The 55,060-nt window shown below is 66.9% G+C and carries 52 protein-coding genes (2 of these 52 cut by a window edge); 23 read left to right on the top strand and 29 right to left on the bottom strand.

The features are described from left to right. The 3 genes from HFGMBDPB_RS09935 to HFGMBDPB_RS09925 form a co-directional block, all read left to right on the top strand. Positions 1-134, top strand: the end of a protein-coding gene (locus HFGMBDPB_RS09935; RefSeq protein ID WP_212645335.1) for a Bug family tripartite tricarboxylate transporter substrate binding protein. It extends 835 nt beyond the left edge of the window; only the last 134 of its 969 coding nucleotides appear in the window; the start codon falls outside the window, past its left edge; its stop codon occupies positions 132-134. A gap of 43 nt (positions 135-177) precedes the next feature. Beyond that, positions 178-1,335 (top strand): L-talarate/galactarate dehydratase, encoded by a 1,158-nt coding sequence (locus HFGMBDPB_RS09930; RefSeq protein WP_133073556.1) that lies wholly within the window; start codon positions 178-180, stop codon positions 1,333-1,335. Between the two features lie 176 nt (positions 1,336-1,511). Next, on the top strand, positions 1,512-1,928 hold the full coding sequence (locus tag HFGMBDPB_RS09925) for a hypothetical protein (protein ID WP_082254733.1): 417 nt from the start codon (positions 1,512-1,514) through the stop codon (positions 1,926-1,928). Between the two features lie 47 nt (positions 1,929-1,975). On the opposite strand, the gene HFGMBDPB_RS09920 is transcribed toward HFGMBDPB_RS09925, so the two are convergent. The 4 genes from HFGMBDPB_RS09920 to HFGMBDPB_RS09905 all read right to left on the bottom strand — a co-directional run bounded on the left by HFGMBDPB_RS09920 (position 1,976) and on the right by HFGMBDPB_RS09905 (position 8,585). Further along, complete coding sequence (locus tag HFGMBDPB_RS09920) at positions 1,976-3,322, bottom strand: sigma-54-dependent transcriptional regulator (RefSeq protein ID WP_017407471.1); 1,347 nt, start codon at positions 3,320-3,322, stop codon at positions 1,976-1,978. Then, positions 3,319-5,199 (bottom strand): sensor histidine kinase, encoded by a 1,881-nt coding sequence (locus tag HFGMBDPB_RS09915; protein WP_017407470.1) that lies wholly within the window; start codon positions 5,197-5,199, stop codon positions 3,319-3,321. Before HFGMBDPB_RS09915 ends, HFGMBDPB_RS09920 begins: the two co-directional genes overlap by 4 nt. A gap of 46 nt (positions 5,200-5,245) precedes the next feature. After that, complete coding sequence (locus HFGMBDPB_RS09910) at positions 5,246-6,553, bottom strand: dicarboxylate/amino acid:cation symporter (protein WP_061287971.1); 1,308 nt, start codon at positions 6,551-6,553, stop codon at positions 5,246-5,248. Between the two features lie 457 nt (positions 6,554-7,010). After that, the gene (locus HFGMBDPB_RS09905; RefSeq protein WP_212645334.1) at positions 7,011-8,585 is read right to left on the bottom strand and encodes a methyl-accepting chemotaxis protein; all 1,575 of its coding nucleotides are present in this window, start codon (positions 8,583-8,585) and stop codon (positions 7,011-7,013) included. A 259-nt stretch (positions 8,586-8,844) separates the two neighbouring features. On the opposite strand from HFGMBDPB_RS09905, the gene HFGMBDPB_RS09900 reads away from it, so the two are divergent. From HFGMBDPB_RS09900 to HFGMBDPB_RS09880, 5 genes are all read left to right on the top strand, one after another. Continuing rightward, a complete protein-coding gene (locus HFGMBDPB_RS09900; protein WP_249343403.1) occupies positions 8,845-9,828 on the top strand; it encodes a MerR family transcriptional regulator in 984 nt (327 codons plus the stop codon). Next, complete coding sequence (locus HFGMBDPB_RS09895) at positions 9,789-10,421, top strand: lipocalin family protein (protein WP_212645332.1); 633 nt, start codon at positions 9,789-9,791, stop codon at positions 10,419-10,421. Before HFGMBDPB_RS09900 ends, HFGMBDPB_RS09895 begins: the two co-directional genes overlap by 40 nt. Beyond that, the gene (locus tag HFGMBDPB_RS09890) at positions 10,418-11,455 is read left to right on the top strand and encodes an NAD(P)/FAD-dependent oxidoreductase (protein WP_212645331.1); all 1,038 of its coding nucleotides are present in this window, start codon (positions 10,418-10,420) and stop codon (positions 11,453-11,455) included. Before HFGMBDPB_RS09895 ends, HFGMBDPB_RS09890 begins: the two co-directional genes overlap by 4 nt. Before the next feature lie 20 nt (positions 11,456-11,475). Next, positions 11,476-11,655 carry a DUF2256 domain-containing protein gene (locus HFGMBDPB_RS09885; protein WP_013801983.1) on the top strand — a complete coding sequence of 60 codons (180 nt, stop codon included), beginning with the start codon at positions 11,476-11,478 and terminating at the stop codon, positions 11,653-11,655. Positions 11,656-11,755: 100 nt separating this feature from the next. Continuing rightward, positions 11,756-12,364, top strand: coding sequence for a DUF4337 domain-containing protein (locus HFGMBDPB_RS09880; RefSeq protein ID WP_034366698.1), 609 nt, complete (start codon positions 11,756-11,758; stop codon positions 12,362-12,364). Between the two features lie 88 nt (positions 12,365-12,452). Here HFGMBDPB_RS09880 and HFGMBDPB_RS09875 read toward each other — a convergent pair whose 3' ends face one another. Beyond that, a complete protein-coding gene (locus HFGMBDPB_RS09875) occupies positions 12,453-12,944 on the bottom strand; it encodes a hypothetical protein (RefSeq protein ID WP_016446290.1) in 492 nt (163 codons plus the stop codon). A gap of 302 nt (positions 12,945-13,246) precedes the next feature. On the opposite strand from HFGMBDPB_RS09875, the gene HFGMBDPB_RS09870 reads away from it, so the two are divergent. Continuing rightward, positions 13,247-13,741, top strand: a complete 495-nt coding sequence (locus tag HFGMBDPB_RS09870; protein ID WP_212645330.1) for a MerR family transcriptional regulator — start codon at positions 13,247-13,249, stop codon at positions 13,739-13,741. Between the two features lie 25 nt (positions 13,742-13,766). Here HFGMBDPB_RS09870 and HFGMBDPB_RS09865 read toward each other — a convergent pair whose 3' ends face one another. Further along, positions 13,767-14,462: a type 1 glutamine amidotransferase domain-containing protein gene (locus HFGMBDPB_RS09865; protein ID WP_212645329.1), complete on the bottom strand. Its 696-nt coding sequence runs from the start codon at positions 14,460-14,462 to the stop codon at positions 13,767-13,769. After that, positions 14,459-15,385: an NAD-dependent epimerase/dehydratase family protein gene (locus HFGMBDPB_RS09860; protein ID WP_047327461.1), complete on the bottom strand. Its 927-nt coding sequence runs from the start codon at positions 15,383-15,385 to the stop codon at positions 14,459-14,461. The genes HFGMBDPB_RS09865 and HFGMBDPB_RS09860 overlap by 4 nt, the downstream gene beginning before the upstream one ends. A gap of 841 nt (positions 15,386-16,226) precedes the next feature. Between HFGMBDPB_RS09860 and HFGMBDPB_RS09855 the strand changes: the two genes are divergently transcribed. After that, positions 16,227-16,643, top strand: coding sequence for a jacalin-like lectin (locus tag HFGMBDPB_RS09855; RefSeq protein ID WP_074922946.1), 417 nt, complete (start codon positions 16,227-16,229; stop codon positions 16,641-16,643). 129 nt (positions 16,644-16,772) lie between these two features. On the opposite strand, the gene HFGMBDPB_RS09850 is transcribed toward HFGMBDPB_RS09855, so the two are convergent. Continuing rightward, on the bottom strand, positions 16,773-17,657 hold the full coding sequence (locus HFGMBDPB_RS09850) for a LysR family transcriptional regulator (protein ID WP_017407463.1): 885 nt from the start codon (positions 17,655-17,657) through the stop codon (positions 16,773-16,775). A gap of 119 nt (positions 17,658-17,776) precedes the next feature. Between HFGMBDPB_RS09850 and argC the strand changes: the two genes are divergently transcribed. Then, on the top strand, positions 17,777-18,745 hold the full coding sequence (gene argC, locus HFGMBDPB_RS09845) for an N-acetyl-gamma-glutamyl-phosphate reductase (RefSeq protein ID WP_046987747.1): 969 nt from the start codon (positions 17,777-17,779) through the stop codon (positions 18,743-18,745). Between the two features lie 89 nt (positions 18,746-18,834). Here argC and HFGMBDPB_RS09840 read toward each other — a convergent pair whose 3' ends face one another. From HFGMBDPB_RS09840 to HFGMBDPB_RS09785, 12 genes are all read right to left on the bottom strand, one after another. Then, positions 18,835-20,016: a dihydrodipicolinate synthase family protein gene (locus HFGMBDPB_RS09840; RefSeq protein WP_212645328.1), complete on the bottom strand. Its 1,182-nt coding sequence runs from the start codon at positions 20,014-20,016 to the stop codon at positions 18,835-18,837. A gap of 14 nt (positions 20,017-20,030) precedes the next feature. Next, on the bottom strand, positions 20,031-21,644 hold the full coding sequence (locus HFGMBDPB_RS09835; protein WP_212645327.1) for a GMC family oxidoreductase: 1,614 nt from the start codon (positions 21,642-21,644) through the stop codon (positions 20,031-20,033). A gap of 11 nt (positions 21,645-21,655) precedes the next feature. Continuing rightward, positions 21,656-22,441: a 3-ketoacyl-ACP reductase gene (locus HFGMBDPB_RS09830; protein WP_016451528.1), complete on the bottom strand. Its 786-nt coding sequence runs from the start codon at positions 22,439-22,441 to the stop codon at positions 21,656-21,658. Beyond that, positions 22,438-23,973 carry a GMC oxidoreductase gene (locus HFGMBDPB_RS09825; RefSeq protein WP_212645326.1) on the bottom strand — a complete coding sequence of 512 codons (1,536 nt, stop codon included), beginning with the start codon at positions 23,971-23,973 and terminating at the stop codon, positions 22,438-22,440. Before HFGMBDPB_RS09825 ends, HFGMBDPB_RS09830 begins: the two co-directional genes overlap by 4 nt. Next, the gene (locus HFGMBDPB_RS09820) at positions 23,970-25,091 is read right to left on the bottom strand and encodes an ABC transporter ATP-binding protein (protein WP_016446301.1); all 1,122 of its coding nucleotides are present in this window, start codon (positions 25,089-25,091) and stop codon (positions 23,970-23,972) included. Before HFGMBDPB_RS09820 ends, HFGMBDPB_RS09825 begins: the two co-directional genes overlap by 4 nt. Before the next feature lie 28 nt (positions 25,092-25,119). After that, positions 25,120-26,004, bottom strand: coding sequence for a carbohydrate ABC transporter permease (locus tag HFGMBDPB_RS09815; protein ID WP_203400804.1), 885 nt, complete (start codon positions 26,002-26,004; stop codon positions 25,120-25,122). After that, positions 25,997-26,869, bottom strand: coding sequence for a carbohydrate ABC transporter permease (locus tag HFGMBDPB_RS09810; RefSeq protein WP_212645325.1), 873 nt, complete (start codon positions 26,867-26,869; stop codon positions 25,997-25,999). The genes HFGMBDPB_RS09815 and HFGMBDPB_RS09810 overlap by 8 nt, the downstream gene beginning before the upstream one ends. 14 nt (positions 26,870-26,883) lie before the next feature. Continuing rightward, entirely contained in the window at positions 26,884-28,131 is a 1,248-nt protein-coding gene (locus tag HFGMBDPB_RS09805) for an ABC transporter substrate-binding protein (protein ID WP_212645324.1), read from the bottom strand. Next, entirely contained in the window at positions 28,128-29,687 is a 1,560-nt protein-coding gene (locus tag HFGMBDPB_RS09800) for an aldehyde dehydrogenase family protein (RefSeq protein ID WP_212645323.1), read from the bottom strand. Before HFGMBDPB_RS09800 ends, HFGMBDPB_RS09805 begins: the two co-directional genes overlap by 4 nt. An 87-nt stretch (positions 29,688-29,774) precedes the next feature. Continuing rightward, complete coding sequence (locus tag HFGMBDPB_RS09795) at positions 29,775-30,554, bottom strand: enoyl-CoA hydratase/isomerase family protein (RefSeq protein ID WP_043791169.1); 780 nt, start codon at positions 30,552-30,554, stop codon at positions 29,775-29,777. After that, positions 30,547-32,142: an acyl CoA:acetate/3-ketoacid CoA transferase gene (locus tag HFGMBDPB_RS09790; protein ID WP_017404857.1), complete on the bottom strand. Its 1,596-nt coding sequence runs from the start codon at positions 32,140-32,142 to the stop codon at positions 30,547-30,549. Before HFGMBDPB_RS09790 ends, HFGMBDPB_RS09795 begins: the two co-directional genes overlap by 8 nt. Beyond that, the gene (locus tag HFGMBDPB_RS09785) at positions 32,139-33,170 is read right to left on the bottom strand and encodes a Gfo/Idh/MocA family protein (protein WP_212645322.1); all 1,032 of its coding nucleotides are present in this window, start codon (positions 33,168-33,170) and stop codon (positions 32,139-32,141) included. Before HFGMBDPB_RS09785 ends, HFGMBDPB_RS09790 begins: the two co-directional genes overlap by 4 nt. Positions 33,171-33,280: 110 nt before the next feature. Between HFGMBDPB_RS09785 and HFGMBDPB_RS09780 the strand changes: the two genes are divergently transcribed. The 3 genes from HFGMBDPB_RS09780 to HFGMBDPB_RS09770 all read left to right on the top strand — a co-directional run bounded on the left by HFGMBDPB_RS09780 (position 33,281) and on the right by HFGMBDPB_RS09770 (position 36,618). Beyond that, positions 33,281-34,297, top strand: coding sequence for a LacI family DNA-binding transcriptional regulator (locus HFGMBDPB_RS09780; RefSeq protein ID WP_016446309.1), 1,017 nt, complete (start codon positions 33,281-33,283; stop codon positions 34,295-34,297). 208 nt (positions 34,298-34,505) lie between these two features. Next, a complete protein-coding gene (locus tag HFGMBDPB_RS09775; RefSeq protein WP_034366714.1) occupies positions 34,506-35,489 on the top strand; it encodes a DUF1852 domain-containing protein in 984 nt (327 codons plus the stop codon). A 103-nt stretch (positions 35,490-35,592) separates the two neighbouring features. Continuing rightward, positions 35,593-36,618 (top strand): methionine synthase, encoded by a 1,026-nt coding sequence (locus HFGMBDPB_RS09770; RefSeq protein WP_017404854.1) that lies wholly within the window; start codon positions 35,593-35,595, stop codon positions 36,616-36,618. Between the two features lie 168 nt (positions 36,619-36,786). On the opposite strand, the gene HFGMBDPB_RS09765 is transcribed toward HFGMBDPB_RS09770, so the two are convergent. Next, a complete protein-coding gene (locus tag HFGMBDPB_RS09765) occupies positions 36,787-37,224 on the bottom strand; it encodes an acyl-CoA thioesterase (protein WP_016446312.1) in 438 nt (145 codons plus the stop codon). A 217-nt stretch (positions 37,225-37,441) separates the two neighbouring features. Between HFGMBDPB_RS09765 and HFGMBDPB_RS09760 the strand changes: the two genes are divergently transcribed. From HFGMBDPB_RS09760 to HFGMBDPB_RS09740, 5 genes are all read left to right on the top strand, one after another. Beyond that, positions 37,442-39,142, top strand: coding sequence for an electron transfer flavoprotein-ubiquinone oxidoreductase (locus HFGMBDPB_RS09760; RefSeq protein WP_016451517.1), 1,701 nt, complete (start codon positions 37,442-37,444; stop codon positions 39,140-39,142). Between the two features lie 404 nt (positions 39,143-39,546). Further along, complete coding sequence (locus HFGMBDPB_RS09755) at positions 39,547-40,518, top strand: ABC transporter substrate-binding protein (protein ID WP_016446314.1); 972 nt, start codon at positions 39,547-39,549, stop codon at positions 40,516-40,518. 124 nt (positions 40,519-40,642) lie between these two features. Further along, on the top strand, positions 40,643-41,527 hold the full coding sequence (locus HFGMBDPB_RS09750) for an ABC transporter permease (protein WP_016446315.1): 885 nt from the start codon (positions 40,643-40,645) through the stop codon (positions 41,525-41,527). Between the two features lie 169 nt (positions 41,528-41,696). Beyond that, positions 41,697-42,491 carry an ABC transporter ATP-binding protein gene (locus HFGMBDPB_RS09745; RefSeq protein ID WP_016446316.1) on the top strand — a complete coding sequence of 265 codons (795 nt, stop codon included), beginning with the start codon at positions 41,697-41,699 and terminating at the stop codon, positions 42,489-42,491. A 102-nt stretch (positions 42,492-42,593) separates the two neighbouring features. Then, a complete protein-coding gene (locus HFGMBDPB_RS09740; RefSeq protein WP_047216916.1) occupies positions 42,594-43,526 on the top strand; it encodes an ankyrin repeat domain-containing protein in 933 nt (310 codons plus the stop codon). Between the two features lie 38 nt (positions 43,527-43,564). Here HFGMBDPB_RS09740 and HFGMBDPB_RS09735 read toward each other — a convergent pair whose 3' ends face one another. From HFGMBDPB_RS09735 to HFGMBDPB_RS09725, 3 genes are all read right to left on the bottom strand, one after another. After that, complete coding sequence (locus HFGMBDPB_RS09735; protein ID WP_160852402.1) at positions 43,565-43,951, bottom strand: cupin domain-containing protein; 387 nt, start codon at positions 43,949-43,951, stop codon at positions 43,565-43,567. Positions 43,952-44,027: 76 nt separating this feature from the next. After that, a complete protein-coding gene (locus HFGMBDPB_RS09730) occupies positions 44,028-44,840 on the bottom strand; it encodes an AraC family transcriptional regulator (protein ID WP_212645321.1) in 813 nt (270 codons plus the stop codon). A 60-nt stretch (positions 44,841-44,900) separates the two neighbouring features. Continuing rightward, positions 44,901-46,364, bottom strand: coding sequence for an MFS transporter (locus tag HFGMBDPB_RS09725; protein WP_212645320.1), 1,464 nt, complete (start codon positions 46,362-46,364; stop codon positions 44,901-44,903). A gap of 91 nt (positions 46,365-46,455) precedes the next feature. Between HFGMBDPB_RS09725 and HFGMBDPB_RS09720 the strand changes: the two genes are divergently transcribed. Then, positions 46,456-47,346 carry a LysR family transcriptional regulator gene (locus HFGMBDPB_RS09720; RefSeq protein ID WP_016446320.1) on the top strand — a complete coding sequence of 297 codons (891 nt, stop codon included), beginning with the start codon at positions 46,456-46,458 and terminating at the stop codon, positions 47,344-47,346. Positions 47,347-47,603: 257 nt separating this feature from the next. Further along, complete coding sequence (locus tag HFGMBDPB_RS09715; RefSeq protein ID WP_047327479.1) at positions 47,604-49,085, top strand: amino acid permease; 1,482 nt, start codon at positions 47,604-47,606, stop codon at positions 49,083-49,085. Positions 49,086-49,135: 50 nt separating this feature from the next. Here the strand turns inward: HFGMBDPB_RS09715 and HFGMBDPB_RS09710 are convergent, their stop codons facing one another. The 3 genes from HFGMBDPB_RS09710 to HFGMBDPB_RS09700 all read right to left on the bottom strand — a co-directional run bounded on the left by HFGMBDPB_RS09710 (position 49,136) and on the right by HFGMBDPB_RS09700 (position 50,806). After that, positions 49,136-49,492 (bottom strand): VOC family protein, encoded by a 357-nt coding sequence (locus HFGMBDPB_RS09710; protein WP_016451512.1) that lies wholly within the window; start codon positions 49,490-49,492, stop codon positions 49,136-49,138. Positions 49,493-49,577: 85 nt separating this feature from the next. Further along, positions 49,578-50,345, bottom strand: coding sequence for a helix-turn-helix domain-containing protein (locus HFGMBDPB_RS09705; RefSeq protein WP_212645319.1), 768 nt, complete (start codon positions 50,343-50,345; stop codon positions 49,578-49,580). 5 nt (positions 50,346-50,350) lie between these two features. Next, positions 50,351-50,806 carry an Lrp/AsnC family transcriptional regulator gene (locus tag HFGMBDPB_RS09700; protein ID WP_212645318.1) on the bottom strand — a complete coding sequence of 152 codons (456 nt, stop codon included), beginning with the start codon at positions 50,804-50,806 and terminating at the stop codon, positions 50,351-50,353. A 458-nt stretch (positions 50,807-51,264) separates the two neighbouring features. On the opposite strand from HFGMBDPB_RS09700, the gene HFGMBDPB_RS09695 reads away from it, so the two are divergent. Then, entirely contained in the window at positions 51,265-52,911 is a 1,647-nt protein-coding gene (locus HFGMBDPB_RS09695) for a sensor histidine kinase (RefSeq protein WP_212645317.1), read from the top strand. Between the two features lie 50 nt (positions 52,912-52,961). Here the strand turns inward: HFGMBDPB_RS09695 and HFGMBDPB_RS09690 are convergent, their stop codons facing one another. Further along, positions 52,962-53,453 carry a DMT family transporter gene (locus HFGMBDPB_RS09690; protein ID WP_212645316.1) on the bottom strand — a complete coding sequence of 164 codons (492 nt, stop codon included), beginning with the start codon at positions 53,451-53,453 and terminating at the stop codon, positions 52,962-52,964. 98 nt (positions 53,454-53,551) lie between these two features. Between HFGMBDPB_RS09690 and HFGMBDPB_RS09685 the strand changes: the two genes are divergently transcribed. Continuing rightward, positions 53,552-54,481: a LysR family transcriptional regulator gene (locus tag HFGMBDPB_RS09685; protein WP_016446327.1), complete on the top strand. Its 930-nt coding sequence runs from the start codon at positions 53,552-53,554 to the stop codon at positions 54,479-54,481. A gap of 15 nt (positions 54,482-54,496) precedes the next feature. On the opposite strand, the gene HFGMBDPB_RS09680 is transcribed toward HFGMBDPB_RS09685, so the two are convergent. Next, positions 54,497-55,060, bottom strand: partial view of a fatty acid--CoA ligase gene (locus HFGMBDPB_RS09680; RefSeq protein WP_047217052.1) — the 3' end only. The gene runs 1,041 nt beyond the window's last position; the window shows 564 of its 1,605 coding nt (coding positions 1,042-1,605); the start codon falls outside the window, past its right edge — the gene reads right to left on this strand; its stop codon occupies positions 54,497-54,499.

Genomic DNA, 55,060 nt, shown 5'->3' with positions numbered 1-55,060 from the left:
GGGTGCGCGAGCAGTTCGTCTCCATCGGCTACGAGATGGTGGCCGGCACGCCCCAGCAGTTCGCCGAGTTCCAGCGCCAGGAATACGCGCGCTGGAAGTCGGTCATCGAGGCCGGAAAGATCAGCATCGACTGATGCCTGCCCCAGTCCTTTTCCCAACCACCGCACTCCCGCAGCCATGACCTCTTCCGCGCTCTCCGAAACCACCAGCCAGGACCGCATCCAGTGGATACGCCTGTCGTCCTGCTACCTCCCCCTGGCCCGGCCCATCAGCGATGCCAAGGTGCTCACGGGCCGCCAAAAGCCCATGACCGAGGTAGCCATGCTGTTCGCCGAGATCCAGACCCGCGACGGCCACCGGGGCCTGGGCCTGAGCTACGCCAAGCGCGCAGGCGGCCCCGGCCAGTTCGCCCATGCCAGCGAGATCGCGCCCTCCCTGCTGGGCGAAGACCCCAGCGACATTGCGCGGCTGTGGACGCGCATGTGCTGGGCCGGCGCCTCCGTGGGCCGCAGCGGGCTGGCCGTGCAGGCCATCGCGGCCTTCGACGTGGCGCTGTACGACATCAAGGCGCGCCGCGCGGGCCTGTCGCTGTCCAAGCTGCTGGGCTCGCAGCGCGAATCCGTGCGCTGCTACAACACCTCGGGAGGCTTTTTGCACACGCCGCTCGATGAACTCAAGCGCAACGCCAGCGCCTCGCTGGAGCGCGGCATTGGCGGCATCAAGCTCAAGGTGGGCCAGCCCGACTGCGCGCTGGACATACGGCGCGTGGAGGCCATGCGCGCCCACCTGGGCGATGCCGCGCCCATCATGGTCGATGCCAACCAGCAATGGGACCGCCCCACGGCCCAGCGCATGTGCCGTGTCTTCGAGGAATTCAACCTGGTCTGGATCGAGGAGCCGCTGGACGCCTACGACCACGAAGGCCACGCCGCGCTGGCCGCGCGCTTCGACACGCCGATTGCCACCGGCGAGATGCTGACCAGCGCCGCCGAGCACGGCGATCTCATACGCCACCGCAGCGCCGACTTCCTCATGCCCGACGCGCCGCGCGTGGGCGGCATCACGCCCTTCCTGCAAATCGCCGCCCAGGCCGAACTGGCCCACCTGAGCCTGGCGCCCCACTTCGCCATGGAACTGCACGTGCACCTGGCCGCCACCTGCGCCAACGAGCCCTGGGTGGAACACTTCGACTGGCTGGAGCCGCTGTTCAACGAACGCCTGGAAATCGCCAATGGCCGCATGCTCGTGCCCACGCGCCCTGGCCTGGGGCTGAGCCTGAGCGAGCAGGCGCGGCGCTGGACGCGCGAAAGCGTGGAGTTCGGGGAGAGGGGCTGAGGGCGGCTGCGAACGGCTGAGGGCCTGGGTACACCCGGTTCCCCAGGCCTTTCACATATATTGATTGGCTAAATGGAGTGGATTGTGGACAGCCAGACCAAGACACCGGCTGCGCATGCCGGGCCGGGCCAGTCGACCATCACAACCTCAACAGACGAAATTTGGGAGCTGACTTGATGCGCGCGGCCTTGCTTCTTTTGGTTCCAGCCATCGCCGGATGCACCCCAGACACGAATCCCGCAGGTGGCGCTCGCACGCAAGTGCAGCGCGACGTTGAAAGCTATGCCATCGCAAGCTGCCTGACCCAACAGACTGAGCCCTATCTCAAGGACCAAGGAGATGCCTGGGCATCCGTTGTCGTGCAGCGCATGCACGGGGATATCGAAGTGCTGGCGGGCATTGCCGAACAGGTGCAGAGGGAGAACACCAAGGGCGCCAACGGCGATATGGCCGTCATGCGCGACGAAACCCGTCCCAGGCAGGGCAAGCCATTGCCCGTGCTGCACTGTGGCGAGGTGATCGACCGGCCCGCCGTGCGCGCTGCGATTCAAAAGGCGATTGCGGCACTGCGCCCGTCCTACGAATCCAGGTAGGCCAAGCCGTTTCCCGAAAATCCGGGTTGGAGGCGGGCAACCAGCCCCTACCCATCCAGCCCGTACTTGCGGATCTTGTCGTGCAGCGTGGTCTTGGGGCTGCCCAGGGCTTCGGCCGTGCGTGCCAGGCTGCCGCCGTGGCGGCGCAGGGCGTCGGCGATGAGGGCGCGCTCGAAGGCCTCGACGGTGGCGGACAGCGGCCGGGGCGCGGTGTCCTGCGCGGTGGTGCCGGCCGGCTGGCCGAAGGGGGGCGAGCCGGCCTCGATGCCCAGCACCGTGCGCTCGGCCACGTTGCGCAGCTCGCGCACGTTGCCGGGCCAGTCATAGCCCAGCAACTGCTGCACGCGCGCGGTGGTCAGCTCGGGCACGGGCCGCTGGTGGCGCGCCGCGCCCTGCAGCGCGAAATGCTCGAACAGCAGCGGCACGTCCTCGCGCCGCTCGCGCAGCGGCGGCAGCGAGACGGTGGCCACGTTCAGGCGGTAGTAGAGGTCGGCGCGGAACAGGCCTTGCCGGCTCAATTCCAGCAGATCCACCTTGGTAGCCGCGATCACGCGGCAGTCGATGGGGATCAGGGTGTTGGAGCCCAGGCGCTCCAGCACGCGTTCCTGCAGCACGCGCAGCAGCTTGATCTGCATGGGCACGGGCATGCTCTCGATCTCGTCCAGGAACAGCGTGCCGCCGCTGGCGTGCTCCAGCTTACCGATGCGCTTCTTGCCCGCGCCGGTATAGGCGCCGGCCTCGCTGCCGAACATTTCGCTGTCGAACAGCGTGTCGGGCAGGCCGCCGCAGTTGACGGCCACGAAGTTGCCATCGCGCCGCGCGCTGGCCTCGTGCAGGCAGCGCGCCACCAGTTCCTTGCCCGTGCCGGTCTCGCCCTGGATCAGCACATCGGCCGCGCTTTGCGCCAGCCCCGTGAGCATCTGGCGCAGCTGGCGCATGTTGGGCGCGCGGCCTATCAGCCGGTGCTCCAGGCTGTCGCGCTGGTCCAGCTGCTGGCGCAGCGCCCGCACTTCCAGCACCAGGCGGCGGCGCTCCAGGGCGCGGCGCACGGCGCCGACCAGGGTTTCGGGGGCGAAGGGTTTCTGGATGAAGTCCTGGGCGCCGTCCTTCATGGCCTGCACGGCCATGGAGATGTCGCCGTGGCCGGTGATCAGCACCACGGGCAGCTCGGCATCCATGGCCACCAGCTCGCGCAGGAAGGCCATGCCGTCCATGCGCGGCAGCCGGATATCGCTGACCACGATGCCCGCGAAGTCGCGCGACAGGCGCCGGCGCGCCTGCTCGGCGCTGCCCACGCTTTCACAGGCGATGCCTTCGAGCTGCAGCGCCTGCTCGCAGCCGAGCACGATGTCGGGGTCATCCTCGATGATCAGGACTTTGAGGGCGTCGGTCATGGTGTGTCGGCAGAGGGTGTGGAGGGAGCCAGGGCCAGGCTCAGCGTGAAGACGGCGCCGCCGCCCGGATGGTTGCTGCCCGTCAGCGTGCCGCCGCATTCACGCACGATGCCGGCCGACAGCGCCAGCCCCAGGCCCAGGCCCACGCCCTCTTCTTTGGTGGTGAAAAACGGCTGGAACAGATGGGCCTGCGCCGCTTCGCTCAGGCCCGGCCCGTGGTCGCGCACGGTGACCTGGGCGCGGCCATCGGCCACGGCGCAGGCCAGCTCCAGGCAGGGCGCGGGCTGGCCGCGCATGGCGTCCAGGGAATTGTTGATCAGGTTGATCAGCACCTGCTCGATGCGGTTGCGGTCGCACCAGGCCACGGCCTCGGGCACGCCGTCATCGCGCAGGATGCGGGCGCCGGTCTCGGCCACGCGCGACTCCAGCACGGCCAGCGCATTGTCCAGGGCACGCGCCAGCGACACGGCCTGGCTGGCGCCGCTGGACTTGCGCGCAAAGTTGCGCAGCTGGCCGGTGATGCGGCCCATGCGGTCGGCCAGCTGCGCCATGCGCTCCAGGTTCACGCGCGTGGTTTCGGTATCGCCGCGCTCCAGAAAGCGCTGGCTGTTGCCGGCCAGGGTGCGCAGCGCCGTCAGCGGCTGGTTGAGTTCATGGGCCACGCCCGTGGACAGCTGGCCTATCACGGCCAGCTTGCCGGCCTGCACCAGTTCGTCCTGGGCGGCGCGCAGCGTGGCCTCGGCGTGGGTGCGCTCGGCCACCTCGGCCTGCAGCGCCTCGTTGGCGGCCGACAGGTCGGCCGTGCGCTGCTCCACCTTGCGCTCGAGCTCGTCGTGCGCGGCCTGCAGCGCCTCGCGCGCGGCCAGCCGGTCGCGCAGGTGGCGGCGGCGCTCGTTGACCATCATGGCCAGCAGCAGCACAAAGGCCGCGCCCACGGCCGCGGCCAGCGCGCGGCTCTGGGCCAGCTGGTCGACCTGCTCCAGGTGCGAGAGCACGGTGATCGTCCAGGGCGTGCCCGGCAGCTGGCGCGACTGGGCCAGGAAGCGGCCGCTGACCGGGTAGACCGAGCCTGGCGATTCCTCGCCATGGCGGGCAATGCGCACCAGACGCGCGCCCTGGCCCAGGTCGCGCAGCACCTGCAGGCCCAGCGGCTCCAGCGCGCGGCGGTTGTACTGGCGCGTGTGGTCGAAGGCGGCGCGCGTGCCCTCGTCCAGCGTGCGCAAGGTGGTGAATTTCCAGTCGGAGACCGTGCCCAGGATGACGACGCCGTTCTCGTCGCCCACCAGCACGGGCGCCTCCACCGTGGACCACGATTGCTCCAGCTGGTCCAGGCTGACCTTGACCACGGCCACGCCCAGCGTGTGGGTGTCGTCGCCCAGGGTGGAGGCCAGGTAGTAGCCGGGCTCGCCGCGCGTGGTGCCAATGCCGAAGAAGCGCGCGCTGCCCGTGGCCATGGCCGTGCGGTAGTAGGGGCGAAAGCTCAGGTCCTCGCCCAGGTAGCTGTCGGAGCGCCGCCAGTTGCTGGAGGCCACGACATGGCCGCGCGCATCGACCAGGTAGGCGGTCAGCGTGCCCGCGCGGTCGTTGAGCTGCTCCAGGTAGGCGTTGACGCGGTTGGTGAGCTGCTCGTCGCCGGGCTCGGCCAGCAGCCTTTGCACATTGCCTTCCAGTGCCAGCACGTCGGGCAGGAAGGCGTACTTGCCGATCTCGCGCTGCAGGCTGGCGCCGTACAGCTCCAGCCGGTGCATGCCCGTGGCACGCAGATCGGCGATGCCCAGCCGCTGCGCCATCAGGTACGCACCCCAGCCGCTCAGCCCGCTCAGGGCAAGCCACAGCAAAAGCAGGATGAGCTGGCGCAGGGGGCGGCGGGCGGGCATGGTGAAGGCACCAATGTTATCAGTGCCCCCCAGCGCCGCCTGGGCCTCAGGCCGAGACAGCGGGCCGCCCTTCCTGGGAGTGCTCCATGGGCAGCAGCGACTCGTCGTCGTCCGTGGTGGCATTCGGATCGACCGCGCCTTCCCACTTGGCCACCACGGCCGTGGCAATGGCATTGCCCAGCACATTGGTCAGCGTGCGGCCCATGTCCAGGAAATGGTCGATGCCCAGGATCAGCAGGATGCCGGCCTCGGGCAGGCCGAACATGGGCAGCACGGCGGCCACCACCACCAGCGAGGCGCGCGGCACGCCGGCAATGCCCTTGCTGGAGACCATCAGCACCAGCAGCATGGTGATCTGGGCCGTCAGTGTCATGTCGATGCCGTAGGCCTGGGCGATGAAGATGGCCAGGAAGGTGGTGTAGACCATGGAGCCATCGAGATTGAACGAGTAGCCCAGCGGCAGCACGAAGCCGATGATGCGCGGCTTGATGCCGAACTTCTCCAGCTGCTCCATCAGCTTGGGATAGGTCGATTCGCTGCTGGCCGTGGAAAAGCCCACCAGCAGCGGGCCGCGGATCAGGTTCAGCAGGCGGAAGATGTCACGGCCCAGCACGACGTAGCCGGCCACGATCAGCAGCACCCACAGCGTGGCCAGGGCCAGGTAGAAGCACAGCATGAACTTGCCGAACACCGACAGCATGCCCAGGCCATGGATGGTGATGGTGCCGGCCACGGCGCCGAACACGCCCACGGGGGCGAAGCGCATCACGTAGTCGGTGACCTTGAGCATGATGTGGACCACTTCGTCCATCAGGCCCACCATGGAACGCGCGGCCTGGTTGTGCAGGTTGCCCAGCGCAATGCCGAAGAACAGCGCGAACACCAGGATCTGCAGCACCTCGTTGGTCGCCATGGCCTCGAAGATGTTCTTGGGGAACACGTGGGCGATGAAGTCCTTGAGGTTCAGCGCCGAGGTCTTGAGGTTCAGCCCTTCGGCCGACGACGGCAGGGCCACGCTCAGGCCATGGCCGGGCTGCAGCACGTTTGCATAGATCAGGCCGATGGCCAGCGAGCAGAAAGAGGCCACGACGAACCAGCCCAGCGCGCGGCCGCCGATGCGGCCCACGGCCTTGGCGTCGCCCATGTTGGCCAGGCCCGACACCAGGGTGGCGAACACCAGGGGCGCGATGATCATCTTGATCATGCGCAGGAAGACATCGGTGAGGATGCCGAAGTAGCTGGCGATTTCCTTGGCGGCCTCGGGCGTGGGCGCGTAGCTGTTGCAGGCATAGCCCACCAGCACGCCGAGGACCATGGCCACGAGCACCATGGTGGTCAAGCGATTGAATTTCATGCGGATTTTTTCGTTGGACGTATTTCGGTCTTGCAAGCGAGCCCGGTCCGCCGCAGCCCCCGGGCCTCTGCCGGATGCCATTGCGAAGACGGGCTTGTCTCCCTGCACACACAACCACGACGCACGTGGCCTGCGCCTGACAGTGCACAGACCGTGCCAGCCGCATCCGGCACCTGCGCCGCGCGCTAACTGCTTGATTCGCCTATATCGACCTTACTTTTATGCATAAGGTGGAACGGAAATCCGAACAATGAAATGCAGGCGCCGTTCGGAAAACCGGATGGCGCGATCTGCGGGCTCCGGCCCTCCCGGGCCATGGCGCAACTGTTTGAACGCCGGCCGGGCCCGGGCAGGACGGCAGCAGCGGCTGATGCTCCGGCGCCTGTAGAGAGGCCCGCTCTCCCAAAGTCCCGCACCGCGTCTTCACCAGGTGCATCAACCCTGCGCCATCCCTGCCTCAACCCTGCGACTGGGGCCCCAGGCGAAAAACGCTCACGGACTGCACAAGGTCATGCGCCTGCTGGCGCAGGCTCGTGGCTGCCGCCGCCATTTCCTCCACCAGGGCCGCGTTTTGCTGCGTCGCCTGGTCCATCTGCGTGACCGCCTCGCCCACTTGTGCCACGCCGCTGCGTTGTTCGGCAGAAGCCGCGCTGATCTCGCCCATGAGGTCGGTGACGCTGCGTATGCTCATCACCACTTCAGCCATGGTGCCCCCCGCGCGGTCGGCCAGCACAGAGCCCTGTTCGACCCGCTCGACGCTGTCGGAGATCAGGGCCTTGATCTCCTTGGCCGCCGCCGCGCTGCGGCCGGCCAGGCTGCGGACCTCGGAGGCCACTACAGCGAAGCCGCGGCCCTGTTCACCGGCACGTGCAGCCTCCACCGCAGCGTTCAGCGCCAGGATGTTGGTCTGGAACGCGATGCCGTCAATGACGTTGATGATGTCGGCGATGCGGCGCGAACTTTCACTGATGCCCTTCATCGTGTCCACGACCTGGGTGACCACCTCGCCCGCCTGCCCGGCCACGCCGCTGGCCTGCTGCGCGAGCGCGTTGGCCTTGCCCGCTCCCTCTGCGTTCTGGGTCACGGTCGCTCCGAGCTGCTCCATCGAGGCCGCCGTCTGCTCAAGCGCGCTGGCCTGGCTTTCGGTTCGCGAGGACAGGTCGGTGTTGCCCTGGGCAATCTGGGTGCTTGCACTCGCCACGGATTCGCTGCCGCTGCGCACGACGGCTACGACCTGCGATAGCGCATCACTCATCTCGCCGAGGCTGCGCAGCAGGGTCCCCACTTCATCGTGGGTGGTGGCCTCCACCCGCTGCGTCAGATCCCCGCATGCCACCGCGCGTGCCACCTGGATGGCCCGGCCGATGGGAACCGTGATGGAGCGCGTGACCCAGGTGCCCAGCAAGGCGGCCAGCACGACGGCCACCAGCGCGCCCCCCAGCTCGAACGCCAGCGTCATTGCCGCCAGCGACTCGGTGCGCGTCAGGCGCTCGGCCATGAGCTGCTCCTCCTCCCGCACCAGGTCCGCCTGCAGTGCGCGCAGCCCATCCATGGCCGCCTTCTCGCGCCCCAGGGAGAACTCGCGAACCAGATCCTCGACCGTCGCCGTGCCGTCCTGAACTTGCCGCCGCAGCGCCTGCAGCGGCTGCACCGCCTGCACGAATTCACGATGGCGCAGCCGGATTCCGTCGAGCCGGCGCTGCTGGGCGGGGTTGTCCTCTGTCAGGCGTACGGCCTCCTGCCAGGAGGCCTCGAACTCCTTGAGCCCTTCATCCCAGGGGGCCAGAAAACGGGAGTCGCCCGACAGGAGATAGCCCCGCGAGGCCGTCTCCATGTTGACCATGCCCGTGAGCATGCGCTGTCCCTGGGACATCACCTTGAAGGTGTGCTCGTTCCATTGCTGGGCCTCCTTGAGCCGGGACTGGCTGCTCACGGCCAGCGCGATGACAAGAAGAAAAATGGCGATGACGCATGCGAAGGCAGCTGCGAGACGGCGGGCCAGTGGCCAGTTGGACAAATTCATGATGATCATCGGTACGGACTGCGTGGCCGGAAAGACTGCACAAGGGCGCGGCGATCACGATGTCAAGCCTCGCCTGCGCCTGGGGCAGTCATCTCCTGGCCGGGATCTACAGAGCACTCGCGCCAGCGGCTGCCGGGTGGCGGCCAGCGGGCCTGTGCTTTGTTTCTCTATGTAATATATTGGACAAAACATATTTTTGTCCTAGACAATTCGCAAAATCCCTCAAAACATTCCGGCCATGGCCGGACGTTTTGTTCCCTTCAGATCAATGACGCCACTTTCTGACCCCCTGCCTTTGGCGCCTGGCCCCGGGCTGCCCATCTCGGCCGTCGAACGCGAGACCGGACTTGCCAAGGACACCCTGCGTGTCTGGGAAAGACGCTACGGCTTTCCAAGGCCTGAACGGGATTCGGCAGGCGATCGCCGCTACCCGGCAGACCAGGTTCGACAACTGACCCTGATCCGGCGGCTCATGGATACGGGGCTGCGCCCCAGCAAGCTGATGGGGGTGGACCTGGACGGCCTGCAGGCGCTGCTGGCCCGCGCCGACACCTCGCCAGCCATGGATTTGTCCAGGACAAATTCAGAGAATGCAGCAGACTCTGAACGCTTCGCACCCATGCTCAACGCCATTGCCGCACATGATCCCGCCCAGCTCAGGCATTGCCTGAGCCTGGCCCAGTCGCGCATGGGCCTGGCCGGTTTCGTGACCACGCTCGTGGCCCCGCTGACCACGGCGGTCGGTGAATTCTGGGCACAGGGGCGTTTTGAAGTGTTCGAAGAGCACCTGTACACCGAGGTGCTCACCGGCGTCTTGAGGCAGGCGATCGCCTCGCTCGTCCCGCCTTCCCCGCCGCCCGCGCCCAAGGTGTTGCTGACCACGCTGCCGCAGGAGATGCATGGACTGGGCCTGCTCATGGTCGAAGCCCTGCTGGCCCTGGAAGGCTGCAACTGCGTATCGCTGGGCACCCAGACGCCCATCGGCGACGTGGCACAGGCCGCGCGGGCGCATCGCGCCGACATCGTGGGGCTGAGCTTCAGCAGCGCCCACAACGGAGCGATGGCGCAGGCTTGCCTGGGCGAGCTGCGCAGCCACCTGCCGCCGGCCATCGAGTTGTGGGCCGGTGGAGCATGCCCGGCGCTTTATTCCAGCCCGGTCACGGGCATCACGCCGGTGCGCCATCTCACGGATCTGCAACCGCTGGTCGCCCGATGGCGGCAGACGACAAGAACATCAAGGACATACGCATGAACTTTCCCGCCCCCCTCCCCGTCTTCATCGCCAGGCGGCGCACCCTGCTGGCAGCGACCCTTGGCGCCGGCCTGCTGGCCAGCGGTTGCGCCAGCATGCGCCCGCCAGGCTCGGTCACGCCCGTCTCACCGTTCGACCTGCAGCGCTACCAGGGCCTGTGGTACGAACTGGCACGGCTGGACCATGGTTTCGAGCGGGGCATGACCGATGTGACCGCCGAGTACACGCCGCAGGCAGACGGCAGCGTGAAGGTGGTGAACCGGGGTTTTTCCGTGCCCCGGGGCCAGTGGCAGCGCGCCGTCGGCAAGGCCTTGTTCACGGGCAAGCCGGACACGGCTTCGCTCAAGGTCTCCTTCTTCGGTCCGTTCTACGGCGGCTACCATGTGGCCGCCCTGGACCCTGACTACCGCTGGGCGCTGGTCCTTGGGCCGGACACGCAGTACTGCTGGATACTGGCCAGGGAGCCGAAACTGCCCCCGCAGACCCTGCAATCCATCGTCGCCAAGGCCGCGGAACTGGGCGTCGATACCGGCGCGCTGATCTGGGTCAGCCATGATCGGCACCAGGAAGCGCGCAGCCAGGAGGCCTTGTGAACAGCCTGCCCCCCGTCGCGGTGATCGGCGCAGGAATGGCGGGTTTGGCCTGCGCACAGTTGCTGGCCGAGGCTGGCTGCCGCGTGGATATCTTCGAGAAAAGCCGAGGCCCATCCGGGCGCATGAGCACACGGCGCGCGCAGGATCCGCAGGGTGCGTGGCAGTGCGATCACGGCGCCCCATCGTTTGCAGCCCAGGACCCGGAGTTTGTGCAGGAAGTGCGCCAGTGGGAGCAGCACGGCGTTGTCGCCGCCTGGCGTCCGCGCGCAGTGCGCCTGCAGGGCACAGACGCGGTCCCCGCAGAGGCAGGCCCCGACCGCTGGGTGGGCGTGCCGCGCATGACCTCTCCCGCAGCGTTTCTTGTCCAGCGGCTTGGACAGCAGGGGCATGGCGTACGGCTGCACCTGCAGGCCACGGTGCAGCATTTGCAGCACGGGCCTGCCCGCTGGACAGTGCACTGTGCCGAACAAGGGCAGATGGGGCCGGAATACTGCGCCCTGGTGCTGGCAGTGCCTGCACCGCAGGCGGCAGCCTTGCTGGAGCCGGTCTCGCCCTATGCTGCGGCACTGGCCGCCAGCGCACGCATGCAGCCTTGCTGGGTGGCCATGCTGCGCACCGACGCCCCCCTGCCGCTGGACTGGGATGCGGCAGAAATCACGGATGGCCCGCTGTGCTGGGTGGCACGCGACAGCGCCAAGCCAGGGCGGCAAGGGCAACAAGGGCAGCAGACCTGGGTACTGCATGCCAGTGCACGGTGGAGCCAGGATCACATCGAATCGGACGCTGAATCCGTGGCCCGGCAACTGCTGCAGGCATTCGAGGCCCTGGCCGGCTCTCTGCCAGGCGGCCTGCGCGTCACTGCCCACCGCTGGCGCTATGCGCTGCCGGCCCCCCACCTGGTCAACCGCTGCTGGTGGGACGCGCCTGCGGGCCTGGGCCTGTGCGGCGACTGGATGTGCGGCGCAGGCGTCGAAGGCGCCTGGCTCAGCGGACGGGCGCTGGCCCGGCGCGCCCTGGCCACGCTGACGCGCTGAACCACAGGAACGCCCGCACCATGCACAAGAAGCCCCACCTGCCCTCCAAGCTGTGTGCGTGCTGCGGTCTTGCGTTCACATGGCGCAAAAAATGGGCACGTGATTGGGACGAGGTCAAATACTGCTCGCAGCGCTGCCGCACCGCGCGACTGCCGCCTGATCCCACTCCCCCATCTGCAGGCCGTCAGCCAAGGCGCTGACCTCCAAGCGGGCCATGCGCCAGCACATCCTGGGAGCCCTGGATTGCCGCAAGGCCGGCCCCATAATGCGCCACCCCATTGCATCAAGGAATTGGCACCTATGTCTTCCGGCGGCTTTCACGTCCACGGCCCACACGATCACGAACTCGAACATGCTGCCCAGGGCGAGCATGGCCACACCGCCCATCACGGCATCGGCGGCGGCAGCCTGACCAACCAGATCGCCATGTGCACGGCAGTCATCGCCACGGTGGGCGCCATCTTCGCGTACATGGGCGGCGCCACCCAGGCCAATGCCGGGCTGTACAAGAACGACGCAGCCATCAAGAAGACCGAAGCGGCCAACCAGTGGGCCTTCTTCCAGGCCAAGAGCACCAAGCAATCGCTGTCCGAGTTCGCGCGTGATCTGGCGACCACGGAGGACAGGCGGGCGGCCTACCAGGCCAAGGTGGAGCGCTACGAAAAGGAAAAGGACGACATCAAGCGCGATGCCGACCGCCTGGAAGCCGAGGCCCGGCAATGGGACGAGAAGTCCGAGATGCAGATGCACCTGCATCACCGCTGGGCGCAGGCCACCACCGCGCTGCAGGTCGCCATTGCCCTTGCAGCCATCGCGCTGCTGACCAAGAAGAAATGGCTGGAATACGCCATGCTCGGCGTGGCAGCGCTGGGCCTTGGCGTGGGCGGGCTGGCCATGCTGCACATCTAGAGCGTGTGGCAAAGCCGCAAAGCCGCATATCCGCCTTGGAAGGCAGCTGTGAAACAGCCCCCCCCGATTCCCCGGCCTTGCCCGCGGCTCAGTCCTCGCTGGGACGGGGGTAGCCTGCCTCTGCCCAGGCTTGCGCAGACGTCCGGGTGAGCTGATGGTCCGGCCTGACTCCCACCTTGGCCAGCTCGCTGCCGTCGGCGGCAGTGGCGGTGAGCGTGGCGCTGGGATTGTCTTCATCGGGCTCGATATCCAGAGAGACGGTCACGCGTGACCCGCCCACCACGATCTGCACATCCTTGTGCAACTGCGCTGCCAGATGCTGCTCATGCCGGCGCATCACCTCGTGCGCCGTCTTCACGAGCGTGTTGAAGGCGGAAACGTCCAGCGGCTTGGGATTTTTCTTGTCGCGGCCCATGGTCCACGGGCCGACCAGGCTTGGCTCCGCCTGGCCGTCCTGGGTCATGGCAACGGCCCAGCCATCGTCGTCTTCATTCTTGATGACGCGGGCCTCCCAGCCGTTGTGATGCCAAAGGCGGTCTTCGAAGATTGAGACGACTTCTTGTTCGAGTTCTGCGGACATGTCCAGACCTTTCCCTTGTGGAAACTATCGAGCCCGAAATTCTACTGTCCATCCATACAGTTCGCGCGCAGGGGTCTATTGCGCAAGCGGCGGCTTCCACGGGGCCATGACACCCGGCAGATACGGTAGCCACGGCAGTCAAAGCAGGCGTGCAGGCTGGTCATCAGCGGCTGACCGAGCTGCGTCAGGTTGCCTCGCTTGCACGTCGCGCTCGCCGCAAATTGCCGCTGGAGCGAAGGGCTTGCGAATGCGATAAGCTTCAAGTCTTATTGAAGGTCAAGGCATCCCTGCCGAGGTCACGTATGAACATTGGCGAACTGAGCAAACGCACAGGCCTGTCCACATCACGCATTCGTTTTTATGAGCAAAGCGGCCTGCTGCAAGCGGCTGAGCGTGGCGCGAATGGCTACCGCAGCTATCCGCCTGAGATGGTGCAGATGCTGGAGCTGATTGCGATGGCGCAAGGCGTGGGCTTCAGCCTGGATGAAATTCGTGCACTCTTGCCGCCCGGCCTGCAAGGCTGGGACCATGAGGCCGTCGTAGGCGCGCTGCGCCAAAAAATTGCCGATATCAAGGCCATGGAGAAAAAGCTGCAAACCAGCAAAAAGCAGTTGCAGGCTTTGTTGTCCGATATTGAAGCGCGGCCAGACAACATGGATTGCCATGACAACGCACGCCGTGTGCTCTCCCATGTACTGGCCCGGCAATCCGAATCCCTGGCCTCTGAAGCAGCGGCTGAAGAAAAAATGGGCAAGCTCATGCGCACCGGACACAAGAAGCGGGCAAGCGCGGCATAGGCCTGCGGCAGTTTGGAACGCGGCCCTAGCGCCTTGCCAGAGCCTGCACCACCTGCTTTGCAGTCGCTTTGGCCGACCCCGGGTTTTGCCCGGTGATGAGGCGGCCCTCGGCCACCACATACGACATAAAAGGCAGCAAGGCTTTCTGATAGCGCGCACCGCGCATCTTCATTTCCTGCTCGGCGTTGTAGGGCATGGACCGGGCCACTCCGGCCAGGATTTCTTCCGTCCATGAAAAACCCGTGACCCGTTTGCCCGCGACCAGCAAAGAGCCGTCGCTGAGCTGCGTATTGAGCAGGCCGCAGTAGCCGTGGCAAACCGATGCAACGATGCCACCTTGCTCCCAGATGCTGCGTGTGATGCGCTGCAGCCCCGCACTATCGGGAAAATCCCACATCACCGCATGCCCTCCGGTGAAGTAGATGGCATCGAAATCGTTCGCATCGATATCGGCAGGTGCCGCAGTGTTCGCCAGCAGGGCCATGCGCGCGGGATCATCGAGCCAGGCTTTGGCCGAAGCATCGAAGTGCGGCCATTGGAGTGCGCGCGGCTCCAGCGGTACGGCGCCACCCAGCGGGCTCACCAGTTGCTGCAGATACCCTTGCGCAGCAAACACATCCCAGGCATGGGTCAGCTCCGACAGCCACAGCCCTGTGGCGTGCGCAGGGTCGTCGTAATGAGCGACATTGGTGACGACATGCAAGATACGTGGCGTACTCATGATGACTCCTGCGCGATGTGCTTGAGGCCCTGTGCATAGCTGGTGACAGCAAAGTCGGGAAAGCGGCGCTTGAACTTGGACGAATCAAACACATTGTCGTGCGCGTAGCGTGGCAGCAGTTCACGCAGTTCGCGCACGGGCTTGGAGACCCAGCCAGCAACCACCATGGCCAGGTGGCTCAGTACCTTGTAGCGCGGCTCAACCCCAAAGGTTGCAGCCGCCAGGTTCACAAAGGCCTGATAGGTCAGCCGCTCGTCCCAGCAAGGCAGATGCCATGTCTGACCATACGCATCTTGCGCATTGCCAATGGCTGCCATGGCGCGGCTTGCATCGGGCGTCCAGATCAGGGTGCGCAGCTTGTCGTCACGCACCGGCACTTTGGCCTTCTGGCCCGCCTTGAGCGGGCCGATCACCAGGGTGTTGGTGATGCTTTGGGTTTTGCCGGGGCCGTAGAACTCTGGCGCGCGGGCAATGGCGACGGGGATATCGCCGCGCTGCATCTCGGCCAGCACCATCTCGGCCATCAAGGCGCGCACGCGCCCCTTGCGGCCCACCGGGGCAAAGGCGGTTTCCTCGGTCTGCCGCTGCGCGGTTTGCGGGTACATGTAGGTGTTGTCGAAGTAGACAAACTTGGCCCCCGCTGCCCGCGTGGCATCGAGCGCGTTGCGCAGCATGGCAGGAAATTGCCCCTCCCATAACTCGGTGTCTGGTGGCAGGCCAGCGGTGAAGTACACGACCTCGCTGCCACGCACGGCCTCCAGGGTTTGCGCGGAATTCATCAGGTCGGCGGACACCAGCTCGTCCGTATCGTTCACCTTGCGCGGCTTGCGGCTGACCAGGCGCAGGTTCTGGGTGTAGTTGCGGTGGAGCTCGCGCGCCAGCTCCACAGCGATCTGGCCATTGGCGCCCAAAATGGTTTGCATATCGATCCTTGCAGCATCTTGTGTGATGAGAGGATAAGGAGCTTAAGCTTCAAGTTGAGTTGAAGGTCAAGTGGCAAAACTGCAGGTCCCTGATATCAGGTCGAAGCCCCCTGCCGACTCGCTGGCTGTCTGAAGAAACCCGGCACTTCCATCATGTCGGGGAGCCTGGAGCCTGGACACTGCGGCCTGCTTTGGTGCACCTGGTGAAGGCCCGGTTCGGGTCGGCAGCGCCTGTGCATGAGCCGCGATGGCGGACTTGCCTCTTTGCGGTTGCTCATCTGTGGTCCGAACTTGTCGGCTTTATCAAGACTGCCACCGCACACCGCCATCAATTGCTGCAATGGGTGCAATGGGTGCAATGAGAGCAATGGCAGCAATGTGTGTACAGCAACTATTTGATGCCATCAGAATGCACCACCACCATTGAAAAGAAGAAGCCATTCTCAATCCAACGATTGAATTGACAACTTCCGATGGACGCCGCTTATTCAATGTGACAGAATGAAACGCCAGCAATGAATGGCCTGAAGACCTCTGATGATGGCAGTGGCAAATATTGCCATGGCGATCGCAATGACAGGGCGAAAAACTGGATGTACCGCTATTGAGATCCAGAAATCAAATCGTGTTGACTTCGCGCATTTCTGAGGGATCGTTTGGTCAATGAACGTCAGAGCGTGCTCTTGTCGCCCGCACCTCATTTGCACTGGAAGCGCACTACGACCATTGTCGCCATTCGGCCAATCATTGAATCCAGCTTCTGGCTTTCGAGCCTTATGCTTCTATGAACATCGCCCCGTAGAAGCCAAAAAACCAAGGGCGATTGACAACGGAGATTTATATGCCTTACAAGAAAAGTCAACAAGTCGGCGGTCAGGGTGGAGACGAATTTTCCGATGATCTGACCCAAGTGGTTCGAATTGTGAGGATTTCGATCAGGCATGGAGCCAGAGTCGATGCCATCCAAACCACATGGCTTCTGACAGACGGAACACAACTCACTGGTGCACGCCATGGTGGCGGGGGCGGCGAAGAAACTGTGATCGAGTTTGGCAGCAACGAGCACATCGTTACGATACAAGGGCGAAGCGGAAGTCGAATTGATTCCCTGACCATTACCACCAACAAGAAGTCCTACGGCCCCTACGGAGGCGACGGAGGGAAACCCTTCGGCCCCATTCCTGCTGAAGCAGCGGGTGGATTCTTTGGTCGTTCCGGCACAAATGTTGACGCGATAGGCGTTTTCATTCCAGCGTAGTGTCAAGCCGGTGATGGTGCCATCGCATCAACAAGGCACCGAAACGGACTGGGATGAAGCCGAGGTTTATTCCAGTCCGCTCATCGGCTCTATGGATTCCTGCTGTCAATCAGGCATCAATCAGCAAAGTCAACGCCCCCGCATCCCCATCAAAACCTCAATCGTCACCGTCGTCGCGTCGTCATCCGGCCTTTTGCGATGCGCGATGCCCAACGCCCTTGACAGTGCCGGCCGCAGGGGCCGCGTGGTGATGCGGGGGTCAGGCTGCGGTGCGCCGGCCTCGTGGGGCAGCAGCGCGGCGCCGTAGCCCGCCGCCACCAGGCTCTTCATTGCGTCGTTGTAGTTCAGCTCGATCCGTGCCTGCGGCCGGGCGCCGCCTGCGGCAAACCATTCGGCAGTCTGGCGCGACAGCCGGGTGCCACGGTCGTTGGCGATCAGCGGACGGGCTGCAAGCCAGGCGGGCGTGATGTGCCGCGGAGGCTTCCAGGCGGCCGGGATGAAGGCCAGCACGGGGTCCTGGCGCCAGGCCTGCACCTGCAGCCCGCGCAGCACGGGCTGCGGCAAGGCAACGATGCCGATGTCCAGGCTGCCGGCAGCCAGGCGCGCCAGGGCCTCCTCGCTGGTCATCACCGCCACTTGCACATCGATCTCGGGATGCCGGGCGGCCAGGGTTTCCAGTGCCTGGGGCAGCAGGTGTGCGAGCGCGCCGGTGGAGGCGCCCAGGCGCACGCGGCCCCCGCGCGTGGCGATCTGGCGCTGCACGGTCTGCAGGAGATCATCGGCCTCGGCCAGGAGCTGGCGCGCCTTGTCTATCAGCAGGCTGCCGGCCGATGTGGCGGTGACGCCGGCCGGTGCGCGGTGCAAAAGACGTGTTCCCAGACGCTCTTCGAGCTGCGCCACATGCAGCGTCACCGTGGGCGGCGCCAGGTGCAGCACCTTGGCGGCGGCGGCGAACGAGCCCAGGTCGGCCACCGTCAGCAGGGTGCGCAGACGGTCCAGATTGATTTCGCGCATGGTGCGGTGTCCCAGGTTGCCAGCAATTCAGGAATCATGAATCCGTAGTTTGTCAGATTCAACTGGCCTGCATGCGGCAGGCGCTGCACCATGCGCTCCACACCCAATCGGAGCAACCCATGACCTCTCTTGTTTTCATCGATGGCGACCAAGGCACCACCGGCCTGCAGGTGCGCGAATGGCTGGCGGATCGGACCGACCTGCGCCTGCTGCAACTGCCGGCCGACCAGCGCAAAAGCACGGCGCACCGGGCCGAGGCGCTCAACGACTGCGACATCGCCTTGCTGTGCCTGCCGGACGAGGCTGCGCGCGAGGCGGTGGCGCTGGTGCGCCGGCCCGGCGTGCGCGTGATCGATGCGAGTTCTGCGCATCGCACCGCGCCGGGCTGGGTCTATGGCCTGCCGGAACTGGAGGCAGGCCAGGCTGAACGCATCGCCCATGCCCGGCGCGTCAGCAATCCCGGCTGCTATCCGACAGGTGCTCTGGCACTGCTCAGGCCCTTGATCGACGCGGGCCTGCTGCCCCCCGACTATCCGCTGGCCATTCACGCGGTATCGGGCTATTCGGGACGGGGCCGCGCAGGGCTGCTGGACCATGAGGGCGCTGCCGCCGCGACTGCCGTGCCCCTGCAGGTCTATGGCCTGGGACTGCACCACAAGCACGTGCCCGAGATCCAGCAGCATGCCGGCCTGGCCCATGCGCCGGTGTTCGTGCCGGCCTATGGCCACTACCGGCAAGGCATCGTGCTGACCATCGCCCTGCATCTGCGGCTGCTGCCCGCCGGTGTGACCGCCCGCAGCCTGCACGCTGCGCTGCAGGCGCGGTACCAGGACCAGCCGTGCATCGAGCTGCAACCCCTGGAGGAGGACGCCGATGCGCAGCGGCTCGATCCGCGTGCGCTCAATGGCAGCAACCGGATGCGGCTCGCGGTGTTCGGACAGCCGCAGGAGCAGCAGGTGCTGCTGACCGCCGTGTTCGACAACCTGGGCAAGGGCGCCGCCGGCGCGGCGGTGCAGAACCTTGATCTGATGCTCGGGCTGCAGCCGATGCTGCAGCCAGGATGCGATGAATCCCTGAGCCTGGTGTGAGCCTGGTGTGAGCCTGGTGTGAGCGTGGAGTGAGTGCGGTGTGAGCTGCCGGCCTGGGGAAGACGGGGCAAGATCCGGGCAATACTGCTTCAAGCCTCGACGCCACAGGCCACCGACAGATAGCTTTTCATGCGCGCGCTGGCCCGTTCCGGGTCCGCCAGCGCACCGCAGGCATCGGCCAGCTCGAACACCTTGGCAAAGTGCACGGCCCCGCGTGCAGACTGCATTGCGCCGGCCATGGAGAAGTGCTTCTGGTGGCCATTGAGCCAGGCCAGGAACACGATGCCTGCCTTGTAATGCCGCGTGGGCGCGCAAAAAATCTCGCGCGACAGCGCCACCGTGGGATCCAGCAGTTCCCGGAAGCGCCCGCTGCGGCCCTGGGCCAGTTCGGCCAGCGCCACGGCCGCCACCGGGGCGATGGGGTCGAAGATGCCCAGCAGGCCGTGGGAGTGGCCGCCCTCACCGGCTGCCGTCCCATCGCCGGCCATGAGTTCGGCGTAGTGGAAATCGTCACCCGTGTACATCTTCACGCCCGCAGGCAGCCTGCGGCGCAGCGCCCTCTCCCATTGCGCATCGAGCAGCGATACCTTGATGCCTTCGACCTTGGGCGCCTTCGCTGCGATCAGCGCGGCGACGGTATCGAGGGCCTGCGCCAGGTCCGTACTGCCCCAGTAGCCGCGCAGCGCAGGGTCGAACATCTCGCCCAGCCAGTGCAGCACCACGGGCTGGTCGGCCGCGTCCAGCAGCCGGTCATAGAGTTGCAGATAGTCCTGCGGGCCGCGCGCGGCCTGGACCAGGGCGCGGCTGGCCATGAGGACCACGGGGCAGCCTTCGGCCTGCACCACGTCCATCTGCTCGCGGTAGGCCCCCTCGACCTGTGCCAGCGTGACGCCGGGTTGCGCCGCCAGCTGGTCGGTGCCCGCGCCGCAGGCCAGCTGGCCGCCCACTGCCCGCGCATGGCGCGCGCTGCGCTGGATGAGTTCGCGTGCCGATGGCCAGTCCAGGCCCATGCCGCGCTGGGCCGTGTCCATGGCTTCGGCGACCTTGAAGCCCAGGCGGTACAGATGCTCGCGGAAGGCCAGCGTTGCCTCCCAATCGATGGCAGGCGGACCATCCCAGGGATGCGTGGCGGCCAACGGGTCGATCACCACATGGGCCGCTGCGTAGACGCTGCGGTTGAAGGCAGGGGCCGGGCCCGCGGGAGCGATGGGACTGGCCTTCATGGCCAGTGGCACGAGACGGCCGTCGCTTCGGGGAAGGAGGATCTGCATGGGGGTCTCCTGCCTCAAGCCCGTCGGCCGAGGATGTGGTCGGCAGCCTTCTCGGCCACCATGATGGTGGGAGCGTTGGTGTTGCACGAGGGGATGAAGGGCATCACGGACGCATCGGCCACGCGCAGCCCCTCCATGCCGATGAGCTGCAGTTGCGGCGTCACCACGCTGTCCGGGTCGTGCTCGGGGCCCATGCGGCAGGTGCCCACGGGATGGTGGTCGGTCTTGGCATGGGCGCAGGCGTAGTCAGACAGTTCGGCATCGCTGTCCCGATGTCCGCCCGGCAATACCTCGCCGTGCACGTAGCGCCGCAGCGCGGGCTGGCACAGCAGCTTGCGCGCAAGGCGCAGGCCCTTGATGGACATGGCCCGGTCATGGGGGTCGGCCCAGTAGTTGGGATCGATCAAGGGCGCCGACGCCGGGTCTGCATCCGCGAGCCGGACCGTGCCACGCGAGCGGGGGCGCAGGTAGGCCGTGTTCAGCGTCACGCCCGCGTTCTCCAGCCCGGTCATTCCGGCTTCTATGCCCGAGCCCAGCCCCAGATGGAACTGGATGTCGGGCGAGCGCGCGAGCGCATCGGGGTCGGCATACCAGAAGCCCCCGGTCTCGAAGAGGCTGGAGGCGGCCGGCCCTTTCTTGAGCAGCAGGTACTGCAGGCCCGCCCAGGCCGCGTGCCAGGGGCGCCGGTATTTGTCGTAGGTGTGGTCGCCCGTGCATTCGGCGATCACGAACAGGTCCAGGTGGTCCTGCAGGTTGGAGCCGACACCAGGGAGGTCATGCACAGGCGCAAGCCCCACGCTGCGCAGATGGTCGGCAGGGCCTATGCCGGAGTGCATCAGCAGCCTGGGCGAGCCTATGGCGCCCGAGCAGACGATGACTTCGCGGCTGGCGTGCACGCTGAAAGGCGTGCGGCTGGTGCCCGAGACCACCTCCACGCCAACCGCGCGCCTGCCCTGCACCAGCACGCGCAGCGCCTGGGTCTGCAGCTGGATGGTCAGATTGGGGCGGCGCATGCGCACCGGATCGATGAAGCCCGTGGCGGCCGACGCACGGCGCGCATTCCACTGCGTGAGCTGGTAGTAGCCCAGGCCCTGCTGCGCGGCGCCGTTGAAGTCAGGGCTGAAGGGCATACCCATTTCCTGGCCGGCCTGGAAGAAGGCCTCGCAGATGGGCAGCGGGCTGACGGGGCAGGACACGCCCAGCGGGCCGCCGTAGCCGTGGTACTCGTTGGCAAAGCGCTGGTTGTTCTCCGACCGCTTGAAGTACGGCAGCACGTCGCGCCAGGACCAGCCCGTGGCGCCGCCCAGGCGCTCCCAGTCGTCATAGTCTGCCGGCACGCCGCGCGTGTACAGCTGGGCGTTGATGGTCGAGCCGCCACCGATGACCTTGGCCTGCGTGTAGCGCAGCACGCGCTGGTTCAGATGCCGCTGCGGCACGGTCTGCCATCCCCAGGAGCCCCGGCCCCGGGTCATGCGCGCAAAGCCCGCAGGCCAGTGGTACAGAAGATGCGAGTCCCAGCCCCCGGCCTCCAGCAGCAGCACGCGCACCGAGGGGTCGGCGCTCAGCCGGTTGGCCAGCACGCAGCCGGCCGAGCCCGCGCCCGTGATGATGTAGTCATAGCTGTCCATGGTCATCCTCCTCACAGCCGCGCGATGGAGAGCGCGCCATCCACATGCAGCACCGACCCCGTCGCAAACGCCAGCCTGCCGCTGGCCAGCGCGCTGGCGGCCTGCGCCACGTCCTCGGGCCGGCCCCAGCGGCCCATGGGCACAAGGCCCGCAGCGATCAGGCCGTCGTACCGATCGGCAGCACCCGCCGTCATGGCCGTGCGGACGATGCCGGGGCGCAGCTCGAACACGCCAATGCCGTGCGCCGCCAGACGCAGCGCGAACAGGCGCGTCAGCATGCCCAGGCCGGCCTTGGACAGGCAGTACTCGCCGCGCTCCACCGACGCCATCTCGCCGCTGACCGAGGACACGGTGACGATGGACCGCGCAGCGCCCGAAGGCGCAGCCAGCATGCGCTGCGCCACGGCCTGCGTGAAAAAGAAGCTGCCGCGCAGGTTGGTGGCCATCACCCGGTCGAAGTCCTCGGCGCGGATGTCCAGCAGATCGCCGCGGCGCGGCGAGCCCATGCCTGCGTTGTTGACCAGGCAGGACGGCACACCGCCCCAGGCGCAGACCGCATCGAGTACACGAGCGTGGTCGTGCACGTCGGCCAGGTCGCCGCGCACACGCAGCGCACGCGCGCCGCAGGCCTGGATCTGCGCGACGCTGGCGCCGTCACTGGCGCCATCGTCCTGCAGCGTGGTGATGGCCACGTCAAAGCCGTCGTGCGCCAGTTGCAGCGCAATGGCGGCGCCTATGCCCTGGCTGCCGCCGGTGACCAGGGCCACGGGGCGCCGTGCCGTCGATTGCGGATTCATGGCAGCAGCTCCTGAAGGTGGTGACGCAGGTGACTGCCCACGCGCAGGGCCTGGGCAGCCACGGTCAGCGCGGGGTTGACTGCGGCCGAGGACGGGAAGAATCCCGCATCGACCACATACAGGTTGTCCAGCTCCCAGGCCTTGCACTGCGGGTCCAGCGCCGAGGTGGCCGGATCACTCCCAAGGCGCACCGTTCCGCACTGGTGCGACACCACCTCGGTGCCGAAGCCGCGCGACAGCACCAGCGGGTAGCCGGTGCCGCGCAGTATCTGGGCGCAGCGCGCCACCCAACGCTGGTGGGCGCGCAGGTTGGTGCGGTGCCAGTGCAGGTCGATGGCTCCGTCTGCGCGCAGCGTGACGCGGCTGCTGGGGTGGGGCAGGTCCTCGCTTTGCGCGTACCAGTCCACACTGCGCTCGGCCAGCGCGCTGCGCAGCCACCTCGGGCTGCCCGGCAGGGCGGCACGCAGCATGCGCTCGCGGATCTTTCCCAGCAGTTGCAGGCTGCCCAGCGGCGGGCCGCCCGCGCCGTCGCCGAAATAGAAGTCGTGCAGCGCCAGCGTCTTGGGAAAGCGCGTGCGGTTGCGCCTGAACGGGTGCCATGCCATCAGGGCCGTGGTGTTGTGCGTCATGTAGTGGCGGCCCACCACGTCGCTGCCATTGGCCAGGCCGCGCGGATGCCACGCATTGGCCGAGCGCAGCAGCAGGGCCGCCGAGTTGATGGCGCCGGCACTGAGCACGAACAGCCCCGCCGTGATGCGGCGCGCCACGCCGCGGTCCACCACCTCCGCCGCGACGACGCGCCGCCCGCCCCCATCGGTGAGCAGGCGCTGAACGCGCACGCCGGTGTGCAGCCGCACATTGCGGTGCGCCAGCGCAGGCCGCAGCAGGCAGGTTTCGGCATCGCCCTTGGCCCCCACCATGCAGGGCACGGCGTCGCAATTGGCGCAGCGCCGGCAGTGCCCGCCCGGTCCCAGGTCGATGGCGCAGGGCATGGGAAACGGCCGCAGGCCCTGGGCACGCAAGCGCTGCTCGATGCGCGAAAGCAGCGGCTCGTGCGGCACCGGGGGATGGGCATAGGCCGTGCTGCGCGGCGGCTCCGTGGGGTCGGCGCCGCCCTGGCCGCGCACGCCGAACAGCTGCTCGGCCAGGGCATACCAGGGTTCGAGATCGGCATAGCGCAGCGGCCAGGCGGGCGAGATGCCCTCCTCATGCTCCACCGCCTCGAAATCGCGCTGCCGAAAGCGCAGCATGGCCGTGCCGTAGAACTTGGTGTGCCCGCCCACGAAATAGAACATGCCGGGCCGAAACGCCCGCCCGCTGGCGTACCAGACCTCGTCGGTCTGGTAGCGTCTTTCGGCGAAGACGGCCTCGATGTCCCAGTTCTGCGCCTCGCGCGGCAGCACCGGGCCGCGCTCCAGCACCCATGCGCTCGCACCGCTGCCCGCCAGTTGCAGGGCCACGGCCGAGCCGCCCACGCCCGAGCCGATGATGAGCACATCGCAGTCCAGCCCGTTGTGCGCCATGGCGGTCATGCGATCAGCGCCTGGGTGGCGGCATCGAAACAGACCAGCCGAGACAGGTCGATCAGCAGGCGTGCCCTGTCCCCGGCGCGCAACGGCGCATCGGGCGGCAGCCGCGCGGTGAACGCATGGCCACCGAGCTCCAGCAGGGCCAGCGTGTCCGATCCGGTGGGCTCCAGCAGTTCGACGCGGGCCTCGGCCAGGCCCTGGCCGGGGGCGGCCGGCACGCCTTCGGGCGCCAGGCCCACGGCCTCGGCACGTATGCCGGCAATGACTTCGCGGCCCGCATGGCCCTGCAGCGCGGTGGCCAGCGGCTGCGGCAGGGGCAGGGGCAGGGATTGGCCGCCGATATCGAGGAAGGGACCGCCCTGCCCCTCACCCGCCCACTCACCCACGCGCGCAGGCAGCAGGTTCATGCGCGGCGACCCCATGAAGCCCGCCACAAAGGTGTTGGCCGGCCGGTTGTAGACCTGCTGCGGCGTGCCCAGCTGCTGCAGCACCCCGCCCTTCATGACGGCGATGCGCGTGGCCAGGGTCATGGCCTCGATCTGGTCGTGCGTGACATAGATGATGGTGGCGCCCAGGCGCTGATGCAGCTTCTTGATCTCGGCGCGCATGTCCACGCGCAGCTGGGCATCGAGGTTGGACAGCGGCTCGTCGAACAGGTAGAGCTGCGGCTCGCGCGCCAGCGCCCGCCCTATGGCCACGCGCTGGCGCTGGCCGCCCGACAGCTGGCGCGGCTTGCGCCCCAGCAGGTGCTCTATCTGCAGCAGCCTGGACACCTCCTGCACCCGCGCAAGGCGCCGCGACTTGTCCACCTTGCGCATCTCCAGCGGAAAGCCGATGTTGCCCGCCACGGTCATGTTGGGGTACAGCGCATACGACTGGAACACCATGGAGATGTCGCGCTCGGCCGGCGCCGCGTGGGTGATGTCGCGGCCGCCCAGCGCCAGACGGCCGCCGCTGGGCGGCTCCAGGCCCGCGATGATGTTCATCAGCGTGCTCTTGCCACAGCCCGACGGGCCGACGAGGACCAGGAATTCGCCCTCCTGCACGGCAATGCTGATGTCCTGCAGGATGCTGGCCGCGCCGAAGCGCTTGTGGATGCGGTCGAGATCAAGGAATGCCATGGAATGCCTCACTGCAAGATGCTGGGCATCAGCCTTTGACGGCGCCGGCCATCAGCCCGCGCACGAAGAACCGGCCCGACACCAGGTACACGGCCAGCGTCGGCAAGGCCGCGATGAACGCCCCCGCGAAGTGGACGTTGTATTCCTTGACGCCGGTGCTGCTGTTGACCAGGTTGTTCAGCGCCACGGTCAGCGGGTAGGAGCTGAAATCGCTGAACGAGGCGCCGAACAGGAACTCGTTCCAGATGCTGGTGAACTGCCATATCGCGGCCACCACGACGATGGGCAGGCTGTTGGGCAGCAGCACGCGCCACAGCAGCCCGAAGAACCCCGCGCCATCCATGCGCGCCGAGCGCACCAGCTCGGCCGGGAAGGCCGCGTAGTAGTTGCGAAAGAACAGCGTGGTGAAGCCTATGCCGTACACCGTGTTGACGAAGACCAGGCCCTTGAGGCTGCCCGCCAGGCCCAGCGCCCCCAGCATCTTGGCCATGGGGATCAGCACGATCTGGAATGGAATGAAGACCGACAGCAAGATGGCGCCGAACAGCAGGTCCGCCCCCCGGAAACGGAACTGGGTCAGGATGCAGCCGTTGAGCGCGCCCAGGGCCGTGGACAGCAGCACGGATGGCACGGCCACCAGGAAGGAATTGAGGAAGAACGGCCGCAGCCCCGTGGGCTGCACGCCGATCTGCGCCGTGCTCCAGGCGCTGCGCCAGGGCGCCAGCGTCCACTGGCAGGGCAGCGCCAGCAGGTGGCCGCTGCGGATCTCGTCGAGCGGCTTGAACGAATTGGCCAGCATCACATAGACCGGCAGCAGGAAGACCGCCGCCAGCAGGACCAGCGCCGCATACAGCAGCACGCGCCAGGGCTGAAGCCGCCGTGTCACGGACCAGGGTGTGCGCAGCTCAGTCATGGCGACCTCCTGCGCTGCGCATGGCGCCCCAGAGATAGGGCAGGACGATGGCGCCCACGGCCAGCAGCATCAGCACCGAGCTGGCCGCGCCCACGGCCATCTCGTTGCGGGTGAACGAGTACTGGTACATGAACACCGAGGGCAGCCAGGTCGAGCGGCCGGGCCCGCCATTGGTCAGCGCAATCACCAGGTCATAGGACTTGATGGCCATGTGCGCCAGGATCACGAAGGCCGATACGAAAACCGGCCCCAATTGCGGCAGGACGATGCGCCAGTAGACCTGCCAGGTGCGCGCGCCATCGAGCCGCGCCGCATGGATCTGCTCGGAGTCCACCCCGCGCAGGCCCGCCAGGAACAGGGCCATGGCAAAGCCGCTGGTCTGCCACACGGCGGCGATGACCACGCAGTAGATGGCCATGTCGCCGTCCTTGATCCAGCCGAACGCAAAACCCTGCCAGCCCAGCAGGTGCATGGATTTTTCCAGGCCCACGCCGGGGTCGAGCAGCCATTTCCACGCCGTTCCCGTGACGATGAAGGACAGGGCCATGGGGTACAGGAAGATGGAGCGCAGCACGGCCTCGGCGCGGATCTTCTGGTCGATCAGGATGGCCAGTACCAGGCCCAGCGCCATAGCAATGGCGATGTAGAGGCTGGCGAACACCGCGAGGTTTTTCGCCGAGATCTTCCAGTTCTCCAGCCCCAGCAGCCGCGTGTAGGCAGCGGTGCCGGCCCATTCATGGCGCGGCAGCAGGGTCGATGCCGTGAACGACAGATAGACCGTGAACAGAATGCATCCGTACACGCACACCAGCGTGAGCAGCACGCTGGGGCTGAGCAGCAGCCTGGGGAGCCAGCCGGCCTTCATGGCAGGGTCCTCCATCAGTCGGCCAGGGCCGAGGCCAGCTCGGCCACGGCCCTGGCATCGTCGATCTGGCCGTTGAAGTGGCGCGTGACCACGTCATAGATGGCGTTCTTGGCCGATGCGGCCGTCGCATGGCCCAGCGCAATGGAGCCCAGCATGCTGCGCCGGCCATCGGCCTCGGCCACGTCGCGGATGGCCTTTTTGCCGCATTCGTCGAAGGCCGTATCCGCCACGTCCAGGCGCGCAGGCGCCGCACCCTTGACGACATTGAACGCCGACTGAAAGGCCGGCTCCATGATGGCGGCCGCCAGCTTGCGCTGAGCGGCCGCCTTGCCCGCGTCGGACAGCCTGAACATCACGAACTGGTCGGTACTGAAGGCCACCATGCCCTGGGTGCCCGGGAAGCGATAGCAGGCAAAGTCCTTGCCGGGCTGCTTGCCGGCGTTGAGGAACTCGCCCTTGGCCCAGTCGCCCATGATCTGGAAGCCCGCCTTGCCGGCGATGACCATGCCCGAGGCCACGTTCCAGTCGCGCCCCGAAAAATCCTTGTCCACCAGGCTGCGGATCTGCGCCATGCGCTGGAATACCTTGCGCGTGGTCGCCGACCGGATGGTGGCCGGATCGCGCTCGATGAAGGCCTTGCGGTAGTAGTCGGCGCCGCCCGTGGACAGGGCCACGCTGTCGAACACGATGGCCTCCTGCCAGGGCTGGCCGCCATGGGCGATGGCGATGAAACCGGCCTGGCGCACCTTGCGCGCCGCCGCGATGAATTCGTCAAAGCTCGCTGGCTGGGCCGTCACGCCCGCCTGGGCCAGCACCTGCCGGTTGGCCCACAGCCAGTTGGTCGAATGGATGTTGACCGGCGCCGCGATCCAGCGGCCCTGGTAGCGCGAGAATTTCTGCACCTCCTGCGGCACGCTCTTGTCCCAGCCCTCGCGCGCGGCCAGGGCATCCAGGTCGGCGACCACGCCCTGGCCGCCCCAGTCCAGGATGTCGAAGCCCAGCATCTGCACCGCCGTGGGCGGGTTGCCCGAGGTCACGCGGGCGCGCACCGCCGTCATGGCCGCCTCGCCGCCGCCACCGGCCACGGGCATGTCGTTCCAGCGCACGCCCTGCTTTTCCAGCCCGCTCTTGAGCAGGTTCAGCGCGGCGGCCTCGCCGCCAGCGGTCCACCAGTGCAGGACCTCGACGCTCTGCCCGGCCATGGCGGCCGGCGGTGTGGCAAGGGCCATGGCCAGCGCCATGGCAGTCAGTGGCCGCTTCATGCCGTGTCTCCTTCGTGGATGGGCAGATACCAGTGGCTGCGCGCACCCAGGTGCATGTGCAGGGTCTTGGCCTGGGTGTAGTCCTCGGCGGCACGGCGGCCCAGCTCTCGGCCCAGGCCGCTTTGGCGGTAGCCGCCGAAAGGCAGCTCGGCATGGCCTTCGAGGAAGGTATTGACCCAGACCGTGCCGGCCTTGATGCGCCGCGCCGCCGCCAGGCAGGTGCTGAAGTCACGGCTCCAGACGGCGGCCGACAGGCCGTAGAGCGTGGCGTTGGCCAGGTCGATCGCATCGTCCAGGTCCTCGAAGACCAGCACCGCGAGCACGGGCCCGAAGACCTCCTGCCTGGCAACGGCCATGTCCGGCGTCACGCCGGCCAGCACCGTGGGCTCCACATACAGGCCCGGGCGCGCCATGCGGCCGCCGCCCAGCACCACGCGGGCGCCGGCCTGGCGCGCAGCCTCGATGTGGGTAAGGATGACGTCCAGCTGGCGCTGCGTGGTGATGGCGCCCACCTGCACGCCCTGGTCCAGCGGATCGCCCACGCGCACCTGCCGAGCGCGCTCGGCCACGGCGGCCACGAAGCGCTCGGCGATGGCCGCCTGCACCAGCACGCGGCTGCCGCTGTTGCAGCACTGGCCGGCATTGAAGTGCATGCCCAGCACCGTGGCATCGACGGCCGCCTCGAAGTCGCAGTCGGCAAAGACGATCTGGGGGTTCTTGCCACCCAGCTCCAGGGACAGCTTCTTGAGCGTCTGCGCCGATGCTGCGGCCACCTTCCGGCCTGTTTCCGTGGAGCCCGTGAAGGACAGCATGTCGATGTCCGGGTGCGCGGCCAGGACCTCGCCGACAGCGCCACCGCCGCCTGGCAGGATGTTGACGGCACCGGGCGGCAGGCCGGCGTTCATGAGGATCTCGCCCAGCATCAGCGTGGTGGCCGATGTTTCCTCGGCCGGCTTGACCACGGCCGTGCAGCCGGCGGCCAGCGCAAAGGGCAGCTTCTGGCTGACGATGAGCAGGGGAAAGTTCCAGGGCGTGACGATGCCGACCACGCCCAGCGGCTCGCGCAGCACCACGCCCAGCGTCTGCTCGCCCAGCGTGTCATAGCTGTCGCCATGCAGGTTGCGCGCCAGTGCGGCGGCGTAGTGCCACAGGTCGGCCGCCGCGCCCACCTCGTCCAGCGACTGGGCCAGCGGCTTGCCGGTCTCCAGCGTCTCCATCCGCGCCAATTCCTGCCTGCGGTCCAGCAGGCATTCGGCCACGGCACGCAGCACGCTGGCGCGCTGCGCACCCTTCATGCGGGGCCAGGGCCCGTGGTCCGCAGCGCGGCGTGCTGCGGCAATGGCACGCGCGGCATCGGCCCGCCCGGCCCGCGCATGGATGCTGGCCACGGTGCCGTGGGCCGGGGAGCGGCGTTCCAGCGTCGCGCCGTCGGCCGCATCGGCCCAGGCGCCATCGATGAGCAGCCGGCCATGGAACGGGCGCCTGTGGACGAGGCCGGCCATGGCCCCTGCATTCACTGCAGGTGCATGGGCTGGAGGCGGGTTCGCGGCAGTCATGGTGGCGGTCTCCTTGGGTGGTTCAGGGGTGAGGCAAGGGCGGGACGGCGAATCGGCAGGTCGGCAGGTCGGCAGGTCGGCGCAGATTCAGCGGCCCAGGTAGCGCGGCACGCGCTTTTCCTTGAAGCTGAGCAGGCCTTCGGCTGCATCGGCCGTGCTCGCGGCCAGGGCTGCGGCCATGGCTTCCAGCGCGGCGGGTGCGTCTTCGCCAGCGGCGGCATTGATCAGTTGCTTGGTCAGCTGCAGTGCCACGGGCGCCTGGCCTGCCATGTCGTGGGCCAACGCAGCAGCGCGCAGGCCCAGTTCGCTGGCCGGCACCCGTTCATGCACCAGCCCGCAGGCCAGCGCCTGATCGGCGGACAGCCGCACGCCGCCCAGGGCCAGGTACTTCGCGTGGCCGGGGCCGATCAGCCGCACCAGCCGCTGCGAGCCGGACCAGCCGGGACAGGTGGCGATCGATGCCTCTGGCAGCGCGAACTGCGCCGTATCGACGGCGATGCGCACATCGCTGGTGATGGCCAGCTCCAGCCCGCCGCCGAACGCATGGCCGTTGAGCGCCGCAATCACGGGCTGGCGCAGCCGCGCCCACCGGTCGAACACCTGGTGGCCACGGCGCACCCACTGCCGCCACATGTCCAGCGGCTGCAGCGCGGCCCAGGCATGGATGTCGGCGCCCGCGCAAAAGGCCCTGTCGCCACGGCCGGTCAGCACCACGGCACGGATGGCGCCATCGGCCTCGATCTCGCGCGCCATGTGCTCCAGTGCGTCGAGCATGCAGGGGGTCAGCGCGTTCAGCCGTGCGGGCCGGTCTATCGTGACCTGGGCCACGGGGCCCTGGCGCACCAGTTGAACCAGGGTCTCAGCCACGGCGGACCTCCCGGGCCTGCAGGGCCAGGCCAAAGGGCGCATCGTGGAACAGGCGCTCATCCATACGCCGCAGGTCGGGCGCCACCTGCAGCGCCATGCCGGCCTGCTCCAGCACATCGCGCTGCAGGTCCACGCCGGGCGCGATCTCGCGCACGACCAGGCCCTGGTCTTCGAGGTCGATGACGCAGCGCTCGGTCACATAGCGCACCCGCTGCCCGCGCTGGCGCCCGACCAGGCCGCTGAAGCTGATGTGCTCGGCCATGCCGACGAACTTGCGCGTGCCGCCCTCCTCGAGGATGTCCAGCCGCCCGTCTCCCACGCGCAGCCTGGCGCCGGCCGTGAAAAGTCCGCAGAAGACGATGCGCCGCGCATGGGCCGTGATATCCACAAAGCCGCCGCAGCCGGCCGTCAGATAGGGCCTGGCCCCCAGCCGCGAGACATTGACGCTGCCATCGCCATCCACCTGCAGGAAGGACAGCAGCGTCACATCGAAGCCCCCGCCCTGGAAATAGGTGAACTGCTGGGGCGAGGCCACGATGGCATCGGCATTGGCCGCGCAGCCAAAGGCAAAGCCCAGCAGCGGCATGCCGCCGACGGCGCCCTGCTCTATCACCCAGGTCACCTCGCCATGCAGGCCCTCCTCGAGCAGGATGCGCGGCACATTGGCCGCAATGCCAAAGCCCAGGTTGGCGGCATGCCCGTGCGCCAGCTCCATGGCGGCGCGGCGCGCAATCACCTTCTCGGGCCCCCAGGCCTGGGGCTCGAAGCCGGACAGCGGTTGCGCAACCTCCCCGCTGATGGCCGGGTCGTACACCGTCTGCGTGGTCTGCCACTGATCGGCATCGACCACCACATGGTCCACCAGATGGCAGGGGACGCGGACATCGTGCGGCCTCAGGTGGCCGGCCCTGACGATGCGCTTGACCTGGGCGATGACGATGCCGCCGTTGTTGCGTGCGGCCATCGCCTGCTCCAGCGCACCCAGCAGCGCGCCTTCGTGCTCATAGCCCAGGTTGCCGCGCTCATCGGCCGTGGTGGCGCGCAGGACGGTCACGTCGGGCGCCACAGCGGGAAAGAACAGCCAGTCGCGCCCGTCGAAATGCTGCAGGCGCACTACCGGATGGCGGCTGGCCGGCTCGTTCATCGCGCAGCCCTGCTGTGCGGGATCGACAAAGGTGCCCATGCCCGCCTGGGTCAGCACGCCCGGGCGCCGCGCAGCCGCCTCGCGGTGCATGTCGAACAGGATGCCGCTGGGGATGTTGTAGGCCTGGATCTGGTTGTCCACCACCATGCGCCAGATCGCAGGCATGGGCAGCGAGGACGGGCCGCTGGGATACGAGCCGGCCAGGACACGCGACAGCAGCCCGGGCCGGGCCAGATGGTCCATTCCCTTGATGCCGTACATATCGCCGGCCGCAATCGGGTGCAGCGTGGTCAGGTTGCGCGGAGCACCCTCGCGTTCGAAGCGCTCGCCAATGGCGGCCAGCACCTTGTCGGGGCAGCCCAGCCCGCTGGACGAGCTCACGCTGACGATGTCGCCGTCGCGCAGCAAGGCTGCAGCCTGTGCGGCGGTGATGTGCTTGCTCATGCGGCTGCCCCCCATTCCCGTGCAAGGGGATTGGCTATGGGCACGGCCCGGCCCGTGCGGCAGGCCTGGGCCATGGCCACCGCCGCCGCCAGCGAGCGCGCGCCATCCTCGCCGGTGGCGGCAGGCAGGCCTTCGCCACGCAGCGCGGCGCAGAACGTGGCCACCCCATGCGCGTAGAGACCGTGGTGCTCCACGGCAATGGACTGCTCGCCGGCCCCATTGCGCAGCAGCACCTCGCCGCCCGGCCGCTGCGTCATCACATCGCGCCCGATGAGCGAGCCCGAGGTGCCATGGATCTCGATGCCGGTTCCCGCATGCGCCACGGTGAATGCCGCATGCAGTTGCGCCAGCACGCCGTTGTCCAGCCGCAGCACGGCCATCACGCCGTCCGCCACGCCGTTGCGGGACAGCGGTCCTTGCTGCTCCAGCGCCACCGCCTCCACCGGCTCAGCCCCCAGGATGAAGCGCAGCGCATCCACGTCGTGCACGCCGATGTCGAGGATCACGCCACCGGCCTCGGGCCGCTCCAGCCGCCAGCCCTGCACAGAGGGCGGCAGTTCGATGGCGTGGAAGATGCGCGCAAACAGCGGCTGGCCCACGGCGCCATCGCGCACCAGCTCGCGCATCCTGCGGTGCGTTGCCGCGTTGCGCAGGTGGTGGTTGGTGCCCAGCACCACGCCTGCGGCCCGGCATGCCCTCACCATGTCCAGCGCCTGCTGCACGGTCAGCGCCAATGGCTTCTCGCACAGGACATGCTTGCCGGCCGCTGCCGCAGCAAGGGCCTGGGCGTGGCGCAATTCGTTGTCGGAGCTGACGTAGACCACCTGGACTGACGGGTCGGCCAGCATGGCGGGCACCGAGTCGTAGGCGCGGGCAATGCCCTGCTCGGCAGCAAACTGCGCCGCGCGCTTTGCACTGCGGCTGGCGACCGCCGCCACCGTGTGCCCGCGCTGCGCGCGGATGGCACCGATCATGTGATCGGCAGCAATGGTGCTGGCCCCTATCAATCCCCAACCGACCTCGCTCATGGTCTCCCTCCCTGTATTGATGATTTCTATTGGAACGTTCTAATTGATTATTGGAACGTTCCAAAAGAAGATCAAGCACAATCGCGCCGACCCAGGGAAAACACCGAACCATGATGAACAAGCCCCCTTCCGTGCGCGCCGTGACCATCCTTGACGTGGCGGCTGCGGCCCAGGTCTCCAAATCAACGGTGTCGCTGGTGCTCAAGGGCAGCCCCCTGATTCCGGCCGAAACATCGGAGCGCGTGCGTGCAGCGGCAGCGCAGCTCGGCTACGTCTACAACCGCCGCGCCGGAGAGCTGCGGCGCCAGTCGTCCAACATGGTCGGAGTCGTGATCAACGACCTGATGAACCCCTTCTTTGCCGAGGTGCTGGCGGGGCTGGAGCGCAGGCTGGCCGATGCCGGCTTCATCACGCTCATGGCCCACACCAGCGAAAGCCTGGAGCGCCAGCAAAAAGTGCTGACCACCATGCGCGAGCACAACGCGGCAGGCATTGCGCTGTGCCCGGCGCTGGACACGCCGGCCTCGCTGGCGCAGGACCTGCAGTCATGGGGCATTCCCCTGGTGGTCATGATCCGCACGCTGGGCGAGGGAAGCTACGACTTCGCAGGCGCCGACAACGCCCACGGCGTGATGGCGGCCACGCGCCACCTGCTGGCGGCCGGGCATCGCCGCATCGGTTTTCTGGGAGGGCTGGACGGCCTGATGCTGGAGCAGCGCCTGAGCGGCTGCAGGGCCGCCTTTGCCGATGCGGGCCTGGCTTTCGATGAAGACCTGGTTTTCTCCGCCAGCCCCACGCGCACGGGAGGGCATGACGCCATGCGCAGCCTGCTGGCCGCGCAGCCAGCCATCAAGGCGGCCATCTGCTACAACGATCTGGTGGCCTTTGGCGCACTGTCTGCCCTGGACGAAAACGGACTGCGCGCAGGCAAAGACTTCGCGCTCATGGGCTTCGACAACGTGTTCGATGCCGCGCATTCCCATCCCCCCCTGAGCACGGTGGACGTGCGCCCCGCCGAGCTTGGCGAACAGGCTGCCACCTTGCTGCTGGCACGCATGGCCCATCCGGGCCAGCCCCGCCAGCAGTTGTTGGCCAGGCCCAAGCTGGTGCTGCGCCAGTCAGCCTGAAGACCGCGGCGCGGTCGGAACTGGCCCGGATACCGACTGGCTCCACCGCGCTGAGCGGGATGCGCTCTGGCCTGCCGGCTTTTGATGAACCAGGCTCATGGTTTCATGAGATAAGACCACTTTACTTCATCGATTGCCGTCCATAACATCCGCACCTATTGCTTGCCCGCAGTTTTCGGCAAGGGCATGAATCAGGTCGCAGATCACAATGAACCAAGAACTCAGCTTCCATCTCAAGCGCATTCGTTTCGATGAAGACTATCAACCATCGGACAGCACGCGAATTACCACCAACTTTGCCAATCTGGCCCGTGGCGATTGCCGGCAGCAGAACCTGCGCAACACGCTGAGGATGATTGACAACCGCTTCAACGACCTGGCCCACTGGGACAATCCCACGGGAGATCGCTACTCGGTGGAGCTCGAGATCATCTCGGTCGAAATGGGAATTGGCGCCAGAAACGGCCTTGGTGCGTTTCCGTTGATCGAGATATTGAAGACCAGCATCCTCGACAAGAAGAACCACAAGCGCATAGACGGCATCGCAGGGAACAATTTCTCCTCCTACGTGCGCGACTACGATTTCAGCGTTGTGCTTGCGCAGTACAACGCCAACCGATCCGAATTCGGCACCCCCGATGATTTTGGCGACTTGCATGGAAAGCTGTTCAGGCAATTTTCCAGTTCAGGCACCTACAGGCAGCACTTCGACAAGCCGCCCGTCATCTGTATCAGCGTGTCCACCAGCAAGACCTACCAGCGCACCGGAAACCGGCACCCCATACTGGGCATCGAGTATCGGCAGAGCGAGTTCTCCTCGACCGACCGGTATTTCGAGAAGATGGGAATGCAGGTTCGCTTCTTCATGCCTCCAAATGGCGTTGCGCCACTGGCCTTCTACTTTCACGGCGACCTGCTGAACGACTATACGAATATCGAGCTGATCGGCACGATCAGCACCATGGAGACCTTCCAGAAGATTTATCGCCCCGAAATCTACAACGCGAATTCTGCAGCCGGGATGCTCTATCAACCCAGCCTGAAGAATCACGATTACTCGTCGACGCAGATTGTCTATGACCGGGAAGAGCGCAGCCAGTTGGCTGTCAAGCAGGGCAAGTTTGCAGAGCAGCACTTCATCAAGCCGTACAAGAATGTGCTTGAGCAATGGGCTGCCGATTTCGCCCTGTAGCATCCGCCGCCATGCCTGCCATGGCACCCAATCCGTGGCGGGCCGGGAAAACCGTCCCGGAGCACGCCCGCCATACCCCTGTTTGATTTGAAGGAATTCCCAGATGTTCGAAACCTCGATCGCCGGCAGCCTGCCCAAGCCCGCCTGGCTGGCTGAAACCAACAAGCTCTGGCCCCAGTGGAAGGCCGAAGGCGATGCGCTTCGCCAGGCCAAGGCCGATGCAACCCTTCTGTGGATCAAGGCCCAGGAAGACGCAGGCCTGGACATCGTGTGCGACGGCGAGCAGTCACGCCAGCACTTCGTGCACGGCTTCCTGGAGCAGGTCGAGGGCATCGACTTCGAGAACAAGGTGAAGATGGGCATCCGCGACAACCGCTACGACGCGATGGTGCCGCAGGTGGTGTCGGCCCTGCGCCTGAAGGGCCGCGTGCATGCCTTCGAGGCGCAACTGGCACGCGCGCACACCAGGAAGAAGCTGAAGTTCACGCTGCCCGGCCCCATGACCATCGTCGACACCGTGGCGGACCGCTTCTATGGCGACAGGGTGAAGATGGCCTTCGCCTTCGCCGAGCTGCTCAACCAGGAGGCCCTGGCGCTGCAGGCCGACGGCGTGGACATCATCCAGTTCGACGAGCCCGCCTTCAACGTCTACATGAAGGACGCCGCCGACTGGGGCGTGCAGGCGCTGGAACGTGCGGCGCAGGGCCTGACCTGCACGACGGCCGTGCATATCTGCTACGGCTACGGGATCAAGGCCAATACGGACTGGAAAAGCACCCTGGGCGATGAATGGCGCCAGTACGAGACGGTGTTCCCCGCGCTGGCCAAGAGCCGCATCGACCAGGTGAGCCTGGAGTGCATCCACTCCCACGTGCCGCCCGACCTGATGAGGCTGCTGGCCGGCAAGGACGTGATGGTCGGCGTGATCGACGTGGCCAGCGACGTGGTGGAGACCCCCGAAGAGGTGGCCGACACCATCGGCCGGGCGCTGGAGTTCGTGCCGAAGGAGCGGCTGTTCCCCTGCACGAACTGCGGCCTCGCACCCATGGGCCGCGACGTGGCGTGGCGCAAGCTGCAAGCGCTGGCAGAAGGCACGCGGCTGGCAAAGGAGCGGTTGGCCGCTGCGTAAGTCGCGCCCGGCCGCCACGCCGGGCTACCCAGGGCTGCGATGGATCTGCAATGCGGCAGAACAAAATCCCCAGCGCACCCTGCATCAAAGGGCTTGTTCGTCCGGACCGGGCCAGCCCCGCCAGCCATTGCTGGCTACACGTCGGCTGGTACAGCGGGCGAGCCTGAGTCAACCTGGGCCAGCCGTGCCGCCCACCATCTCCCGCACCCAGCCCGGCAGCTCGACGGCCTTCTGCCTGGGAAAGTCCACCCAGATGACGGTGCCGCCACCGGCCGCGCAGATCACGCCGGGTTCGGAGACGCGTTCCATGGTTCCCCAGGTCTCGAAGGTGGTGCGGCCGGGGTCGCTGACGTACATCTTGAGCAGCACTTCGTCGGGATAGGCCAGCTGCTGGTGGAAGTTGCAGAACGCATTGACGATGACCGGCCCCTGCCCGCCCGGCGTAGGCGCCATGCCCGCTTCAACCATCCAGTCGATGCGTGCAGTCTCCAGATAGCGGAAGTACATGGCGTTGTTGACATGGCCCATGGCGTCCATGTCGCCCCAGCGCACTTTGAATCGCATCTCGTGAACCCATTTTTTATATTCTGGAATCTCTATGCGCATGCCTGCAGTCTCCTTGTTGTAGCGCCACCGCAAGGCACCATGCCCCGCAGCCCCCGGTCACTGTGCAGCAGGGCGGATTCCCGCGCTGTCACCTATCAGCAACGGCAGGGTCCAAGCACGTCATAGAATCCACCGCATTGCGGCTTTTGCGCTGCAACCGAACAAACGTTCGGTCTGCCGACCATCCTGTTTTTCAATATCCAAGCGAGACACCCCGATGACGAACGAAGAAATCCTGGCCCAGTACGGGCCGCGCGAAGCCATGGAATACGACGTGGTGGTGGTCGGCGGCGGCCCCGGCGGGCTGGCCACGGCCATCCGCCTCAAGCAGCTGGCGGCCGAAAAAGGCCAGGATGTCTCCGTCGTCGTGCTGGAAAAGGGGTCGGAACCCGGTGCCCACATCCTGTCGGGCGCCATCATGGACCCGCGTGCGCTGACCGAGCTGATCCCTGACTGGAAGGAAAAGGGCGCGCCCCTGACCCAGCCCGTCACCGATGACGCCATGATTTTCCTGGGCGAGAAATCCGCCCTGCGCACGCCCAACTTCCTGCTGCCAGCCTGCTTCCAGAACCATGGCAACTACATCGTTCGCCTGGGCTACGTGGTCAAGTGGCTGGGCGAGCAGGCCGAGGCACTGGGCGTTGAAATCTTCCCGGGCTTTGCCGCTGCCGAAGTGCTCTACAACGAGGACGGTTCGGTCAAGGGCGTGGCCACCGGCAACATGGGCATCGGCAAGGACGGCGAGCCCACGGGCGAGTTCCAGCTGGGCATGGAGCTGCACGCCAAGTACACGATCTTTGCCGAAGGCTCACGCGGCCATCTGGGCAAGCAGATCATCGCCAAGTACCAGCTGGACGCCGGCAAGGACCCGCAAAGCTACGGCCTGGGCATCAAGGAGCTGTGGGAAATCGACCCGGCACGCCACAAGCCCGGCTTCGTGATGCACACGGCCGGCTGGCCCATGGACAGCAAGACCTACGGCGGCGCCTTCCTCTACCACCTGGACGACAACAAGGTCACGCTGGGCTTCATCACGGGCCTGGACTATGCCAACCCCTACCTGAGCCCCTTCGAGGAATTCCAGCGCTGGAAGACCCATCCCAACATCCGCTACTACCTGGAAGGCGACGAGTCCAAGGGCATCAAGCCGGCCAAGCGCCTGGGCTACGGCGCGCGCGCCATCACGGCCGGCGGCCTGCTGTCCCTGCCCAAGTTCGTGTTCCCGGGCGGCGCGCTCGTGGGCTGCGACGCAGGTTTCCTGAACGTCAGCCGCATCAAGGGCAGCCATGCCGCCATCAAGACCGGCATGCTGGCCGCCGAGGCCGCCTATGACGCCATCGTCGCGGGCCGCCAGGGCGACGAGCTGGGCGCCTATGTCCAGGCCTTCGAGAACAGCTGGCTGTACGAAGAGCTGAACAAGTCGCGCAACTTCAAGGCCTGGTTCAAGAAGGGCCTGACCACGGCCACGCTGATGAACGGCATCGAGCAGTTCGTGCTGAAGGGCAACATCCCCTGGACGCTGCACCGCGACAAGCCCGACCACGCCTACCTGAAGCCTGCGGCCGAGTGCAAGCCCATCGACTATCCCAAGCCCGATGGCAAGCTGACCTTCGACCGACTGTCCAGCGTCTTCATCAGCAACACCAACCACGCCGAAGACCAGCCCGCCCACCTGACGCTCAAGGACGCCTCGGTGCCCGTGGCCATCAACCTGGCCAAGTACGCAGGCCCCGAGCAGCGCTACTGCCCGGCCGGCGTCTATGAGTTCGTGGACGATACGGCCCAGGGCGGCAAGCGCCTGCAGATCAACGCCCAGAACTGCGTGCACTGCAAGACCTGCGACATCAAGGACCCCACGCAGAACATCGTCTGGGTCACGCCCGAAGGCGGCGGAGGGCCGAACTACGCGGGCATGTGATCCGCGCGCCACACCGTCCCTTCCCTGAAGCCTGCCCAAGCCTGCTTGTGCAGGCTTTTTCTTTGAGCCTCGTCAAAGCAACATCGGTGCAGAAAGCATAGAAGGCCATCCGAAATGCCATCGCACGCAATAAAAATGCACGGCAAAGCCAAAAACAGGCCCTTGAAGACGCAAACCTGCATCGCCAAACCTGTCCAAGACGCATGAAAAAGTTGCACCTAGGGCATTCCCCGCAGATTTCATGCCAATTTTTAGATACAAACCTATAGGTGAAAACCGGGTCGTCCAAACGCCAAGGCGTACAGGGCGGCTGCAGTAGACTTTGCCGCGAAGCGCCGCGACCGTCCTGTGCGGCCTTCTGCTGAGCAAACAGGAACAACCACAAGCACGTTGGAGATACACGTATGAAGCACTTGTCTTGGGCGCCCCTGGGCGCGCTGGCCCTGGCAATTTCCGCCATTGCGGGCGGCGCCCACGCCGCTGACGAGAAGTCGGTCGCAGTGACCGCCATCGTCGAGCATCCTGCACTCGACGCCGTGCGCGACGGCGTGCAGGCCGCGCTCAAGGAAGCAGGCTACGAAGCCGGCAAGAACCTCAAGTGGCAGTACCAGAGTGCCCAGGGCAACACCGGCACGGCCGCGCAGATCGCTCGCAAGTTCGTGGGCGACAAGCCTGATGCCATCGTCGCCATCGCCACGCCCTCGGCCCAGGCCGTGGTCGCCGCCACCAAGACCGTGCCCGTGGTGTTCTCCGCCGTGACCGACCCCGTGGCCGCCAAGCTGGTGCCCAGCTGGGAGCCTTCCAAGAACAACGTGACCGGCGTGTCCGACCTGCTGGCCCTGGACAAGCAGATGGAGCTGGTCAAGCAGGTCGTGCCCAACGCCAAGCGCGTGGGCATGGTCTACAACCCCGGCGAGGCCAACTCCGCCGTGGTCGTCAAGGAACTCAAGACCCTGCTGCCCAAGCTGGGCATGACCCTGGTGGAAGCCGCCGCTCCCCGCTCCGTGGACGTCAGCAGCGCTGCGCGCAGCCTGGTCGGCAAGGTCGATGTGATCTATACCAACACCGACAACAACGTGGTCTCGGCCTACGAGTCGCTGGTCAAGGTCGGCCAGGACGCCAAGATCCCGCTGGTGGCCTCGGACACCGACTCCGTCAAGCGCGGCGCCGTGGCGGCCCTGGGCATCAACTACCGCGATCTGGGCGAGCAGACCGGCCGCATGGTGGTGCGCATCCTCAAGGGCGAGAAGCCCGGCGACCTCAAGACCGAAGTCAGCACCAAGATGGAGCTGTTCGTGAATCCGGGCGCCGCCGAGAAGCAAGGCGTGAAGCTGTCCGACGCACTGGTCAAGTCGGCCGCCCAGGTGATCAAGTAATACCCGGGGTTTGCCTGCCCGGGACCAACCCGGGCAGTGCGCCCACGGTGGCAGGCGCCATGGCAACATGGCCCTGCCCTTTTTTTAAGTCGTTTTCCGTTCCCACGCGCCTGTCGCTCTTCCTATGTCCCTCTTTTCATTGCTCGGTGCCGTCGAGATCGGCCTGATCTTCAGCCTGGTGGCGCTGGGCGTCTTCATCTCGTTCAGACTGCTGCGCTTTCCCGACCTCACGGTGGACGGCAGCTTTCCGCTGGGCGGCGCCGTCTGCGCCATCCTGATTTCCACGGGCACCAATCCCTGGCTGGCCACGCTGGCCGGCACGGCCGCTGGCGCCGTCGCGGGCCTGATCACGGGCTGGCTCAATGTGCGCCTGAAGATCATGGACCTGCTGGCCTCCATCCTGATGATGATCGGCCTGTATTCGGTCAACCTGCGCATCATGGGCGGCCCCAACGTGCCGCTGATCAACGAGACCACGCTGTTCACCCTGCTGCAGCCCGACAGCGTGGCCGACTATGTGATGCGCCCGCTGATCCTGTTCGTCATCGTCGTGCTGGCCAAGCTGGGCCTGGACTGGTTCTTCGCCACCGAGCGGGGCCTGGCCATCCGCGCCACGGGCTCCAACGCCCGCATGGCACGCTCGCAGGGCGTGAACACCGGCGCCATGATCCTGCTGGGCATGGCGATCTCCAACGGCCTGGTCGGCCTGGCCGGCGCGCTGTTCGTGCAGACCCAGGGCGGCTCGGACATTTCCATGGGCATCGGCACCATCGTCATCGGCCTGGCTGCCGTGATCGTGGGCGAGTCCATCCTGCCCTCGCGCCGTATCGTCTGGGCCACGCTGGCCGTGGTGGTGGGCGCCATCGTGTACCGCTTCTTCATTGCAGCGGCCCTCAACAGCGATTTCATCGGCCTCAAGGCCCAGGATCTGAACCTTGTCACCGCGCTGCTGGTGACCGTCGCCCTGGTGATCCCCCAACTGAAGCGCAAATTTGCGCAAAGGAAATGACACCCCCTGAGCGGCTATGCCGCTTCCCCCTCTCTACTCGCTGCGCGAGGGAGGGGAACGACGCCATCGCTGCGGGGCGGCCCTTGCTCGGCGTCCCTGAGTTTGGACCGCGTCAGTTCAAGCACCACGCCTTGAGCGACTGAACGAAGAAATACCGGAGATTGCACTCATGCTGAGCGCACAACAACTCGAAATCACCTTCAACCCCGGCACGCCCATCGAAACGCGGGCGCTGCGCGGCATGTCGCTGGACATTCCCGACGGCCAGTTCGTCACCGTCATCGGCTCCAACGGCGCCGGCAAGTCCACCTTCCTGAACGCCGTCTCGGGCGACCTGTCCGTGGACAAGGGCCGCATCGAGATCGCCGGCCAGGACATGACGCGCCTGCCCGTGTGGGCACGTTCCGAACGCGTGGCCCGCGTCTTCCAGGACCCCATGGCGGGCACCTGCGAGGACCTGACCATCGAGGAAAACATGGCCCTGGCCCAGCGCCGCGGCACCTTCCGCCGCCTGAGCCGCGCCGTCAAGGCCGAGATGCGCGACAACTTCCGCGAGCGCCTGTCCATCCTGGGCCTGGGCCTGGAAAACCGCCTGACCGACCGCATCGGCCTGCTGTCGGGCGGCCAGCGCCAGGCCGTGAGCCTGCTGATGGCGGCGCTGCAGCCTTCGCGCATCCTGCTGCTGGACGAGCACACCGCCGCGCTCGACCCGCGCACGGCCGACTTCGTGCTGCAGCTGACGGCGCGCATCGTCTCCGAGGCCAAGCTCACCACCATGATGGTCACCCACAGCATGCGCCAGGCGCTGGACGTGGGCGAGCGCACGGTGATGCTGCACCAGGGCCAGGTGGTGCTCGACGTCAGCGGCGAGGAACGCGCCCGCATGGACGTGCCCGACCTGCTGCAAATGTTCGAGAAGGTGCGCGGCGAAAAGCTGGCAGACGACGCGCTGCTGCTGGGCTGAGCTGAACTGGGCTGAAACAGCCCGCATAAGATAAAAGGGCGCTGCGGCGCCCTTTTTCACGGCCCCTGCCCTGGCCTTTTGACTTCAGAAAGCCGATCCCCCATGTCCCATCTCCTTTTCAAGGCCGCAAGTGCCGGTGATGTCGCGGCAATCGATGCCCAGCTGGCCCGCGGCGCAGACATAGATTGGCGCCACAAGGGAACCGGCAGGACGGCACTGATCGAGGCCAGCATCCAGCGGCAGCCGCAGGCCGTGGCCGCCCTGCTGCGCCACGGAGCATCGCTCAACCTGCAATGCAAGGCGCTTGGAAGCACGGCATTGGCCTGGGCGGCGAGCCTGGGCGATGCGGCCATCGCTGCAATGCTGCTCTCGCACAATGCCGACATCGAAATCGCCTCGCCCGAGCTGGGCCGCACGGCACTGATGAGCGCCGCGCAGGCCGGCCATACGGAACTGGTGGCCTTGCTTCTGGAGGCAGGTGCCGATCCCGCACCGCTGGATTTCCGCCAGGAAAACGCCTGGGCGCTGGCCCGGGCCAAGGGACATACGCAGGTCATGGCACTGCTGGAGAGGTCTGGCAGCGCCAGCCCGCCGCCGCCTGTAGCACCGCAGGCTCAGGATTGGCCAGAGACACCACCGGGCACCGAAACGCAGACGCCTGAACGAGTGGTTCGCGCCTACATCCTGGCCATGGAAGCCTGGGAACGCAAAGGCGCCGCCAGGCACGCAGCATCCGCATCCGCGCCTGAGTTCTGGGCAGAGCAACTGGACATCGTGGCCAAGTACTGCACCTCCAAGCCGCGCGCCTACGCCCACAGCTCTTTTGGCACACCCACCCACCACTCCGCGCAAGACCTGCTGCTGTCGGTGACCCAGCAATCCGCATCGAGAATGGAACTCATCGTTCTTCGCGCCAACGAGTCCATGGCATACGAACACCGTTTCTCCGTACATCGCAAGGCGGGACAGTGGCGCATCGACAGCCTGGCGCGCCGCCTGCACGGAACGCAGAAGTGGGAGCGCGACATTCTCTAGCTGGCCGGCCATCCCGGCGACAGCCAACCGCCAGCCCGCTAAACCCACACGTCGTTCAACGCCGTCCTCTCGCCGCCTTCCTCCCCGGTGTTCAGCACACCGCGCGGCTCGATCAGCATGAGGCGGGCTTCCCGCTCGGCGCTGGGCTTGTGCTCCGTGCCTTTGGGGACCACGTAGAGCTCGCCCTGGCGCAGCAGCACATGGCCATCACGGAAGTCGATGCGCAGCTCGCCGTCCAGCACCAGGAAGGCTTCATCCGTTTCGGCATGCGAGTGCCAGATGAACTCGCCCTGCACGCGCACGATCTTGAACTGGTAGTCGTTCATCTCGGCGACGACGCGGGGGCTCCACTGGCCGGTGAAGCGGCTGAATTTGTCGGGGAAGTTGATGGCCTCGTAGGGGCGGTTTTCAACGGGGAACGTCATGGGCAGACCTTATGAAAGCGTGTGAAGCCTCCATGCTAGGAAGCGCCTTCCCTGCGGTCTTGCACGATCGTGCAGCTCAGGCCGCGCCCAGGCGCCTGAGCCAGCGTGCGGGCGGCACGCCATAGGCCATGGCGAACTGGCGCGCCATGTGGCTCTGATCGAAGAAGCCGGCCTGCAGTGCAGCATCGGCCACGCCCTGCCCCGCCAGCAGCAGGCGCCGCACGGTGTCCAGCCGGCGCATGCTCAGGTAGCGGTAGGGGCTGGTGCCGTAGAGCGCGCGGAAATCCCGGCACAGCCGCCAGCGGTCCAGGCCGCTGGCCTGGGACAGCGCCTCCAGGGTTACGCCCTGCTCCAGCGAATCATGGATGCAGGCGCGGGCACGCTCCACGGCCACCAGGTCCGGCAGACGCCTGAGCTTGCGCCGACCGGCCACGGCCTCCAGGGCCAGCGCCAGGTCGTAGAGGGCATCGTCGCGTGCCAGCGGCTCAAGGTCCTCGCCCAGGCATTGCAGCAAGGGCAGCAGCGCAGCCTTGAGCCGGGGATCAGCCGAAAGTCCTCCCTCGACGAAAGGCAAGGGCCTGCCGCCCAGCACCTGCTGGATCAGGGCCGGCTCCACATAGACCATGCGGTAGCGAAAGCCTGCGTCGGTGCCCGCGTGGCCGTCATGCAATTCATCGGGATGCAGCACCATGGCACCGCCCGGCAGGCTGTGCCGCTGTCTGCGGCGGTAGGCAAAGCTTTGCACGCCGGACAGCGTCAGGCCCAGCGCGTAGGTGTCGTGCCTGTGGGGCGCGTAGCCGTGCCCGCCGAAGTAGGCCTCGATGCGCTCCAGGCCTGCGCCCAGCTGCAAATGCCGGACCCAGTCGCTGGAGATGCTCGTTTCTGCCATGTGGGTTGGTGGTGAGGGGTGTGCAAAGCAGCCGCAGATGGTAACTGCGGGCCAGTGACCTCAAGGCGAGCAGGCAGGCTGCTCCGCGCCCGGCACGGCCTGGATTGCCGGTGCGCGGCGCATGGCCGCCGACACCACCCACCCCAGCAGCGCGATCAGCGCGGCACCCCATTCGGCCTGCTGCAGCCCCCGGGCCGTGGCCTCGCGCAGCGCATCGGGCGCCGTGATACCGGCCAGCGGCGCCGTGGCCACCATCACCAGCAAGGCCAGCCCCATTGCTGCGCCCACCTGCTGGGCCGTGGCCGCAATGCCCGAGGCCACGCCCTGCTGCGCAGCCGCCACGCCCTGGCCGGCGACCACCCACATGGCGGTCCAGCACGCGCCCTGGCCCAGGCTGAGCACCACAAAGCCCGGCACCAGCCAGACATAGCTGCCGCCCAGCGGCAGTGCCCAGGCCATGTAGGCCAGGCCGAGGGTGCCTGCGGCCCAGCCGCCCATGAGCACGGTGCGCGGCGTGGAGCGGTGCAGCCAGTGTTCGGCCCAGCGGATGCCCAGCGTGCAGACCGCCGTAGGCAGCAGGAAGGCCAGGCCGGCCTGCAGCGGGCTCCAGCCGAAGATCTGCTGGAAATACAGCGCCAGAAAGTAGTACTGCACGCCAAAGCTGCTCATGAAGATCATGGTCAGCAGCATGGCCGAGCGCAGGCTGGGCACGCGCAGCAGGGACAGCGGCATCAGCGGCGAGGCGATGCGGGCCTCGATGCGCCAGAACAGGACCAGCGCCGCCATGGCCACGGCCAGCGTCCCCAGCGTGGCGGCGCTGGCAAAGCCCCATTCAGGGCCTTGCACCAGGGCCGTCACCAGCAGGCTGCTGCCCACGGTCACGCTCAGGCAACCGGCCAGATCAAAGCCCTGGCCCGGTGCGGCACGCCCGGTACGGGCCGAGGGCGGCAGAAAGCGCAGCGCCGCCATGGCACACGGCCAGGCCACGGGCACCAGCACCCACAGCACCCAGTTCCAGCCCAGCGTCTGCGTGAGCACGCCGCCCAGCAGCGCGCCGGCCGCCAGCCCGCCGGCCGACGCCATGCTCCACACGGCCAGGGCGCGGTTGCGCTCGGGCCCGGCCGCATACAAGGTATTGATCAGCGACAGCGTGGCCGGAAACAGCAACGCCCCTGCCACGCCCTGCCCTGCGCGGCCCAGCACCAGTTGCCAGGGCTGGGAGGCGAAGCCGCCGACCAGCGAGGCCAGGCCGAACAGCGCCATCCCCGCCACATACATGCGCCGCTTGCCCAGCAGGTCCGCACAGCGCCCGCCCAGCAGCAGGCAGCCGCCAAAGGCCACGCTGTAGGCACTGACCACCCATTGCAGGTGGTGCGCATCCATCTGCAGCTGCTGGCCCATGGCGTCGAGCGCGACGAAGACGATGGTGGCATCCAGCGCAATCAGCAACTGGGACAGGGACAGCAGCGCCAGCGCGGCGCGCGGGTGGCGCAGGGCGCCAGCGGGGGAGTCGTTCACAAGCATGGGAGCGATCCTAATTAATGCATTTCTGAAGATAAACATCAGATATTCATTTTTCTTATGCAAAATCGAATCAATCAAACTTGCCATCGCCATGGACCTCAACGCCGTTCAATTGCTCATCAAGGTGGCCGAAAGCCGCAGCTTCACCCAGGCGGCAAGCCTGCTGGGCACCAGCCAGTCCCGCATATCGCGCGCCGTGGCGCAGCTGGAGAAAGACCTGGGCACGCGGCTGCTGCACCGCAATACGCGCAGCGTGTCGCTCACGCCAGACGGCTGCGCGCTGGTGGACCGCTGCGCCCCGCTGATCGCCGGGCTGGAGGAGGCGCGCCAGCTGGTCAGCGACCGGCGCTGCGCGCCCAGCGGCGTGCTGCGCATGACGGCGCCGTCCATGCTGGGCCGCATCGTGCTGGTGCCGCTGCTGGGGCAGTTGCTGCGCGAGCATCCGCAATTGCAGATCGACACCAGCTTCACCGACCGCATGGTGGACATGGTGGAAGAAGGCTTTGACGCGGCCGTGCGCATCGGCCCGCTGGCAGACAGCCGCATGATCGCCCGCGCCCTGCCGCCGCTGCGCTGGGTGACCGTGGCCTCGCCCGCCTACCTGGCGGCGCGCGGCACGCCGCAGACGCTGCAGGAGCTGGCGCAGCACAGCTGCATGGCCGTCTACAACCACTACCTGGGCCGGCGCGTGCCCTGGCAGTTCCTGGCGGGCAACGGCGAGATGCTGGACTGGCCGGCGCCGCAGACCGTGACGTTCGACAGCGGCGATCCGCTGGTGGAAGGCTCGCTGGGCGGCCTGGGCGTGGCCCAGGTCATGGAGTTCGCGGTGCGCGAGCACCTGCAGGCGGGCAGGCTGGTGCGGCTGCTGCCCCAGCACGAAGGCCGCGCCCGCGAGCTGTCCCTGGTCTACCCGCGCACGCGCCAGGCTTCGCCGCGCATCAAGGCACTGGCACAACTGCTGCTGGCGCAGACACAGTGGTGAGGCGGCAGCGGCCAGCCGAGCTGGCGTGGCGCCGCACACACAGTGGGTGCTGATTCAGATCGGCTTATGCGGGTGAAGGGAGATTAAACTGCTGCCTTTCCACGATGGCTGCGTTCTCGGACAATCACGCCTTTTCGTGGTGCATGCACCTTGATGGGGCCGCGACAGCGCGGCTCTTTTGTTTTCACCTGTTTTGCATTCCTGCCCCCGCGCCGGCCAGCGGCCACGCGGGATCTGATCCAACCATCGACACATCCATGGCAGCAGACAACTCCAAGAACGCCGCTCCCACCGCACTCAGGCGCGAACTCAAGGCGCGGCATCTGTCCATGATCGCCATCGGCGGCTCCATCGGCACCGGCCTCTTCGTTGCCTCGGGCGCCACCATCTCGCAGGCCGGCCCCGGCGGCGCCCTGCTGGCCTACATGATCGTGGGCCTGATGGTCTACTTCCTCATGACCAGCCTCGGCGAAATGGCCGCGAACCTGCCCGTCTCGGGCTCGTTCGCCACCTACGGCGCGCGCTATGTGGACGAAGGCTTCGGCTTCGCGCTGGGCTGGAACTACTGGTACAACTGGGCCGTCACCATTGCCGTGGACCTGGTGGCCGCCCAGCTGGTCATGGCCTACTGGTTCCCCGACGGCAACGGCATGCTGTGGAGCTCCCTGTTCCTGGCCATCATGTTCGGCCTCAACGCCATCTCGGTCAAAGGCTTCGGCGAGGCCGAGTACTGGTTCGCCGCCATCAAGGTGACCACCGTCATCCTCTTCATCGGCGTGGGCGTGCTCATGATCCTGGGCATCGTGCGGGGCGGCGCGCCTGAAGGCATCTGGGGCAACTTTGCCCTGTGGAGCCAGGGCGATGCGCCCTTTGCAGGCGGTTTCTCGGCGCTGATCGGCGTGGCCATGATCGTGGGCTTTTCCTTCCAGGGCACGGAGCTGATCGGCATTGCCGCTGGCGAATCCGAGAACCCCGCCAAGAACGTGCCCCGCGCCGTGCGCCAGGTGTTCTGGCGCATTTTGCTGTTCTACGTCCTGGCCATCCTGGTCATCAGCCTGCTGATCCCCTACACCGATCCGCAACTGCTCAAGAACGACCTGGGCGACATCAGCGTCAGCCCCTTCACCCTGGTCTTCGAGCGCGCGGGCCTGCTGTCGGCCGCCGCCGTGATGAACGCCGTGGTGCTGACCTCGGTGCTGTCGGCCGGCAACTCGGGCATGTACGCCTCCACGCGCATGCTCTACACGCTGGCCTGCCAGCGCATGGCGCCGCGCATGTTCTCGTACGTCAACAAGCGCGGCGTGCCCACGATGGCCCTGCTGGCCACCACGGTCGTGGCTGCTCTGTGCTTTCTGACCAACATCTTCAGCCCCCAGCTGGTCTACATCTGGCTGCTGAATCTGTCGGGCATGACGGGCTTCATCGCCTGGCTGGGCATCGCCATCAGCCACTACCGCTTCCGCAAGGGCTACGAGGCCCAGGGCCTGGACCTGAACCGGCTGCCCTACCGTGCATCGTGGTTCCCGTTCGGCCCCATCTTCGCCTTCGTGCTGTGCATGGTGATCACGCTGGGCCAGAACTACGAGGCCTTCATGGCAGACCGCATCGACTGGACCGGCGTGGTCGCCACCTATATCGGCCTGCCGTTGTTCCTGCTGATCTGGGGCGGCTACCGCCTGGTCAAGGGCACGCACATCGTGCAGTACAAGGACATGCAGCTGGGCTCCAACGTCGACTGACGCCCTCCCAGTCCCCATGAAAACAGCCCGCAGATGCGGGCTGTCGTCTTTCAGGCATCGGCCGACCACACGGCCAGCTCGTAGCCGTCCGGATCGGTGAAGTGGAACCTGCGGCCACCCGGGAACGCGAACGCCGCGCGGCTGATCACGGCACCGGCCGCCTGCACGCGGCGCTGCGCCTCGGCCAGATCGTCGGCGTAGAGGATGACCAGCGGGCCGCCGGGCCGCACCTCCTCGCCCGTGGTGAAGCCGCCCGTCAGCCGGCCGTCGCTGAACTCGGTGTAGCTCGGCCCGTAGTCTGTGAAGGTCCAGCCGAAGGCCTCGCCGTAGAACGCCTTGCTGCGTGCGATGTCGGCCACGTTGAATTCGATGTTGTCGATCTGGTGGTTGTTGCCCCTGATGCCCATGTGATGCTCCATTGAATGTCGGTAGGCCGCCATCATCGGCCACGCAGGGGCATGGCATCTTGAACAAAACGGCCAGCCGGGCCGCTCAATCCAGCAGTTGCTGCAGGGCAGCGCGGGGCGTGATGCCGCACAGCGCCCTCACCTCGCGCGACAGATGCGCCTGGTCCGCATAGCCGGCCTCCGCCGCCAGGGCCGCAAGACCTGCCTGCCGGTCAGACCGTGCCAGGGCCAGCAGGCGCTGAAAGCGCAGCACGCGCTCCAGCGTCTTGGGGCCGTAGCCAAACTGCGCGTGGCACAGGCGGCGCAGGCTGCGCTCGGACATGTCCAGCTGCGCGCGCATCGCGGCCAGCACACCGGATTCGTCCCGCCCGGCTGCAGCCGCCACATTGAACAGCTCCATGGCCTGCCGGTCGGGCTCCGGGGCGTCGCGGCCCATTTGCACCAGTCCATGGATGAACACGGCCTGCCCTGCGCCCGGCTGTGCATCGTTGATGCGATGCACCCACTCGCGCGCGCGCGGCCCCAGCAGATCGCCCAGTTCCACCGCCTGCCCCACGATCTCGTCCATGGGCAGGCCCAGCCAGGCGCTGGCCGCACCGGGGCCGAAGCGCGCCCCCCATACCTCGGACCCCGGCACGAGCGCAGGCCGCGCAGCCACCCTGTCAGGCCCCACGGCCAGCAGCTGCCCGCCCTTGCAGACGATGTCCACGCAGCCATCGGGCACCACGAGAAAGCCGCCGGCATAGTCCGGGGCCACGGTGCTGCTCCACAGGCACTGGAAGTGCGGCTGCAAGGCGGGCGGCGGGGAGTGTTCGCGGTAGGGAGCGGGCGGCGGCGCCTGGCCAGAGGGCATGGACTTCAGACCCCCAGCGGCAGGTCCGCCTTCTTCAGCGTGCGCAGCACAAAGCTGGACTGGCTGTGGCGAATGCCCTTGATCTTGTAGAGCTTCTCGCGCAGCAGGCGCTCGTAGTCGCGCGTGTCCTTGACGACGACGCGCAGCAGGTAGTCGTACTCGCCCGAGACCAGGTGCGCCTCCACCACCTCGGGAATGGTCGCCAGCATCTCGCCGAATTTCTCCAGCGTGTTGTCCGAATGGCTGTCCAGCGTGACCTGCACCAGCACCGTATCGCCCAGGCCCAGCGCCAGCGGGTTCAGGCGCACGGTATAGCCCTCGATCACCCCCGCCTCTTCCAGCTTCTTGATGCGCGCCCAGCAGGGCGAGGCGCTCAGGCCCACGGCGGCGCCGATTTCCTGCAGGCTGGCGAGCGCGTTGGCCTGCAGGGCGGAAAGAATCTTTCTGTCGAGGGTATCCATGTCCGGCAATCTACTGCAAAACAGGCAGGCACAGAATAATTTTCTGTAGCAACGCCTGTTTTGAAGAAATAAAGCAGCATTTTCTGGGGCCAAACGCGCACACTTGTCTGCATGGGAGCACGCTTACCGGCGCAGCAAAACCATTCACCCAGCCCCGCCGACTACCGCCAGCGCCCGGATGCGTGATCCCCTCAGGAACCCGTTACAGGCCGCCCCGCTTATCCGCAACGGGGCGGCCTGTTGCATTGGGGCACCCGGCAGGCATCCGCAGACACCCGGCAGCGCTTTCCCGCAACGGCGGCCGGTGCACAATGCCTCCCGCAAACGTGCACGCCCATGCACTGACCCTGACGTCGGGCATGCATGGGCGCTCGCCACATCAACCAATCGGCCCCTTGATCCACACCCAAGACAATCCCACCGAAGGCCGCCGGAGGCACTGGCCAACGGATTCTGCAATGCGATGGCTGGCGCAAGCCCTGGCAGCCGCAGCGCTTCTGGCACTGCTCACCCGCTGGCTGCCCAACCCCCAGGCAGCCCAGGGCATCGCGGTCTTTCCCGGCAGGAGCATGGCGCCGGCCGCCATGCTGCTTTACGCGTACATGGGCTCGGCCCTGGCCATCACGCTGATGAGCCTGATCCTGTGGTGCTGGCTCAGGGAAAGGCTCTACATTCTTTGCGCCGCGCTCCTGGCAGCCGGTTTTGCCTACGCTGCTTTCCGTTACCGGCCCGAAGGCCTGTGGCTGCCCGGCGCCGACCAGCCCCAGCATGCGCTGTCCATCGCCTACTGCAGCTTCTGTGTGGTGGCGACGGTGTTTTTCAGCCAATTGTTCGAGTTCCGTCGCCATTGGATCTGGGCTGCGCACCTCTTCAGCGTGGTGGCCTGGCTGAATGCCATCGCACTGGGCCTGGCACTGTTGGGTGGCTATGCGCAGATCTCGCGTGCCGTGGTGTTCACGGCCCTGGTGTCCACATCGTTCGGCGCCGTCTTCGTGCTGTACCTGCTGGTGGTCCGAAGGCAGTGGCAATACCTGCCGGGCGCGCTGGCGTTTGCCGTGCCATCCGCCCTGGGCATCCTGAACCTGCTGAGAACCCAGGGCCTGCTGCCCGATGTCGCGCTGCCATCGGCCCAGATGCTGTGGTTTGCCGGGCGTGTTTCCGAGGCCATCCTGCTGGGAATGGCGGTGACCAACCGCACGCGGGTGGCGGAGCGCGCCCTGCGCAGTGAGCGGATGCAGGCCCTGTCACGCGCCCAGGCGGCCGAGCGCGAGCTGGAGTCCAAGGTGCTGCAGCGCACCGCACAGCTGCAAACGGCCCAGCAGGCCCTGCAGACGGCCTTGCACAGCGAGCGGGAGATGCGGCTGGAACAGCGCCAGTTCTTCAACATGATCAACCACGAGTTCCGCACCCCGCTCACCATCGTGGACGGCGCCGCGACCGAACTGCAGACGTTCCCGACGACGGATGCGGACTCCCTCATCGAGCAGGCGTCCCAGATACGCAGGGCTTCGCGCCGGCTGATGACCCTGGTGGACACCTGCCTGATCAACGACCGGCTGGACGCGGGCGCGTTCCGGCTGCAACTGGAGCAGACGCCATTGGATGAACTCCTGGAGGAGTCTGCAGAGCTCGTCGGCTGGTCCCGGCGGCATCGCCTGAAACTGGATCTGGAACAAGGCCCGCAGCAATGGCAATGCGACCCTGTCCTGGTGCGCATCGCCATCTCCAACCTTGTCGGCAACGCCATCAAATATGCCAAGGCGGGCGACATCACCCTGGCCGCCCGCTGCGATGCGTCCGGTGACCTGCTGATTTCCGTCAGCGACCAGGGTCCGGGCCTTGCACCCGAAGCGGCAAGACAGGTTTTCGAGCCCTATGAACGCGCAAGCGCCACCCGGCACGTCAACGGGCATGGCCTGGGCCTGTCCGTGGTCAGGCGCATCGCCAGGCTGCACGCAGGCGACGCGTTCTTCCAGCCGGCTGCCGGAGGCGGGGCCTGCTTTGTCATCCGGCTGGGCCGGCTCCTGCCCGGCACGGCAGATGCCTGCCAGGAATGTCCGCCAGCGGCAAGGCCGGCCGCCGTGCCGCCGGGCATGCCCGCCTGACGCGGGCAAGGCCGGGCCTTCGCCGGTGAAGCAGGGCGTGCTCGCGGCGCTCATGGGGCCGCCGCTGCACGGGCCGTCCCGCCCTGCACCACCAGCAGCACGCCACCCAGGATCAAGGCCACGCCGGCCAGGCGCGTCGCATTGACCGGCCGTGCGCCCAGGCCCATCAGGCCGAAGTGGTCCACCAGCACCGAGACCACGATCTGCCCCGCCACCACACAGACCAGGAAGCCGCCTGCGCCCAGCCTGGGCGTGACGGCGGCCGCGCTGGCCACATAGATGGCCCCCAGCACACCGCCTATCCATAACCACCATGGCCCTGCTGCCGCCTGGGCCATGGCCGGAGCGGGCGCGCGCAGCACCCACAGTGCAGGCACCACGACCATGACGCTCACGGCCAGCGAGACCAGCGTGCCCCACAGCGGGTGGCCCAGCAGACGGCCCACCAGGGCATTGCTGGCAGCCTGGAATGGCAGCATGGCCCCCGCCAGCAGCGCCAGGGCCACGGGAGCAAGGGCGGTGAATGTGCTTTTACCTGTCATGCGGCAAGACCTTTCTTCTTCTGTCAATCGATGCCTGCATGCTCTCGCATCCAGCACGTTGATGGAAATCATTTGTATGCACGGTCTATATTCATGGCATGGATGAACTGCGCCGTATCGACCTCAACCTGCTGCTGGCCCTGCACGCCCTGCTGGCCGAAAAACATGTGACGCGCGCGGCCCTGCGGCTGCACAAGAGCCAGCCGGCCATGAGCCATTCGCTGGCGCAGCTGCGCGAGCACCTGGGCGACCCGTTGCTGGTGCGGCGCGGTGGCCGCATGGCGCTGACGGCACGCGCGCAAGGCCTGGTGCAACCGCTGGCGGATGCGCTGGGCAGCCTCAACGGCTTGCTGGCACAGGCGGAGTTCGACCCGGCCCACGCACGCGGACGGCTGCGGCTGGCGCTGTCGGACTACGCATCACGCATCGTGCTGCCGCCGCTGATGCGGCATCTGCGCCAGCACGCACCCGGGCTGGACCTGGCCATCAGCCAGTCCACGCGCGAGGTGATGCTGGCCCAGCTGGCCGATGGCGAACTGGACCTGGCCCTGGGACCCTTCCCCGACGTACCCGACCTGCCCGAGGGCATCGAGGTGCAGGATCTGTTCCAGGAACAGTTCGTGAGCGTGGCCGACCAGGCCGTGCTGCCGGCACGCGGCGGGCTGTCACTGCAGGACTGGCTGCAGCGCCCGCACGTCATGCTGGCCATGCGGCCCGACGCCAGCGAGGAGATCGAACGGGCGCTGGCCGCCCAAGGCCTGAGCCGCCGCGTGGTGCTGGCCCTGCCCCACTGGAGCGCGGCGCTGGAGGTGCTGGCAGGCACCGACCTCGTGCTGACCGTGGGCAGCCGCGCCATCGGTGACCTGCGCCGCCACAAAACGCTGCGCCGCTTCACTCCTCCGCTGGAGCTGCCCGAGTTCGCCTACCAGCAGGCCTGGCATGTGCGCAAGCAGGGGGATGCCATGCATCGGTGGCTGCGCAACTCGATGGCGCAGTGCTGTACTGCGCAGGGGCAAACACAGAAGTAAGTGCAGGCCGCAGCCTCAGGCTGCCACCACCACCCTCAGCAACTGCTTCTGTATCTTCCCGCTGGCCGTCTTGGGCAGGGCCTCGCGGAAGTGGTAGCGGCGCGGGCGCTTGTAGGCGGCCAGGCGGTCGCCGTGGACCAGGAAGGCGTCCAGCGCCTCGGCCGTGGGCGTGGCGCCAGGCTTGGCGACCACGTGGGCGGCGACGATCTGGCCCCAGCGCTCGTCGGCCTCGCCGATGACGGCGACCTCGAGCACATCGGCGTGTTCGACCAGTGCGTCTTCCACTTCGCGGGGATAGACGTTCTCGGCACCCGAATTGATCATGTAGTCGATGCGGTCGCGGATCCAGAGGTAGCCGTCGTCGTCGATGTGGCCCAAGTCGCCCGTGTGGTACCAGCCGTGCGCCAGGGCGCGGGTGTTGGCGTCGGGGCGGTTGAGGTAGCCGGCCATCATGCAGGGGCCGCGCACGAGGATTTCGCCCACCTCGCCGGGCAGGCAGGCCTCGGCCGGGTCGGTGGGGGCGTTGTCTTCGCGCAAGCGGGCCACGATGAGGTCATGGCCCATGGAGGGCAGCCCGGC

Source organism: Delftia sp. PE138, assembly GCF_018320755.1.
Taxonomy (GTDB): domain Bacteria; phylum Pseudomonadota; class Gammaproteobacteria; order Burkholderiales; family Burkholderiaceae_C; genus Comamonas; species Comamonas tsuruhatensis.
This window is presented reverse-complemented; position numbering and strand designations above follow the sequence as displayed.

Excerpts from the sequence above, each read along its gene's own strand:
- HFGMBDPB_RS09910 (WP_061287971.1), bottom strand. The coding sequence starts at position 6,553 with ATGAAATTCAATCGCTTGACCACCATGGTGCTCGTGGCCATGGTCCTC.
- HFGMBDPB_RS09690 (WP_212645316.1), bottom strand. The coding sequence starts at position 53,453 with ATGACAGGTAAAAGCACATTCACCGCCCTTGCTCCCGTGGCCCTGGCG.
- HFGMBDPB_RS09880 (WP_034366698.1), top strand. The coding sequence starts at position 11,756 with ATGTCTTCCGGCGGCTTTCACGTCCACGGCCCACACGATCACGAACTC.
- HFGMBDPB_RS09850 (WP_017407463.1), bottom strand. The coding sequence starts at position 17,657 with ATGCGCGAAATCAATCTGGACCGTCTGCGCACCCTGCTGACGGTGGCC.
- HFGMBDPB_RS09840 (WP_212645328.1), bottom strand. The coding sequence starts at position 20,016 with ATGCAGATCCTCCTTCCCCGAAGCGACGGCCGTCTCGTGCCACTGGCC.
- argC (WP_046987747.1), top strand. The coding sequence starts at position 17,777 with ATGACCTCTCTTGTTTTCATCGATGGCGACCAAGGCACCACCGGCCTG.
- HFGMBDPB_RS09735 (WP_160852402.1), bottom strand. The coding sequence starts at position 43,951 with ATGACGTTCCCCGTTGAAAACCGCCCCTACGAGGCCATCAACTTCCCC.
- HFGMBDPB_RS09765 (WP_016446312.1), bottom strand. The coding sequence starts at position 37,224 with ATGCGCATAGAGATTCCAGAATATAAAAAATGGGTTCACGAGATGCGA.
- HFGMBDPB_RS09685 (WP_016446327.1), top strand. The coding sequence starts at position 53,552 with ATGGATGAACTGCGCCGTATCGACCTCAACCTGCTGCTGGCCCTGCAC.
- HFGMBDPB_RS09750 (WP_016446315.1), top strand. The coding sequence starts at position 40,643 with ATGTCCCTCTTTTCATTGCTCGGTGCCGTCGAGATCGGCCTGATCTTC.
- HFGMBDPB_RS09900 (WP_249343403.1), top strand. The coding sequence starts at position 8,845 with ATGACGCCACTTTCTGACCCCCTGCCTTTGGCGCCTGGCCCCGGGCTG.
- HFGMBDPB_RS09895 (WP_212645332.1), top strand. The coding sequence starts at position 9,789 with ATGGCGGCAGACGACAAGAACATCAAGGACATACGCATGAACTTTCCC.
- HFGMBDPB_RS09830 (WP_016451528.1), bottom strand. The coding sequence starts at position 22,441 with ATGAATCCGCAATCGACGGCACGGCGCCCCGTGGCCCTGGTCACCGGC.
- HFGMBDPB_RS09905 (WP_212645334.1), bottom strand. The coding sequence starts at position 8,585 with ATGATCATCATGAATTTGTCCAACTGGCCACTGGCCCGCCGTCTCGCA.
- HFGMBDPB_RS09710 (WP_016451512.1), bottom strand. The coding sequence starts at position 49,492 with ATGGGCATCAGGGGCAACAACCACCAGATCGACAACATCGAATTCAAC.
- HFGMBDPB_RS09755 (WP_016446314.1), top strand. The coding sequence starts at position 39,547 with ATGAAGCACTTGTCTTGGGCGCCCCTGGGCGCGCTGGCCCTGGCAATT.
- HFGMBDPB_RS09885 (WP_013801983.1), top strand. The coding sequence starts at position 11,476 with ATGCACAAGAAGCCCCACCTGCCCTCCAAGCTGTGTGCGTGCTGCGGT.
- HFGMBDPB_RS09760 (WP_016451517.1), top strand. The coding sequence starts at position 37,442 with ATGACGAACGAAGAAATCCTGGCCCAGTACGGGCCGCGCGAAGCCATG.
- HFGMBDPB_RS09730 (WP_212645321.1), bottom strand. The coding sequence starts at position 44,840 with ATGGCAGAAACGAGCATCTCCAGCGACTGGGTCCGGCATTTGCAGCTG.
- HFGMBDPB_RS09780 (WP_016446309.1), top strand. The coding sequence starts at position 33,281 with ATGATGAACAAGCCCCCTTCCGTGCGCGCCGTGACCATCCTTGACGTG.
- HFGMBDPB_RS09725 (WP_212645320.1), bottom strand. The coding sequence starts at position 46,364 with ATGCTTGTGAACGACTCCCCCGCTGGCGCCCTGCGCCACCCGCGCGCC.
- HFGMBDPB_RS09770 (WP_017404854.1), top strand. The coding sequence starts at position 35,593 with ATGTTCGAAACCTCGATCGCCGGCAGCCTGCCCAAGCCCGCCTGGCTG.
- HFGMBDPB_RS09785 (WP_212645322.1), bottom strand. The coding sequence starts at position 33,170 with ATGAGCGAGGTCGGTTGGGGATTGATAGGGGCCAGCACCATTGCTGCC.
- HFGMBDPB_RS09745 (WP_016446316.1), top strand. The coding sequence starts at position 41,697 with ATGCTGAGCGCACAACAACTCGAAATCACCTTCAACCCCGGCACGCCC.
- HFGMBDPB_RS09810 (WP_212645325.1), bottom strand. The coding sequence starts at position 26,869 with ATGAAGGCCGGCTGGCTCCCCAGGCTGCTGCTCAGCCCCAGCGTGCTG.
- HFGMBDPB_RS09915 (WP_017407470.1), bottom strand. The coding sequence starts at position 5,199 with ATGCCCGCCCGCCGCCCCCTGCGCCAGCTCATCCTGCTTTTGCTGTGG.
- HFGMBDPB_RS09740 (WP_047216916.1), top strand. The coding sequence starts at position 42,594 with ATGTCCCATCTCCTTTTCAAGGCCGCAAGTGCCGGTGATGTCGCGGCA.
- HFGMBDPB_RS09875 (WP_016446290.1), bottom strand. The coding sequence starts at position 12,944 with ATGTCCGCAGAACTCGAACAAGAAGTCGTCTCAATCTTCGAAGACCGC.
- HFGMBDPB_RS09805 (WP_212645324.1), bottom strand. The coding sequence starts at position 28,131 with ATGAAGCGGCCACTGACTGCCATGGCGCTGGCCATGGCCCTTGCCACA.
- HFGMBDPB_RS09835 (WP_212645327.1), bottom strand. The coding sequence starts at position 21,644 with ATGGACAGCTATGACTACATCATCACGGGCGCGGGCTCGGCCGGCTGC.
- HFGMBDPB_RS09700 (WP_212645318.1), bottom strand. The coding sequence starts at position 50,806 with ATGGATACCCTCGACAGAAAGATTCTTTCCGCCCTGCAGGCCAACGCG.
- HFGMBDPB_RS09920 (WP_017407471.1), bottom strand. The coding sequence starts at position 3,322 with ATGACCGACGCCCTCAAAGTCCTGATCATCGAGGATGACCCCGACATC.
- HFGMBDPB_RS09775 (WP_034366714.1), top strand. The coding sequence starts at position 34,506 with ATGAACCAAGAACTCAGCTTCCATCTCAAGCGCATTCGTTTCGATGAA.
- HFGMBDPB_RS09790 (WP_017404857.1), bottom strand. The coding sequence starts at position 32,142 with ATGAGCAAGCACATCACCGCCGCACAGGCTGCAGCCTTGCTGCGCGAC.
- HFGMBDPB_RS09720 (WP_016446320.1), top strand. The coding sequence starts at position 46,456 with ATGGACCTCAACGCCGTTCAATTGCTCATCAAGGTGGCCGAAAGCCGC.
- HFGMBDPB_RS09800 (WP_212645323.1), bottom strand. The coding sequence starts at position 29,687 with ATGACTGCCGCGAACCCGCCTCCAGCCCATGCACCTGCAGTGAATGCA.
- HFGMBDPB_RS09815 (WP_203400804.1), bottom strand. The coding sequence starts at position 26,004 with ATGACTGAGCTGCGCACACCCTGGTCCGTGACACGGCGGCTTCAGCCC.
- HFGMBDPB_RS09860 (WP_047327461.1), bottom strand. The coding sequence starts at position 15,385 with ATGCAAACCATTTTGGGCGCCAATGGCCAGATCGCTGTGGAGCTGGCG.
- HFGMBDPB_RS09825 (WP_212645326.1), bottom strand. The coding sequence starts at position 23,973 with ATGACCGCCATGGCGCACAACGGGCTGGACTGCGATGTGCTCATCATC.
- HFGMBDPB_RS09865 (WP_212645329.1), bottom strand. The coding sequence starts at position 14,462 with ATGAGTACGCCACGTATCTTGCATGTCGTCACCAATGTCGCTCATTAC.
- HFGMBDPB_RS09855 (WP_074922946.1), top strand. The coding sequence starts at position 16,227 with ATGCCTTACAAGAAAAGTCAACAAGTCGGCGGTCAGGGTGGAGACGAA.
- HFGMBDPB_RS09925 (WP_082254733.1), top strand. The coding sequence starts at position 1,512 with ATGCGCGCGGCCTTGCTTCTTTTGGTTCCAGCCATCGCCGGATGCACC.
- HFGMBDPB_RS09870 (WP_212645330.1), top strand. The coding sequence starts at position 13,247 with ATGAACATTGGCGAACTGAGCAAACGCACAGGCCTGTCCACATCACGC.
- HFGMBDPB_RS09705 (WP_212645319.1), bottom strand. The coding sequence starts at position 50,345 with ATGCCCTCTGGCCAGGCGCCGCCGCCCGCTCCCTACCGCGAACACTCC.
- HFGMBDPB_RS09930 (WP_133073556.1), top strand. The coding sequence starts at position 178 with ATGACCTCTTCCGCGCTCTCCGAAACCACCAGCCAGGACCGCATCCAG.
- HFGMBDPB_RS09715 (WP_047327479.1), top strand. The coding sequence starts at position 47,604 with ATGGCAGCAGACAACTCCAAGAACGCCGCTCCCACCGCACTCAGGCGC.
- HFGMBDPB_RS09820 (WP_016446301.1), bottom strand. The coding sequence starts at position 25,091 with ATGGCATTCCTTGATCTCGACCGCATCCACAAGCGCTTCGGCGCGGCC.
- HFGMBDPB_RS09695 (WP_212645317.1), top strand. The coding sequence starts at position 51,265 with ATGCGATGGCTGGCGCAAGCCCTGGCAGCCGCAGCGCTTCTGGCACTG.